At 37.7% G+C, this 52290-nt stretch carries 45 protein-coding genes, 3 tRNA genes and 1 pseudogene (1 of these 49 cut by a window edge); 24 read left to right on the forward strand and 25 right to left on the reverse strand.

Annotation, left to right across the window (positions count from 1 at the left end):
* Positions 1-1964: the 5' portion of a YhgE/Pip domain-containing protein gene (locus tag SCSH_RS06940; protein ID WP_057491163.1), read on the reverse strand. The gene continues 436 nt to the left of window position 1, outside the view; the window shows 1964 of its 2400 coding nt (coding positions 1-1964); the start codon lies at positions 1962-1964; the stop codon falls past the left edge of the window.
* Between the two features lie 129 nt (positions 1965-2093).
* Here SCSH_RS06940 and SCSH_RS06945 point away from each other — a divergent pair, with 129 nt between their 5' ends.
* The gene (locus SCSH_RS06945; RefSeq protein ID WP_057491164.1) at positions 2094-2651 is read left to right on the forward strand and encodes a TetR/AcrR family transcriptional regulator; all 558 of its coding nucleotides are present in this window, start codon (positions 2094-2096) and stop codon (positions 2649-2651) included.
* A 194-nt stretch (positions 2652-2845) separates the two neighbouring features.
* On the opposite strand, the gene rpsD is transcribed toward SCSH_RS06945, so the two are convergent.
* From rpsD to yfmF, 17 genes are all read right to left on the reverse strand, one after another.
* Positions 2846-3457: a 30S ribosomal protein S4 gene (rpsD, locus tag SCSH_RS06950; RefSeq protein ID WP_057491165.1), complete on the reverse strand. Its 612-nt coding sequence runs from the start codon at positions 3455-3457 to the stop codon at positions 2846-2848.
* Between the two features lie 369 nt (positions 3458-3826).
* Entirely contained in the window at positions 3827-4099 is a 273-nt protein-coding gene (locus SCSH_RS06955; protein ID WP_057491166.1) for a Veg family protein, read from the reverse strand.
* A gap of 15 nt (positions 4100-4114) precedes the next feature.
* Positions 4115-5482: a replicative DNA helicase gene (gene dnaB, locus SCSH_RS06960; RefSeq protein WP_057491167.1), complete on the reverse strand. Its 1368-nt coding sequence runs from the start codon at positions 5480-5482 to the stop codon at positions 4115-4117.
* Positions 5483-5520: 38 nt separating this feature from the next.
* Entirely contained in the window at positions 5521-5973 is a 453-nt protein-coding gene (rplI, locus tag SCSH_RS06965; protein ID WP_057491168.1) for a 50S ribosomal protein L9, read from the reverse strand.
* A 2-nt stretch (positions 5974-5975) separates the two neighbouring features.
* Positions 5976-7946 (reverse strand): DHH family phosphoesterase, encoded by a 1971-nt coding sequence (locus SCSH_RS06970; protein WP_057491169.1) that lies wholly within the window; start codon positions 7944-7946, stop codon positions 5976-5978.
* Between the two features lie 163 nt (positions 7947-8109).
* The gene (mnmG, locus tag SCSH_RS06975; protein WP_057491170.1) at positions 8110-10005 is read right to left on the reverse strand and encodes a tRNA uridine-5-carboxymethylaminomethyl(34) synthesis enzyme MnmG; all 1896 of its coding nucleotides are present in this window, start codon (positions 10003-10005) and stop codon (positions 8110-8112) included.
* A gap of 126 nt (positions 10006-10131) precedes the next feature.
* Positions 10132-10764 (reverse strand): RpiB/LacA/LacB family sugar-phosphate isomerase, encoded by a 633-nt coding sequence (locus SCSH_RS06980; protein ID WP_057491171.1) that lies wholly within the window; start codon positions 10762-10764, stop codon positions 10132-10134.
* A gap of 58 nt (positions 10765-10822) precedes the next feature.
* The gene (mnmA, locus tag SCSH_RS06985; protein ID WP_057491172.1) at positions 10823-11944 is read right to left on the reverse strand and encodes a tRNA 2-thiouridine(34) synthase MnmA; all 1122 of its coding nucleotides are present in this window, start codon (positions 11942-11944) and stop codon (positions 10823-10825) included.
* A 511-nt stretch (positions 11945-12455) separates the two neighbouring features.
* Entirely contained in the window at positions 12456-13010 is a 555-nt protein-coding gene (locus SCSH_RS06990; protein ID WP_370695910.1) for a transglycosylase SLT domain-containing protein, read from the reverse strand.
* Positions 13011-13223: 213 nt separating this feature from the next.
* Positions 13224-14087 carry an aggregation-promoting factor gene (apf, locus tag SCSH_RS06995; protein ID WP_057491174.1) on the reverse strand — a complete coding sequence of 288 codons (864 nt, stop codon included), beginning with the start codon at positions 14085-14087 and terminating at the stop codon, positions 13224-13226.
* Positions 14088-14270: 183 nt separating this feature from the next.
* A complete protein-coding gene (locus SCSH_RS07000) occupies positions 14271-15065 on the reverse strand; it encodes an energy-coupling factor transporter transmembrane component T family protein (RefSeq protein WP_057491175.1) in 795 nt (264 codons plus the stop codon).
* Positions 15058-15900, reverse strand: a complete 843-nt coding sequence (locus tag SCSH_RS07005) for an energy-coupling factor transporter ATPase (protein ID WP_057491176.1) — start codon at positions 15898-15900, stop codon at positions 15058-15060. The genes SCSH_RS07000 and SCSH_RS07005 overlap by 8 nt, the downstream gene beginning before the upstream one ends.
* Positions 15876-16718, reverse strand: a complete 843-nt coding sequence (locus SCSH_RS07010; protein WP_057491177.1) for an energy-coupling factor ABC transporter ATP-binding protein — start codon at positions 16716-16718, stop codon at positions 15876-15878. The genes SCSH_RS07005 and SCSH_RS07010 overlap by 25 nt, the downstream gene beginning before the upstream one ends.
* Before the next feature lie 3 nt (positions 16719-16721).
* Positions 16722-17264: a CDP-diacylglycerol--glycerol-3-phosphate 3-phosphatidyltransferase gene (pgsA, locus tag SCSH_RS07015; protein ID WP_057491178.1), complete on the reverse strand. Its 543-nt coding sequence runs from the start codon at positions 17262-17264 to the stop codon at positions 16722-16724.
* Between the two features lie 11 nt (positions 17265-17275).
* Positions 17276-18274: a helix-turn-helix domain-containing protein gene (locus tag SCSH_RS07020; RefSeq protein ID WP_057491179.1), complete on the reverse strand. Its 999-nt coding sequence runs from the start codon at positions 18272-18274 to the stop codon at positions 17276-17278.
* 70 nt (positions 18275-18344) lie between these two features.
* Positions 18345-19637 (reverse strand): EF-P 5-aminopentanol modification-associated protein YfmH, encoded by a 1293-nt coding sequence (yfmH, locus tag SCSH_RS07025; RefSeq protein ID WP_057491180.1) that lies wholly within the window; start codon positions 19635-19637, stop codon positions 18345-18347.
* Entirely contained in the window at positions 19638-20885 is a 1248-nt protein-coding gene (yfmF, locus tag SCSH_RS07030) for an EF-P 5-aminopentanol modification-associated protein YfmF (RefSeq protein ID WP_057491181.1), read from the reverse strand.
* Positions 20886-20964: 79 nt separating this feature from the next.
* On the opposite strand from yfmF, the gene yaaA reads away from it, so the two are divergent.
* Both yaaA and recF read left to right on the forward strand, forming a co-directional pair.
* The gene (yaaA, locus tag SCSH_RS07035; protein ID WP_057491182.1) at positions 20965-21336 is read left to right on the forward strand and encodes a S4 domain-containing protein YaaA; all 372 of its coding nucleotides are present in this window, start codon (positions 20965-20967) and stop codon (positions 21334-21336) included.
* Positions 21337-21338: 2 nt separating this feature from the next.
* The gene (gene recF, locus SCSH_RS07040; protein ID WP_057491183.1) at positions 21339-22430 is read left to right on the forward strand and encodes a DNA replication/repair protein RecF; all 1092 of its coding nucleotides are present in this window, start codon (positions 21339-21341) and stop codon (positions 22428-22430) included.
* A gap of 187 nt (positions 22431-22617) precedes the next feature.
* On the opposite strand, the gene guaB is transcribed toward recF, so the two are convergent.
* Positions 22618-24099, reverse strand: a complete 1482-nt coding sequence (gene guaB / locus SCSH_RS07045) for an IMP dehydrogenase (RefSeq protein WP_057491184.1) — start codon at positions 24097-24099, stop codon at positions 22618-22620.
* A gap of 168 nt (positions 24100-24267) precedes the next feature.
* Positions 24268-25290, reverse strand: a complete 1023-nt coding sequence (gene trpS, locus SCSH_RS07050; protein WP_057491185.1) for a tryptophan--tRNA ligase — start codon at positions 25288-25290, stop codon at positions 24268-24270.
* Positions 25291-25453: 163 nt separating this feature from the next.
* On the opposite strand from trpS, the gene SCSH_RS07055 reads away from it, so the two are divergent.
* Together SCSH_RS07055 and SCSH_RS07060 are read left to right on the forward strand one after the other, a co-directional pair.
* Positions 25454-27073, forward strand: coding sequence for an ATP-binding cassette domain-containing protein (locus SCSH_RS07055; protein WP_057491186.1), 1620 nt, complete (start codon positions 25454-25456; stop codon positions 27071-27073).
* Between the two features lie 42 nt (positions 27074-27115).
* Positions 27116-29701, forward strand: coding sequence for a YfhO family protein (locus SCSH_RS07060; RefSeq protein ID WP_057491187.1), 2586 nt, complete (start codon positions 27116-27118; stop codon positions 29699-29701).
* 263 nt (positions 29702-29964) lie between these two features.
* On the opposite strand, the gene SCSH_RS07065 is transcribed toward SCSH_RS07060, so the two are convergent.
* Both SCSH_RS07065 and SCSH_RS07070 read right to left on the reverse strand, forming a co-directional pair.
* Positions 29965-30038, reverse strand: a tRNA-Asn gene (locus tag SCSH_RS07065).
* 5 nt (positions 30039-30043) lie between these two features.
* Positions 30044-30115: transfer RNA gene (locus tag SCSH_RS07070), tRNA-Glu, on the reverse strand.
* Positions 30116-30491: 376 nt separating this feature from the next.
* Between SCSH_RS07070 and SCSH_RS07075 the strand changes: the two genes are divergently transcribed.
* Positions 30492-30565: transfer RNA gene (locus SCSH_RS07075), tRNA-Arg, on the forward strand.
* Between the two features lie 21 nt (positions 30566-30586).
* On the opposite strand, the gene SCSH_RS07080 is transcribed toward SCSH_RS07075, so the two are convergent.
* From SCSH_RS07080 to rlmH, 3 genes are read right to left on the reverse strand one after another with little or no spacing between them, the layout of a single operon-like run.
* Positions 30587-31249 carry a YoaK family protein gene (locus SCSH_RS07080; protein WP_057491188.1) on the reverse strand — a complete coding sequence of 221 codons (663 nt, stop codon included), beginning with the start codon at positions 31247-31249 and terminating at the stop codon, positions 30587-30589.
* Positions 31250-31287: 38 nt separating this feature from the next.
* Positions 31288-31965 (reverse strand): DNA alkylation repair protein, encoded by a 678-nt coding sequence (locus SCSH_RS07085; protein ID WP_057491189.1) that lies wholly within the window; start codon positions 31963-31965, stop codon positions 31288-31290.
* 5 nt (positions 31966-31970) lie between these two features.
* Positions 31971-32450 (reverse strand): 23S rRNA (pseudouridine(1915)-N(3))-methyltransferase RlmH, encoded by a 480-nt coding sequence (rlmH, locus tag SCSH_RS07090; protein WP_057491206.1) that lies wholly within the window; start codon positions 32448-32450, stop codon positions 31971-31973.
* Positions 32451-32666: 216 nt separating this feature from the next.
* On the opposite strand from rlmH, the gene SCSH_RS07095 reads away from it, so the two are divergent.
* The 18 genes and pseudogenes from SCSH_RS07095 to SCSH_RS07180 all read left to right on the forward strand — a co-directional run bounded on the left by SCSH_RS07095 (position 32667) and on the right by SCSH_RS07180 (position 52207).
* Positions 32667-33875 carry a S1C family serine protease gene (locus SCSH_RS07095; protein ID WP_057491190.1) on the forward strand — a complete coding sequence of 403 codons (1209 nt, stop codon included), beginning with the start codon at positions 32667-32669 and terminating at the stop codon, positions 33873-33875.
* A 188-nt stretch (positions 33876-34063) separates the two neighbouring features.
* Positions 34064-34840, forward strand: a complete 777-nt coding sequence (locus SCSH_RS07100; protein ID WP_057491191.1) for a ParB/RepB/Spo0J family partition protein — start codon at positions 34064-34066, stop codon at positions 34838-34840.
* A 200-nt stretch (positions 34841-35040) separates the two neighbouring features.
* Complete coding sequence (gene dnaA / locus SCSH_RS07105) at positions 35041-36393, forward strand: chromosomal replication initiator protein DnaA (protein WP_057491192.1); 1353 nt, start codon at positions 35041-35043, stop codon at positions 36391-36393.
* A 155-nt stretch (positions 36394-36548) separates the two neighbouring features.
* A complete protein-coding gene (gene dnaN, locus SCSH_RS07110) occupies positions 36549-37685 on the forward strand; it encodes a DNA polymerase III subunit beta (RefSeq protein WP_057491193.1) in 1137 nt (378 codons plus the stop codon).
* A gap of 49 nt (positions 37686-37734) precedes the next feature.
* Positions 37735-38613 carry a diacylglycerol/lipid kinase family protein gene (locus tag SCSH_RS07115; protein WP_057491194.1) on the forward strand — a complete coding sequence of 293 codons (879 nt, stop codon included), beginning with the start codon at positions 37735-37737 and terminating at the stop codon, positions 38611-38613.
* Positions 38614-38627: 14 nt separating this feature from the next.
* Positions 38628-38819, forward strand: coding sequence for a DUF951 domain-containing protein (locus tag SCSH_RS07120; protein ID WP_057491207.1), 192 nt, complete (start codon positions 38628-38630; stop codon positions 38817-38819).
* 268 nt (positions 38820-39087) lie between these two features.
* Positions 39088-39384 (forward strand): annotated as a pseudogene (locus SCSH_RS07125) (helix-turn-helix domain-containing protein).
* Between the two features lie 112 nt (positions 39385-39496).
* Positions 39497-40612, forward strand: a complete 1116-nt coding sequence (gene ychF, locus SCSH_RS07130) for a redox-regulated ATPase YchF (protein ID WP_057491195.1) — start codon at positions 39497-39499, stop codon at positions 40610-40612.
* A gap of 89 nt (positions 40613-40701) precedes the next feature.
* Positions 40702-41271, forward strand: coding sequence for an aminoacyl-tRNA hydrolase (gene pth, locus SCSH_RS07135; protein WP_057491196.1), 570 nt, complete (start codon positions 40702-40704; stop codon positions 41269-41271).
* Entirely contained in the window at positions 41264-44767 is a 3504-nt protein-coding gene (mfd, locus tag SCSH_RS07140; RefSeq protein ID WP_057491197.1) for a transcription-repair coupling factor, read from the forward strand. Before pth ends, mfd begins: the two co-directional genes overlap by 8 nt.
* Positions 44768-44890: 123 nt before the next feature.
* A complete protein-coding gene (locus SCSH_RS07145) occupies positions 44891-45163 on the forward strand; it encodes an RNA-binding S4 domain-containing protein (RefSeq protein WP_057491198.1) in 273 nt (90 codons plus the stop codon).
* On the forward strand, positions 45150-45521 hold the full coding sequence (locus SCSH_RS07150) for an FtsB family cell division protein (RefSeq protein ID WP_057491199.1): 372 nt from the start codon (positions 45150-45152) through the stop codon (positions 45519-45521). The genes SCSH_RS07145 and SCSH_RS07150 overlap by 14 nt, the downstream gene beginning before the upstream one ends.
* Positions 45521-45661: an SP_0009 family protein gene (locus tag SCSH_RS07155; protein WP_057491200.1), complete on the forward strand. Its 141-nt coding sequence runs from the start codon at positions 45521-45523 to the stop codon at positions 45659-45661. The genes SCSH_RS07150 and SCSH_RS07155 overlap by 1 nt, the downstream gene beginning before the upstream one ends.
* A complete protein-coding gene (locus tag SCSH_RS07160; protein WP_057491201.1) occupies positions 45658-46893 on the forward strand; it encodes a serine hydrolase in 1236 nt (411 codons plus the stop codon). Before SCSH_RS07155 ends, SCSH_RS07160 begins: the two co-directional genes overlap by 4 nt.
* Positions 46890-48161, forward strand: a complete 1272-nt coding sequence (gene tilS, locus SCSH_RS07165) for a tRNA lysidine(34) synthetase TilS (RefSeq protein ID WP_057491202.1) — start codon at positions 46890-46892, stop codon at positions 48159-48161. The genes SCSH_RS07160 and tilS overlap by 4 nt, the downstream gene beginning before the upstream one ends.
* A gap of 3 nt (positions 48162-48164) precedes the next feature.
* Positions 48165-48707 (forward strand): hypoxanthine phosphoribosyltransferase, encoded by a 543-nt coding sequence (hpt, locus tag SCSH_RS07170; protein WP_057491203.1) that lies wholly within the window; start codon positions 48165-48167, stop codon positions 48705-48707.
* A 22-nt stretch (positions 48708-48729) separates the two neighbouring features.
* Positions 48730-50700 carry an ATP-dependent zinc metalloprotease FtsH gene (ftsH, locus tag SCSH_RS07175; RefSeq protein ID WP_057491204.1) on the forward strand — a complete coding sequence of 657 codons (1971 nt, stop codon included), beginning with the start codon at positions 48730-48732 and terminating at the stop codon, positions 50698-50700.
* Positions 50701-50812: 112 nt separating this feature from the next.
* A complete protein-coding gene (locus SCSH_RS07180; RefSeq protein WP_057491205.1) occupies positions 50813-52207 on the forward strand; it encodes an amino acid permease in 1395 nt (464 codons plus the stop codon).
* Positions 52208-52290 lie beyond the last annotated feature (83 nt).

The raw sequence follows: 52290 nt of genomic DNA on the forward strand, positions 1-52290 counted from the left end.
ATTAAACCATTAATTGCAAGCTTTTGCTCAACCCATTCTTTAAGCGTTTTGGCCTTTTTGCCTGAAAGAGCTTCTCTAAAGATAGTGTTAGTTGACAGAGCCATAACCATCAGCGCCACTGACATCATGTAAGGTGCCATCCCTACACCATTATTCTTAACATGATCCTCGTCTCGATGCTTGATGGCTACAGGACTTGCTAAAGTTTTAGCATTTAGATCCGCAACTGCAACTAGGGATAGTTTGTCCTTAGCCATTGATAAAGCTTTAGCAAGCTGGTCGGAACCACTTGACAGTTTTGTCAAGTTACTTGTCAAGGTATTACTTCCTTTAGCTAACTTATCGGCTCCTGCAGAAATTTGATTGGCACCGTTAGCCAACTGACTAGCTCCCGAAGTTAACTGACTGCTGTTGGCAGCCAAAGTATTGGCACCGTTGTTAAGCGTTCCAACTGCATTGGTATAAGCTGTCAAGCCCTGTGTAAAGGAAGCTGTTCCTGCCGACAGACCATTTCCAAGCAGACTGGCACCATTAGCTAGAGAGCTGCTGGCTGGAATAATCTGTGTGTTTAAAGCTGTATTAATTTGTGTCAACCCACTTGACAAAGTTGTCAAGCTATCAGAGGCACTTGGCAGAATTGCATTTGCTGTTTGTTTTAATTGAGCCAAGGCTGCCGTATTATTAGCAGCATTTTCTGAGGCAAGCTGGCCGTTTGGCAGTGAATTCTGAATGTTTTGAACACTAGTCAAGATAGCATTTGCCTGTGACACCGCTGCAGCACTTGGCCCTGTTGCTGAAGCTGTAGTTAAATTGCCTGTATTAGCTAAGGCAGAAGCAATTTCAGACTGATCTTGGGGAGACAGCTTTTGATAAGCACTAGTTGCCTGCACTACAGCCAGTGAATTCTGCTGATTCCCTACGGCTGGCTGAGTCGTATTAGCCGAATTGATAATATTTTGCGCTGCTGCCGTAATGGCTGATAGATAGTTGCTGATATCAACATTACTGGATGTGGCTGCAGAAGTTCCGCTGTAATTTTGAATAGCCGTGTTGAGGTTCGTTAAAGAACCGATTAACTGATTAATCTGCTGGCTTTGTTCCGCAGACAGATTGGTCTTGCTTGACAGGTTAACCAGCCCTTGATTGAGCAGACCAGCTGCACTTACTAATTGCTGAATCTGGCTAAAGCCACTATTTAATTGGGCAGCCCCTCCTAAAAGTTCCTGTGATTTACTGTTGAGCTGATTTGTCCCAGCAGCTAACTGTCCGACTCCTCCTGTATAGGTCTGCAGACCTGAATACAGAGTATTAGCCCCCTGATTAAAGGTTTGACTGGAGTTGGCCAAAGTAGTAAGATTAGTGCCCATCATTTGACTTCCCTTTTCCAGCTGCTCAGAGCCATTAGCCAAAGTTTGACTGGCAGTACTTGCCTTTCCAAGACCTGTTTTTAAGCTTGACATACTCTTAAAAAGAGATTTTGTGTAGGTGCTGGTAATATTTTTTGAAACAGATTCTTTTAAGGCTTTGGCAGCCGTTTCGCTCATTTTAGAAGCTACGAAACTGTGACCCTTGGAGGTTTGGTAGGGAATAGTGATCTGCTTAGGATTATCTGTCAAAACACTGGCAGCATTCTTAGATAAATCCTGTGGTAAAGTGATAATCATATAATAATCACCTTCTTGCAGTCCTTTTGTGGCCTTCTCACTGCTAACAAAGTGATAATCCAGATTTTTATTCCTAGACATACTGTCAACCATATCTTGACCAATTGTCATTTTTTTATTATTGTAAGAGGCAGGCTTATCTTCATTGACAACAGCTACCGGTAAGTCAGATACATGACCGTAAGGATCCCACATGGAACTTAGGAAAATGATATTGTACAAAGCAGGAACAAGGGCTATCCCTATCATTGTAATCCAAAGCATGGGCTTTTTTAAGACTGCTTTCAATTCCGTTAACATTTTATCTCCTTTTTGTACATTATGTCTAAATATTTGATATAATAGATTATACTCATAAATCAATATTTTACAATATAAAAAAAGATTTTTTAGACACTGTGTATAACTTTGTGCAAAAGGAGTTTTCCCATGACAAAATCTCTAAAAAAAGAAAAAACAAAAAAAGCCTTGGAAGAAGCCATGGCCCATCTATTAGAAAAAGAAAGTTTTAATGACATTACAACAACTGAGTTGGCAAAAGCCGCCCATATCAGCCGCAGCGGTTTTTACACTCACTACAAAGACAAATATGAAATGATTGATAACTATCAACAAACACTTTTTAGCAAATTAGAATACATTTTTGATAAAAATTCGTCCAATCAAGAAGGAGCTATCTTAGAAGTCTTTGAATTTCTCGACCGAGAACCACTGTTTGCTGCCTTACTATCTGCAAACGGAACTAAAGAAATCCAGGAGTTTCTGAAGAATAAATTTAGGCTGCTAATCACCCATGATTTACAAGTAGGCCTTTCTATTTCCATCCAAAATAATTTTCAAAATAAAAAGTTGACTGATGTTGAAAGAGAATATGGAACCATATACATCATCAATGCCCTCTTTGGTGTCTGCCAAATGTGGATTGCCCGCGGTAAAGTAGAGAGTCCCAAACAAATGACTGAATTTATTCTTAAGATGATGCACTAATCCTATTCTAAAGAGTCAGCTAGCCATTTGTTTCTAAAAAAATAGGACAGCCGTTTAAATTTTTAGGGCTGTCCTGTTTTTATATGTGAAAACCAGTGCTTATCTTTTGATTTAGGTAATGACACTTTATCAATAAAAGGCCATCACAAAAGGCTGAGACATGCTGTCCCAACCTTTTGATAATAATTGATAAATTAAAGCATTTTGTTGTAGTATTCAACGACAAGTGCTTCATTGATTTCTGGGTTAATTTCATCACGTTCTGGAAGACGAATCAATGAACCTTCCAATTTTTCAGCATCAAATGATACGAAAGCTGGACGTCCAAGAGTAGCTTCAACGGCTTCAAGGATTGCTGGAACTTTCAATGATTTTTCACGAACTGAGATAACTTGACCTGGAGTTACACGGTATGAAGGGATATCAACACGTTTGCCATCAACAAGGATGTGACCGTGGTTAACGAATTGACGAGCTTGACGACGAGTAGTTGCAAGACCTAAACGGTAAACAACATTGTCAAGACGGCGTTCCAAAAGAACCATAAAGTTGAAACCAAGAGTTCCACCTTTAATTTTAGTAGCTTGTACGAACAAGTTACGGAATTGTTTTTCACCTACACCATAAGTAAAACGAAGTTTTTGTTTTTCAGCCAATTGCAAACCGTATTCTGAAAGTTTTGAACGATTGTTTGGACCGTGTTGACCTGGTACGTAGTTACGACGCGCCAATTCTTTACCTGTACCTGTAAGTGACAAACCAAGGCGACGTGATTGTTTCCATGATGGACCTGTATAACGTGACATTTTCATGTCCTCCTATAAAAATATATTTTGTAGGAAATAACGTTTTAAGAAACCCTGATTCGTGCAGGTGCCCTTCGCCTAAACAGCCAAGGTTACTTATCCCAAGACACCTGTTGACGAGCTTCATGCTTCTCTGCTGCTATTTCACACAAAGAGTAGTATAGCACACAAAAAAAGCTTTGTAAAGGCTTTTGCAATATATTATCCAACTTATTTGTCAATATTAATATGCTTAAAGATTAGAAAATGCCTTTTCTATAGCCTTCTTTAATCACTTAATATTTACAGGATTGTCAAGCTTGTGTAAACCCACTATTGCTTTTACTGCAGAATAATCTAAATAAAAATGATTAGACCCAAGGCATCGGTCTAATCAAAATAATGAATCAACGTTTTTTCTGTTAAAATATCAGAGTAGGTATATGATTCAACATAAGTATTGTCAATTTCACCCGGCATACTAGCCTCATCTTTATATTCCACAATAAAAAGTGAAGAATACACTTCAATAAGACGGCCGACCTTATTTTTTTCACGCTTGCGACCGTTTTCAAGTGTTAATTCGACCAACTGGCCTTCATGATTTTTAATATCTTCCTTGATTTTTTTCATTTTTGCGACATCTGCAAATGCATCACTCATTTTAATCTATTTCTCCTATCCTTCTTCTTCAAATTGGGCTATCGTTGAAAATTTATTGTACTGCTTTTGGAATATTAATTTAATCGTTCCTCTAGCACCCGCCCGGTTTTTTTCCAATATAACTTCGATGGTATTGTCTTCTAATTGTTCCTGTCCTTCTTCCTTATCGCCTCTGTCATAATAATCATCACGATACAAAAAGGCAACAATATCAGCATCCTGCTCGATGGAACCAGATTCCCGAATATCGGAAAGAACTGGCCTTTTATCCTGACGCTGTTCAACACCACGAGACAGCTGACTGAGGGCAATAACTGGAACTTTGAGTTCCTTGGCAAGAATTTTTAACTGGCGGGAAATATCAGAGACTTCCTGCTGACGATTTTCAGGACGAGTTCCTGTAATAAGCTGCAAATAATCAATAACAATCAAGCCTAAACCATTTTCTAGTTCTTGGTCCAGCTTGCGGGCACGCGCCCGAATCTCTGTAACTTTAATTCCCGGCGTATCATCAATATAAATGGGAGCCTCAGCAAGAGTTCCCTGAGCCAGCGTAATATTCTGCCACTCTTGCTCAGTTAATTGACCAGTCCGCAAATTATGAGCGTCTACCATACCTTCTGAGGCAAGCATCCGATCGACCAAACTTTCTGCTCCCATCTCTAGCGAGAAAATAGCAACGGGTCGATTGTACTTTGTTCCAACATTTTGCGCAATATTAAGAACAAAGGCTGTCTTACCAACTGCTGGCCTGGCAGCTAGAATAATGAGCTGATCGGGATGAAGGCCTGTCGTAATCTTATCAAGAGCCTGAAAACCAGTCGGCAATCCGGTAACATCTGAAGTCTGTTTTGAACGCAATTCAAGATTTTCATAGTTAATTGCCAAAACATCAGAAATCCGGCGAAAACCGCTGCGGCTGCTGCGTTCATTGATATCAATCAAAGCCTTCTCGGCACCAGCAATAATATCTTCGGAATCTGTCGCCCCTTCATAGGCCTGATTGACAGTCTCTGTCAAGCGTTCAATAATCCGGCGCAGCATAGATTTTTCAGCTACAATTTTAGCATAATACTCAGCATTAGCACTGGTTGGCACACTGTTAACCAACTCAACAAGGTAAGAGATACCTCCGATATTTTGCAAATCTCCTTGACTGTCAAGAATTGCACGGACTGTCGTTGCATCGATAGCGTCATTTCGATCATTGAGACTAATCATAGCCTTAAAAATGACACGATGGGCATACTTGTAAAAATCTTCAGGTTCAATATATTCCCGAACCGCAATAAGCTTATCTGGCGCTATAAAAATAGAACCCAAAACAGACTGTTCAGCCACTAAATCCTGAGGTTGCACTCGTAATTCCGGAGTCTCTGGCAAAACTTTCCACCCCCTAACCTGACTTGTTTAATCATCAGTTACGCTTCCGTAATTTGAAGTTTAATGACTCCATCAACATCCTTGTGAAGCTTTACAGGCACTTCAATGAGTCCAATAGCACGAATGGAATGATCAAGTTTAATGTGGCGTTTATCAAGTTTAATACCAAACTGCTTGTTTAATTCTTCAGAAATCTTTTTAGCTGTGATAGAGCCAAAAATTCGGCCATCCGGACCAACTTTTTCTGTAAATTTAACAAGAGTTGTTTCTTTTTCCAAGGCTGCCTTGATTTCTTTTGCTTCAGCTAAAAGTTCGGCCTGAGCCTTTTCTGCAGATTTCTGCTTACCTTTAAGCTCATTGACAGCCTGTTTCGTTGCTTCTTTAGCCAAGTTTTTCTTAATTAAAAAATTTTGAGCATAGCCTGTGGGAACTTCCTTGATTTCGCCTTTTTTGCCCTTTCCCTTAACATCTGCTAAAAAAATAACTTTCATTATTAAAACTCCTTATTTTCTTTAAATTCTTCTTCAATTTTTTCCAACAAGAGCTGACGAACTTCTTTAACATTAACTCCCTGCATTTGACAGGCAGCTAAATTAAAGTGACCACCGCCTCCCATTTCTTCCATAATTCGCTGAACATTGATCTTATTACGGCTGCGAGCCGATACAGAGACAGACCCTTCAGGAGTTTTGATAATAACAAATGTCGCTTCAATGCCTGCCATATTCAGCATGGTATCAGCAGCTTTACCAGCAATAACATTTGAATAACTGGTATCATCTGCCCCAGCGGTTACAATAAGATTTGGCAGAATCCGCTCGCCGCGTAAAATTAATTCATTTACCGAACGATATTCATCAAAATCCAATGCTGATATATTTTGAATCTCAACATTATCACTTCCCAGTGTCCGCAAATAGCTGGCAACATCAAATGTTCGACTAGTAACACGGGTCGAAAAGTTTTTAGTGTCAAGCATAATTCCCGCCATGACAATGCTGGCTTGAATTTTACTTAAGCGACATTTACCATCTTGAAACTGTAAAAGCTCTGTCACCAATTCACTGGCGCTGCTAGCTCCGCTCTCAATAAAGGTCAGAGTAGCATTTTCTGGAAAATCATCATCTCTTCTATGATGATCAATAACAATGACCTCTGTAAACTTATCGTAAAGCTCCCTTGACAGCGTTAACTGCAGTTTAGAGTGGTCTACCATTACAAGAAGGGAGTTGTCAGTAATCTTTTCAAGAGCCTCATTTACAGTCAGCAGCTGTGTATTGCCATCATACTGCAGGCGCTCAACAGCTCGACCAACATCATGGCTCATGCTATTCTCATCATAAACTGCATAAGCATGATCAATGATATTATTTGCAAAAACCTGCATACCAACAGAGGCACCCAAAGCATCCATATCTAGTTTTTTATGACCCACTACAAAAACGCTGTCTGCAGTTTTAATCTTATCTGAAATAGCAGTCATCATAGCGCGGGTTCTTGTACGAGAACGTTTCACGGTTGAAACAGTACCGCCGCCGAAATAAAGCAATCTTTTGTGTTCCTCATTTTCACGAACAACAGCTTGATCACCCCCGCGAACAAGAGCAATATTAAGATTTTTAAGAGCAATCTGACCAATCTGATCATGATTAGCACTACCGTAGGAAATTCCCATACTCAAAGTCAAAGGAAGCTGACGTTCCTGAGCTTCTTTTCGGAACTGCTCCAGCACCTCAAATTTATCCTGAATCAATTGGTTTAAGGTGCTATAATCCGTAAAGAAATAGAACCGATCCATGTTAACCCGGCAATAAAAGATTCCCTTGTTCTGAGCAAATTCAGAAATAAAATTAGCAATGAAACCATTAATCTGAGATACATCAGCATCAGTTAAGGACTCAACAGTATCATCATAATTATCAATAGATATAACACCAATTACAGGCTGCAAGTCTAATCCTTGCTTTGGACTGTCAGCATCTCGGGATATGTTAAAGAAATAAAAGATCCCCTTATTTAAATCTAAATAAACAGAGTATTTATTGTCTCCAACCTCCATTGTCTGGTCAGCAGAACCTTCTTTTTTACTTTTAATAACATCGGTAATAAACTCACTGTCAAATTCACCGTCTTCTTTAGTAAAAATCAATTCTGCAAAAGGATTGAACCACTCAATTTTATCTGTTTCAAGGTCAAACTGAATAACACCGACCGGCATTTGGTCAAGCAAAGTAATTAATTTACCTTCCGTTTGGTTATTCAGCAGTTCAATTTGCTCCAACTCCGAAATTTCATAAACACTCTTTTGATAATAAAGCAATATTACTATAGCTGCACAGGTTAAAAAAACAATAAACATCAGCAAGGGAGAGTCTTGAAGAACACGGACACTGATAGCCAAAATCCCAAACAAAATCATACCTATCATAATTAGATGGCTAGTTGCAAAACGAAATCTTTTCATTATCTAAACCTCTTAAGCTTTAATTATACCATAAAAGCTTTATAAAATATAGAGGTCTAAAAAGGCTGCACGACCTAGGTATGAAAGTACAATGTCAGCCTTAATTCTGATTTCTAAACAGTCTAAAATCACACAATTTACGTAAAAAACTACTTTTGTGCAGCTAGTTTTTAGCTGATCGATTTCTTCCTTCCAAGTAGACCATCAAAATAGAAATATCTGCCGGATTAACTCCGGAAATACGGCTGGCCTGTCCAATCGTTTCGGGATTAATCTTTTTAAATTTTTGACGCGCTTCAGTTGCGATAGAATCGATCGCATCCCAGTCAATATTTTTAGGAATACGCTTTTCTTCCATGCGCTTCATTTTGGCAACCTGATCAAGGGCTTTTTTGATATAACCTTCGTATTTTATTTCTGTTTCTAAAAGTTCAATCAGCTTACTGTCCAAATCCTCTGCTGCAGGACCGATAAACCTGACAGCATCAGCATAGGTCACTTCTGGTCGGCGCATAAATTCTTTAGCTGTCACAGCATCCGTCAAAGGCTTAAAACCAAGTTCTTCAACCATTTTATTGGTTTCTGGCACAGGTTTTAATTTCATCGTGTTCAGACGCTTAAGTTCATTGTCAAACTGAGCTTTTTTAACAGCAAACTGCTGATAGCGTTTCTCATCAACAAGACCAATTTGATGACCAATTTCCGTCAGCCGCATATCAGCATTATCATGCCGCAGGATAAGACGGTATTCCGCTCGAGACGTCAGCAAGCGATAAGGTTCCAAAGTCCCTTTGGTCACCAAATCATCAATCATAACACCGATATAAGCATCGCTGCGCTTGAGAATCAGTTCTGGTTTTCCTTGTATTTTAAGAGCAGCATTAATTCCAGCTACAATTCCCTGACCTGCAGCCTCTTCATAACCAGATGTTCCATTTGTTTGACCCGCTGTAAAGAGCCCAGAAATTTTCTTGGTTTCCAGCGTTGCCCGCAGTTGGTGAGGAAGGACAATATCGTATTCAATAGCGTAGCCTGTTCGCATCATTTCAGCCTGTTCAAGACCTTTAATGGAATGAACCAAATCTTTTTGGACATCTTCCGGCAGACTGGTTGACAGGCCCTGAATGTAAACCTCTTCAGTTTCCCGGCCTTCAGGCTCTAAAAACAGCTGATGACGGTCCTTATCCGCAAAGCGAACAATCTTATCCTCAATAGATGGGCAGTAACGCGGGCCGACACCCTTGACAATGCCAGAAAACATGGGAGCACGGTAAAGATTTTTAGTGATGATGTCATGGCTGGTTTGATTGGTATAAGTCAGCCAGCAGGGAATTTGGTCTTTAAGATAATCTTCATCCTTAGACATGAATGAGAAATGATTGGGTTTCTCGTCTCCAGGCTGAATTTCTGTTTCATCATAGTTAATAGAATTTGCCTTCACACGAGGAGGCGTTCCGGTTTTAAAGCGACCGATTTCAAGGCCCAGTTCTTTCAAGTTGTCAGCAAGGCCAATAGAGGCTAAGCTGTTGTTAGGACCGGAGGAGTATTTGAGTTCCCCCAGAATGATTTCTCCCCGCAGAGCAGTTCCTGTAGTGACAATAACAGCCTTAGCCGAAAATTTTTGATTGGTGGCTGTCCGAACACCAACTACCTTTCCATTTTCAACCAAGATCTCTTCGATCATAGACTGACGGAGCGTCAGATTCTCTTGCTGCTCAACAGTGTGTTTCATATTGCGGGCATAAAGAGCCTTATCAGCCTGTGCACGAAGAGCTCGAACCGCAGGTCCCTTGCCAGTATTGAGCATCTTCATCTGAATGTAAGATTTATCAATATTCTTACCCATCTCACCGCCAAGGGCATCAATTTCACGGACCACAATTCCCTTAGCCGACCCTCCAATAGAAGGATTGCAGGGCATAAAAGCCAGCATTTCAAGGTTAATGGTTGCAAGCAAAGTTTTGCAGCCCATGCGGCTAGTTGCAAGGCTAGCCTCAACACCGGCATGCCCAGCACCGATGACAATAACATCATAGTTTTCAGTAAATTCGTGTATCATTTATATCTCCCAAACACAAAAATAGCCAAAACCCTCGAAAATTGTACGTCAAAAGACCTACAATTCTCATGAGCTTTGACCATCATGATTATTGTTACGTTTATTCTATCAAATTCGTCGTAAAAGTCAATTCCTAAAAAAGGATAAGCGTTCTAATAAAGCAGAGTTAATTCCGCATTCAAAAAGGTAATCTGCAAAAGTTTTTCTCTTTAAAATCTTAGTAAGTAAAATTTCATCAAGTTGGTCAATGATATCTAAAAACGATTTTTTAGTAATAGCATTTAAAGTGAGTAGAAGTTGCGCTTCCTCACGCTTTCGTTTAGCTGCTTCTGGCGGATAGCCGATCCCAAATTCACCATGAAAAAGTTCATTTAAAGTATATTGTAAATTTAATTCCCCAGCCCAACCAAAATTTAAGCCAAATGACAAAGAAGCGACATTACCATTATTAATACGTCCAAAGAGAAAAGCATCTTGTGGTGTTTGGATGAAACCTGCACGTAAACCCGGCAGACTATTACAGGCCATCATCATGCCCTGACCAGATGAACAACCAGAAACAACAAAATCAACAGCACCAGTCTCAATAAGCAGACTAATCATAACAGCAACTTCAACATAAGAGTAATTTTCAGCCTCATCAGGAAAAATGCCAAAATTTATGACTTTATGATGATTTCCAGCTGCCCTTTTGACAGACTCAAAAAGCAATTGATTGATGCTGGTTCTTGTACTGGCTTGAATAACACCAATTTTCATTTCAAACTCCTATCAACATGTTTACAAATCCCACTTAACGCTTGACAAAACTGTAAAGTTAAATATACTGACAGACTTTTTCTTCTTGATAGGCATTGTCAATTAATCCGCCACCAAGACATTCATCTTCCTTATAGAAAACAACTGCTTGACCTGGCGTGATAGCACGCTGCGGTTCATCAAAGACAACTTCTGCCTTATCACCTTTCACCTTGACAATTACTTTACTATCTGGTTGACGATAACGAAACTTAGCCGTACACTCTAGTGTAAACTCATGTGGCATATCATGAGTAAAATGAACTTGACTAGCTGTCAAGCTGGTTGACATGAGCGCCTCATGGTAGAAACCTTGTCCAACATAAAGAATATTCTTTGAAAGATCTTTCCCAACAACAAACCAAGGCGCATTGTCTCCGCCTTTTTGACCACCAATTCCCATGCCGCCGCGCTGACCGATAGTGTAGTACATAAGCCCATTATGTTCGCCCATATCACGACCATCAACAGTCATCATACGGCCTTTTTGGGCAGGCAGATACTGGCTAAGAAATTCTTTAAAGTTTTTCTCACCAATAAAACAAATCCCAGTTGAATCTTTTTTCTTAGCTGTCGCAAGTCCTGCTTTTTCTGCAATTTCACGAACCTGCGGCTTTTGCAAATGGCCAAGCGGGAACATCACTTTTTGCAGCTGTTCTTGAGACAGTTGACTCAAGAAGTAGGTTTGATCTTTGTTATTATCAGCACCGCGCAGCATGTGAACAGTGCCATCTGCATCACGTGACACTTGCGCATAATGTCCAGTTGCCACATAGTCTGCTCCCAAAGTCAAAGCATAATCCAGAAAGGCTTTAAATTTGATTTCCTTATTGCACATGACATCAGGATTTGGGGTGCGTCCTGCACGATATTCTGCTAGGAAATACTCGAAAACGCGGTCCCAGTACTCTTTTTCAAAGTTGACAGAGTAATAAGGAATACCAATTTGATCTGCCACTGCAGCTACATCTTTGTAATCTTCGGTGGCCGTACAAACGCCGAATTCATCTGTATCGTCCCAGTTTTTCATGAAGACACCAATCACATCATAACCTTGCTCCTTTAAAAGCAGAGCTGTTACAGATGAATCAACACCACCACTCATGCCAACAACGACACGTGTTTTTGAATTATCAGTCATAGACAATTCCTCCCATCAAATGTAAGATACTTAGATATAAAATTCTATTTTCAAGAATTCAATCCAAGCTCAGTTATTTTTAAACATAGACTTGAAGGGTCTAGTTATTCAAATATCGATTTGAAGGTCGATTTTGAAGCGCCTCAGCGCAAAAACTATTATATCACAAAACCAAGGATAATAACTATTCTGTAAAATCAAGCAACAGTTCCCCTGCTTTTTTAACAGTTGAAATATTTAGTTCAGTCTTAGATTTTATTCATTTGATAGACTTGACAAAATTGTCAATATAGCAGATTTTTATTTACAAAAACCTACTTAAAGCTTAATTTATAGACATTTATAGCTGTAAATATATTGTCAAGCAGCCTTTGCAAACTTTTTAAATTAACCCTCAATTTACCTTTCCATATCACTTAGCTTTAGGTTAGTAAATTAAGCTAACATAATTGACAGTAAATGAAAAAGGCTGAGACTTTTGGTCCCAACCCTTTCAAGTTCTTTGCTTAATCTACATGCCCCAAGCTGAAAGGCCTTGAGCTCTGTAAGCATTAATAGCAGAATTTATTTGATCCTGAACAGTTGCTGTTGAACCCCAACCTGGCATGGTTTGGAAGAGTCCTGAAGCTCCTGAACCATTAGTTGCATTGACTTGACCGTTAGATTCGCGAGCAATGATGTATTCCCAAGTAGATTGTGGAACACCAGTTGCTGCTGCCATTTGTGCTGCTGCTTCTGAACCAGTTGCTCCAGCTGTATTGCCATTAACCAGATTAACAGCATTAGTTGCTTGAACATTTTGAGGAGCATAAGCAGACTCATAAGCAACATTTTGAGTTGCACTATCAGGTGCTGCAACTTCTGTCACAGCTTCTGTAGAAGCTGCTTCTTCAGCAGGTTGATTATTCTCAGGAGCAGTCTGATTAGTTTGAGCTTGATCGGTATTTTGAGACTGTACTGGTGCCGCTTGAGCAAGAACAGACTCTGACTTTTTAATATGTGCTTCTGTATTTACGGATTCTCCTGTAAAAAGGGTCGCAAATCCTACAAAAAAGGGTAAAACCAAAAGCTGACTTTTAACTGCTTTTTTGAATTTCGATTTTTTGACTCTACTGTACATAAAAAACTAGCTTCCTTTCATGATCTCGCTTTCTATCATATAAATTAATTGTTACTTTCACTTTGTTTTTATATTAAAAATATTACAATAACATTTAAAGTAAATAAAAAATGCTCAAAACTATTGAAATTTTAAGCATTTTAAGCATATTTTTAAAGATCAATACCAGCCATTAGCATTCCAGAAAGCTTGTGCTGCTGTCCATGAACCATAGCGGCTAGTGACATAAGCATCTGCCACACGTTCTTGGTTTTCAGCTGATAAGTCTCCCTTTAAGTAAGAGCTGCTCAGCTGATAACGGCCATAATACTGCCCGTTTTGAGCATTGTAGTTACCGCCTGATTCCTTTTGAGCGATAAATTCTTTTGCAGCTGCATCCGATGCACTCAAGCTGCTGCTAGTTGATGCGGTTTCAGCTGTCTGCGATTCAGCAGGAGCTGCTGTTGTTGCCTCTGTAGTTTGTGGAGCTTCTGTAGCTGTTGTTGCAGCTTCACTAACTTGCGTTGTTGCAGGTGCCGCCGTTGTTGCTTCACTTGCTTGTGTTTCTGCAGGTGCAGTTGTTGCTTCAGTCGTTTGGGGAACTTCTGAAGTAACTGTTGTTGTCGCTTCACTAACTTGTGTTTCAGTTGCTGCTGGTGTCACAGCTTCACTTGCTTGTGTTTCTGCGGATGAAGGCTGTACTGTTGTTTCTGTTGCCTGAGTTGTTTCCGAAGCTGCTGGAGCCTGTGTTTCTGATGAAGGAGCCGGGGCAGCTTCTGTTGCTGGAGAAGATGCTGCTTCTTTCTCATCTAACTCTAAAACTTGATCAGTATAAATAAGGTGGACATCTTTAATCTTATTTATTTTAGCAAGCTTTTTAACCGTTGTTCCGTGAGCAGAAGCAATTTCTGACAAAGTGTCACCTGATTTTACAGTATAGCTTTCCGCATGTGCTGCAATAGGTAAAATTAAACTGGCAGCTGTTGCAAGTCCTGCAAAGCTAGTTTTTACGGTTTTATTTTCTAAAATATTTTTAATTGACATAACTTACTCCTTTTAGCGTATATGTCCCATCATACAGTAGATATGTTACCCACTTTTTAGAGTAAGATTAAATATATTACAATTAAGTTTTAATTAGAAAAAGAAAACGCCTTCTTTTGCTTTGTTAGCAATTATTTAAGCTTTGTCAAATAATTACATCTCCGCAACTACCAAACGTTTTTCTCATTTTTTTAATAAAAATAATATTAAACCAAGACAGCAGATACCGATGATAGCCATGCTGTCCTTATAGGTCCATTTTAACAGTCGATATTTACTGCGTCCTGAACCACCTTGATATCCTCGCGCTTCCATAGCTGTTGCTAAAGCATCTGCTCTTTTAAAACTGGAAGCAAAAAGGGGAATCAAAATAGGAATAATAGATCTAATTTTTTGAATTAAATTTCCCTCTCCAAAATCAACGCCACGCGCTCTCTGAGCATTCATAATACGCGTCGTATCGTCCATCAACGTTGGCACAAAGCGCAAACTCAATGACAGCATCAAACCAATCTCATGTACAGGAACTTTTAAAGGTTCTAAGGGTTTTAAAAGAGACTCAACGGCATCTGCTAAACTAAGAGGGGTTGTTGTTAAGGTCAACAGTGTTGAAAAGATGATAATCAGCACAAAACGCATAAAAATCAGAGCTGCCTGTCCAAGACCATAGTCTGTGATTTTGATAATCCACATTTGCAGCAGAACCTCGCCTGCCTGAGTGAAAAAGACCTGAAACAGAGTCGTAAAAAGAATCAAGCCTATCATAGGCTTTAACCCTTTCAGGAAAAAACCGATTTTAATACGGGACAGCAAGACCAAAACCATGGTAAAAGCAAACATCAAAAGATTTGTAATGACATTATTGGCCCAAAAAACAACAATAATAAAAATGAACATTGACAGCAGTTTGCTTCTTGGATCCAGACGATGAATGAACGAATCACCTGGAATATAGCGGCCAAGGATAAGATTATTCATTCTTAATCGCCTCCACAAATTCTTCTAGAGTAATGGGCAGAGAATCAAAAGCCATTCCCTTGTCTCTTAAATTAGCTGCAAACTGAGTAATTTTAGGAACACCCAATTGTTTGCTCTCTAGAAATTCAATTTCCTGAAAAACTGATTTAGGACTGCCCGACAGAACAATCCTTCCCTTTTCCAGCACATAAACCCAGTCTGCATAATTAGACACATCATCCATTAAGTGAGTGACTAAAACAATGGTCATCCCTTGATGATGAAGCTCTTGAAACAGATTCATCAACTCACGCCGACCCTTGGGATCCAGACCGGCAGTAGGTTCATCTAAAACCAAAATGCTTGGCTCCATAGCTAAAATACCTGCAATAGCTACCCTGCGCATTTGGCCGCCCGATAATTCAAAAGGATTTTTCTCAAATAATTCCTCAGAAATGCCAACTAAAGTTAATTTTTCACGAGCTAATTTTTCAGCATCTTCCTGAGAAACACCAAAATTCTGCGGTCCAAAAGCAACATCTTTTAAAACCGTTTCATCAAAAAGCTGACTTTCCGGAAATTGAAATACCAAACCAACCTTTTTACGAATACTTTTGATATCCTTATTTTTGGAGTCGGGCTTGATAGCCACATCATCAACATAAACAGTGCCTTCAGTCGGTGTATTAAGGCCGTTTAAAAGCTGCATGATAGTAGACTTGCCACTACCGGTATGACCAATAAAAGCTGTAAAGCTGCCATTTTTAATTTCTAAATCAACATCGAAAAGGGCACGCCCTTCAAAAGGGGTTCCCGCCTGATAAGTATAACTTACTTTTTGGAGAATGATGCCCATAACTTATCTTCCAATTCTTTTTCCAGCAAATAATTATTATCAAAGGTAAACCCTATTTGCTCAAGAGCCTTAATAATGGCTGAAGTAAAAGGAATATCCAATCCTAAACTCAAAAGTTCATCCCCTCGCGAAAATAATTCTCTAGGAGTTGAACAAGACTCTATCTGACCATTCTTCATCACCAAAACACGGTCACTAAGAGTAACTTCGTCTAAATCATGAGTAATAGATATAACTGTCATACCATACTCATCACGAATTTTTTGCATGGTTTTGATTAATTCCAAGCGGCCTTCCGGATCCAGCATACTAGTTGCCTCATCCAAAATAATGATACTCGGCCGCATAGCAACTGCACCTGCAATGGCTACTCTTTGCTTTTGTCCCCCTGACAATCTAGCCGGTTCCCTTGTTCTAAAATCAGACATGCCGACGAGATTTAAAGCTTCTGTAACACGCTTTTGCATTTCTTTGAGGGGAACACCTTGATTTTCCAGACCGAAAGCAACATCATCTTCTACAGTAGCTCCGACAAATTGATTATCTGGATTTTGAAAAACCATGCCAATCTTGTGGCGAATATCCCAAATATTGCTGTCAGATAACTCTTCGCCTTCTATTAAAATTTGTCCTGACTCAGCTTCTAAAAGCCCGTCAATTAAACGAACAGTCGTTGACTTACCGCTACCATTGTGACCGATAATAGATAACCATTCCCTATGTTTCACGTGAAACGAAATATTATCTAATGTTGGCTTTTTTTGATGATCATCGTAACGAAAAGTAACATTTTTTAATTCGATCGTTTTATCTGTCATTGTCTATTTAAAGGTATCCTTAAAGAGGAAGCCGGCTCCTTTGAAATAATCATAACCTGAATAAAGAGTGAAAAAGAGTGCTATATAAAGCAAAACAGTTCCTGCAAGTTCAAAATGGCAGAGTAGAAGAATAATGGAAAACATCTGAGTGGCTGTTTTAATTTTTCCTGGCATAGCAGCCGCCAAAACCTCTCCACCTGTTTCAACCAAAAGCAAACGTAAACCTGTCACCGCTAATTCACGACAGATAATAATTGCTGAAACCCAAGCAGGCGCTAAATCAAGACCAACAAGCATAATGAACGCACTCATAACTAACATCTTATCTGCTAAAGGATCTGCAAATTTACCAAAATTAGTCACGACCTTCCATTTACGAGCCAAATAACCATCCAAATAATCTGTCAGACTTGCTGCTGCAAAGATAACTGCTGCAACAATATGCCAAGCTGTACTGCTAGTTACAGAGGTTAGAAGCAAGAAAACCGGTATCAATAAAATACGAATAAGTGTTAATAGATTGGGGATATTTTCCTTTTTAGCCATTTGAAACTCCTTTATTGAACAGTCACATTGATGTTGGTCAAACCAGCATTAATCAAATTGGAAGTGTCCAATTTTTGACCGTTTATAGTTATATCAACACTGTTAAGTAAAGCAACTGTCAGCATAGAAGTCGTTGAACCTTCTGCCAAAGTAACTGTATAAGTCTTTTCAGCTGCTGTCAGAGTTGTTCCTGATTCTCCGGCATCAGTATTGGTAGCTGAAACCCAGCTGTCTTCTGTTCCTGTCAAGGTAAAGGTGATTTCTACCTTACCGTTTGTATTACTCAAAGTGACATTATTTCCACCTTCTGCGAAATCTGTTTCAATGGTTGTCTGACTTTGTGTTGTTGTTGACGTCGACGAATCGTCAGTGGTCTTTTTCTTTTTAGAAGAAGTAGTGAATTCGGTTTTATCAGAATCAGTATGTAATTGATTATAAGCAATATAGCCTACATAGCTGACAATAGCCAAGGCCAGCAATACGAGCAAAATCAGAGCCCAAGGGAAGTGTCTGCTTGGTTCTTCATCATAATCATATTTGCTGAGACGAGACGGTATCTTTTCAATGACAGTATCTGCTTTACTAGATTCTGTTTCAGTATCTTCAACTTGCAGAGTTTCTTCTGTAAGACCAATATTTTGAGTAACATCCAAGTCAATAGATAAATCCTGATGAGAAGATTCAGTTGATTTTTCTTCTCCTTCAGATTTAACAGTTTCATCTGCTGAAGGTGAAGTTTCAGCCGGCTCATCTACTGAGGACGGGAGAATCAAATCATCACTTGATTCTTGATTGCGGTAACCATGAATAATAGAAACCGGATCTAAGCCAACGACTTTTGCATATTTTTCCAAATATTCATTTGTTTTTCCTTCTGGCAATAGTTTAAGCTGATCCAACTCCATGGCTAATATATAGTGAGGAGCGATACCGGTTTTATCCACTACATCATCAAAACTTAGTTTTTTTTCAATCCGCGCATCACGTAAAATATCACCTATTTTATTCATTTACTTTACCTCGGTTCTTCCATCTCTACTAATCCTGTTTATTATAACAAATTTTAGATAGATTTTCTGCCTATTTTGGAAATAGTGTAAAATCTGTCACTTGCATCTCTTTCATTATCTTCTTGCCAAATTCTATAACATCTGTTATTTCTAAGCTTTGCAAAACTTTTGGAAAATCAAAGTAAGTTTCTTTTCCATTTAAATTTTCAATAAATTGATTCGAGAGTGCCTCAATAGAATCCAAACTGCTAATAAAATCACCATATAGCTCATTTCGCAGCGTCTGTAAATGAGAACTTGACAGATCACCATCTGTTTCAAACTTTTTAACAGCCTGCCGAATTTGATTAGACATAGCTATAGGCTCTTTTGTGTCAAGCAAAATGACAGCAAATTGATAAGAAGTTGACACTTCAATCTTTATATCAAAGGAATCATCAATCTTGCCTTCCTCATACCATTTTTGATAGCGCTGAGATGTCCAACCAAAGAGAAGGCAAAAAAACAATTTCAAAAGCAATTTTTCTTTCATTAAAGATTTATTTTTCTTTCCAATAAAATCAAAACGAAAGCCTACAGCTAATTTGGGAATTGTGACATCTTTTTGTATTGAGCTTGCCGGTGTGACTGGTAAAAGTTTTAAATTTGCTCGCTCAATTTGAGGACTTTCTGATGAAAGAAGCTGTTTTTGAACAGTGACAATATCCTTGTAAACCTGCTTGACATCAAATGCTCCCACAACTAAAAGAGTCAGATTTGAAGGATGATAAAAATAACGAAAATTTTCTTCTAAATCGTGCTTAGTTAAATCACCAATACTCGCTTGACTGCCAGCAATATCTTCTGCCAATGGAGTCTGTGGATAAAGTTTTGCTAAAATTCCTTGATATAGAAAATCGTCAGCATTATCCTGATACATGTCAATTTCCTGAGTGATAATACTCTTTTCATTATTAATTGACACATCTGTAAACATTGCTTTACTGGTAAAGGCTTGCAGTAAGGCAAGATTTTCCTTGATATTGTTAGCTGCTGAAAAGTAGTAAACCGTTTTATCAAAGTCTGTGTAGGCATTGCTGTCTGCCCCTAACTTAGTAAACTCATAAAAGGCATCCTTACTATCTTCCATTTCAAAGAGCTGATGTTCTAAAAAATGAGCAATACCTGCTGGATATTTTTTAAGTTTACCATCTACTGTAAACTCTGTGTCAATTGAACCAAATCGGCTGCTTATGGCAGCAAAAGTTTCTTCAAAACCTTCTTTAGGCAGCAAAAAAACAGTGATACCGTTGTCTAACTGATTAAAATAAAACTCTTCATTAATTTTTGGAAATGTACGTTTTTTTAGCCTTGTTGCAGCCATTTATTCTCCTTCTAAAAAATAGATAGACTGTAGCTTAATGAGACTTGCTATCCTGACAACATCTTCTTTACTAACTTTGACAATCTTGTCAATCAAGTCATTGACACCTAAACATCGTTCTCCTAAAAATTGACAGTTATAATCGTACTCAATCATACTTTTAGGACAATCTTCGGACAGCTGAATATTATTTATCAGCATTTTCTTGGTTTGACTTAATAAATAACTAGAAAATCGTCCTAACTTTAAATCATTAAACTGTTTATTAATCAGCTGAAAAGTCTGACGTCTTTTTTTGCTGTCAATACCAGTGTAAACTTGCAGTAAACCTCTGTAACTGTCAAAATAACTGCCAATACTGTAAGCTAAACCTTCTTTTTCCCGAATTTCAGTAAACAACTTTGAATGGGCAAAGGCGCCTAAAATACCATTAAAAACAAGCAAAGCATAATAATTACTGTCTCCGTAAGTTATTGGCAGATGGTAACCCAACTGCAAAATAGATTGCTGATTTTCTCTTTGTTCGACCTTTTCCTGAACAACTTTTGAATAATCCTGCTGATAAAAAAAGACGAGTTCTTTTTGCCGATCTTTCAAAGGAAATTCTTCGATTAGCTGTAAAACCTGATAATCGTCAAAATTTCCTAAGACAAAAATATCAATGCGATCTTCTTTCAGCATTTTTTGAAATTCTTGATAGACTGTATAGGAATTCTCAGCAGCAATCAAATCGACTGTCGCGTCTTTTGAATACTGCATCATTTTTTCTTTGAAAAAAAGTTTTTGTAATTCTAACTGGCTGTAATAAAAAGCATCTTCTTTATCGGCTTCTAAATACCTTATCAAATTTGTCTTTTCAAGCTCAAAACTCTTACTCTGATAATGCTCTACTGAAGCTAAAGGATTAAATAGAGCTTCCCTTAAAAAGGCAATCACTTCTCCTAAAATAGATTCACCGTCTAATACAAACGAATCAGATACAAAAGAAATATCAATATCAACAATGTGAACCTTTCCTTTGACTGAAACATGAGTGGAAAAGCGAGCTCCATAAAGATTGGCTAATTTCTCCCTGAAAGCTTGCGGTGTTGGATAAGCATTGTTAGCTGTTGCCAGCATTTGAGCAACCAAAACACGTCGGGCTAATGTTTTGCTGTTTAATTCTCCGGAAAAACGAAAAGTAATATGATTAGTCTTAAATTTGGTCGTTTTAATCAAGTGTAAATGCACATCTTGGGCTAATTTCATGAGACTTCCTTTAATATGTTATTCCGTTCAATTATATCATTTTATGCTATAATTATCCTTAGAGAAAGTTGAGGAATTTATGGAATATAAACTTTTTGGTGACTATATTACATTGCAAGCACTCCTGAAAAATCTAGGAATCATTTCAAGCGGAGGTGCAATAAAATCTTATTTGGCCAATACAGAGGTCTTATTTAATGGTCAAGCAGAGACACGCCGCGGCAAAAAAATTCGTCTGGGAGATCAAGTTGCTATTCCAGCATCAGATATTTTGATTACTGTTGTTGAACCTTCCTCAAAGGAGAAGGCAGAGCACCTCAATCAGCTGGCAGAAAAAGAAAGAGTAGCGGCTCTCGTAAAAGAATTGAACCAAAAAAATAAGAAAACCAAGCAGCATAAAGGAGTAAAAGTAGCTCCTAATAAAAAAGCTGTCAGATTCCCCGGCACTTAACTATGTGGATAGAAAAAATCAAATTAACAAATTACCGCAATTATCAAGAACTTGAGACTAAATTTTCGTCAAAACTTAATGTTTTCGTCGGCCAGAACGCCCAAGGAAAGACCAATTTTTTAGAAGCTATCTATTTTCTGTCTTTGACACGCAGCCATCGAACACGTTCAGATAAAGAGCTAATCCGGTTCGGTCAAAAAGAGCTGCATGTCTTAGGAATCTTAAACCGAGTCAATGGCAAAGTTCCTTTAGAAATAACCTTATCAGACAAGGGCAGAACGACGAAAATCAACCATTTGAAACAATCCAAACTGTCAGACTATATCGGTATCATGACGGTTGTTTTGTTTGCACCAGAGGACTTGCAGCTCGTAAAAGGATCCCCCAGTCTTCGAAGAAAGTTCATTGATATTGATTTAGGCCAGATCAAACCTGTTTATCTGGCTGATTTATCAAATTATAATCATGTTCTAAAACAAAGAAATTCCTATCTCAAAAAAGCTGACAAGGTTGATTCAGATTTTTTAAGTGTTTTAGATGAACAGCTGGCAGATTATGGCAGCAGAGTCATCAGGCATCGCTTTGATTTCATCCATGATCTAGCCAAGGAAGCAGATAAACACCATTTTACCATTTCAAATCAAAAAGAGCAGTTAAGTATTTCCTATCTTTCGTCGGTCAAATTTGATGATAAAACAGATATTGAGAAAAATTTCTTATCCCAGCTGCAAAAAAATCGTCAGCGAGACATTTTTAAGAAAAACACTGGTTTGGGGCCACATCGTGATGACTTAGAGTTTTTCATCAACGGTATGAATGCTGGTTTTGGCAGTCAGGGTCAGCTCCGCAGCTTGATTTTATCTTTAAAGTTAGCTGAAATCGAACTCATCAAGTCTGTCACCGGTGACTATCCCATCCTTTTGCTGGACGATGTGATGAGCGAACTTGACAACCATAGACAAACTAAGCTTCTAGAAGGCATCAAAGAAAATGTCCAAACATTTATCACGACAACCAGTCTTGAACACCTTCAACAGCTCCCTGAAGATTTAAAACTCTTCACCATCCATCAGGGAGAGGTTTCTGAAGATTAACATAAGTGTAAAACATCTGTCAATATAACTTTACAAGTATGTAAATATATTGTCTGAAAGCATTGGTTTTAAGGTGTTTGTATTTAAATTTACTGTCAAGTAACTTTTTACACTTACACGTTTAGACTTAAATTTTGATAAAAAAAGAAACTGTAGTAAACTAAACAGTTTCTTTTTTTAGCTCTTTTTACTGTACAGAATAATTAGGAGCTTCGTTTGTAATTTGAACGTCATGCGGATGACTTTCAATCAGACCAGCTCCTGACATCTCAATAAACTGAGCATTTTCGCGCAATGCCTGCAAATCAGCAGCTCCAACATAGCCCATACCAGAGCGAATACCGCCTAACATTTGAAAAACAATATCTGCCACCGCACCTTTATAAGCTACACGACCTTCAATACCTTCTGGAACAAGCTTATTAGCTTCATTGACAGAGCCTTGGAAGTAACGATCACTTGACCCTTTCTTCATAGCTGCAATCGAGCCCATACCGCGGTATGTTTTAAACTTACGGCCTTGATAAATTTCGGTTTCACCCGGTGCTTCATCAGTACCCGCAAACATTGATCCAAGCATGACAGCATTACCGCCTGCAGCAAGAGCTTTGACAATATCACCAGAATACTTGATACCACCATCAGCAATAATGGTCTTGCCATATTCACGCGCAACGCTGGCTGCATCATAAATGGCTGTAATCTGAGGAACACCAACACCGGCAACAACACGGGTTGTACAAATAGATCCTGGACCGATTCCTACCTTAACCACATCAACACCGGCATCATAGAGAGCTCGTGCACCAGCAGCAGTGGCAATATTGCCGGCAATTAAAGTCTTGTCAGGAAAAGTCGAACGAATCTCAGCAATTTTCCGAAGCACACCAGCAGAGTGGCCGTGAGCTGTATCAATGACAATAGCGTCTGCTCCAGCTTCAAAAAGTGCTTCTGCACGCTCAAAAGTATCAGAAGTAACACCGACAGCACCAGCAACTAAAAGACGGCCAAACTCATCTTTAGCAGCACTTGGAAATTCAATGACTTTTTCAATATCCTTAATGGTAATAAGACCGGACAAACGGCCAGTTTCATCAACCAAAGGCAGTTTTTCAATACGGTGTTCGTGCAAGATGCGTTCTGCTGTTTCAAGGTCAGTTCCTACAGGGGCTGTAACCAGTTTTTCACTGGTCATATGTTCTGAAATAGTCGTATCATAATCAGAAATAAAGCGCATATCACGATTTGTAATGATGCCAACTAATTTACGATTCTCAAGCGTTTCTACAATCGGCACCCCACTGATACGGTAGCGCTGCATTAATTCTTCAGCTTCAGAAACCTTATGATTAGGTGTCAAAAAGAAAGGATCAATAATGACACCATTTTCTGAACGTTTGACCTTACGAACTTCCTCGGCCTGCTCTTTAATAGACATATTCTTATGAATAACGCCAAGACCGCCTGCACGCGCAATGGCGATTGCCATTTTACTGTCCGTGACTGTATCCATAGCTGCAGTGATAATTGGAATATTTAATGTCAAATTTTCAGCCAATTTGGTCTGCATATTAACTTCATTTGGAAGAACATGGCTTTCAGCCGGGATAAGCAATACATCATCGAAGGTATAACCTTTTTTCAAAAATTTAGTGTCCCAATTTGACATTATTTAATCCTCTTTTCTATACATTTTTGCCGGTTGGCTAGTTTGATTGTAACTATCATATCACGCCAAAATCATTTGTCAATAAATTCCAGAAAATTTGCCAAAGAAAAAAGCAGAGTCAAAGACTGATTTTTACAGCGTCTTCTCTGCTTTTTTATACAAAACTTTCTAAAAATAATTAATGCCCATAGCTTTTTTGACATCATCCAAGGTTTTTGAAGCTGTCTGACGAGCTTTTTCACTGCCTTTTTTCAGCATATCAAAAACATAACCCATATCCTTAGCATAGTCTAAACGCCGTTCACGAATAGGTTTTAATTCCCGTTCTAAAATATCCAGCAAGTAGCGTTTTGTCTTCACATCACCCAAACCACCTTTTTGATAGTGTTCTTTCATCGCTGCAATTTCAGCTGCATCCTCAGGACGGCCAAACACATCAAGATAATGGAAGACCATATTGCCTTCTATAGAACCAGGATCTTCAACACGGATATGATTTGGATCAGTGTACATACTCATCACTTTTTTGCGAACAGTATCTGCATCATCTGATAGATAAATGCCGTTGCCCAAAGATTTGGACATTTTAGCATTACCATCAAGTCCCGGCAGGCGGCCAGCAGCCTCATTTTCAGGATAAATACCTTCCGGTTCTACTAAAGCATCGCATTTATAAGTATGGTTAAAACTGCGGACAATTTCGCGTGTCTGCTCAATCATTGGCTTTTGGTCATTTCCAACCGGCACATAATTAGCTTTAAAGGCAGTAATATCAGCAGCCTGTGAAATAGGATAAACCAAAAAACCTGTCGGAATAGACTGTCCAAAGCCTTTTTGAGCAATTTCTGTTTTAACGGTTGGATTGCGCTCCAAACGGGCAAGAGACACTAAATTCATATAATACATGGTCAATTCAGCTAGTTCAGGAATTTGACTCTGAATAAAAATAGTCACCTTTTCCGGATCCAGCCCCACTGCCAAATAATCAAGGGCAACATTACCCACCGACTCTTTGATAATTTCAGATTCTTTAGCGTGATCGGTTAGGGCCTGCTGGTCTGCCAAAAAAACAAACATGCGGTACTTGTCCTCATTTTGCAAAAGGACACGATTTTTTAGACTGCCGACATAATGCCCTAAGTGCAATTTTCCTGTCGGACGGTCACCTGTCAAAATAATAGGTTTTGTCATTTCTGTTCTCCTAAATTACAATTAGTTCAATTATAACATAATTATAAGCAGCAGGAGGACAAATCAAAAGCAGCTTCAAGAAATTTTTACAGCAAAGGGATTTAATTGAAAAATAAGGGCTTTTCCTGTAAAATGTAGTAGTATCAAAAGATGAGGTGAGAAATTGTTAACTGTATCAGATATTTCGCTGCGTTTCAGCGATCGTAAACTTTTTGATGATGTCAATATTAAATTTACAGCAGGAAATACCTATGGTTTGATCGGTGCTAATGGCGCTGGAAAATCAACATTTTTGAAAATTTTAGCTGGCGATATTGAACCTACAACCGGACATGTAACTCTCGGTCCCAATGAACGTTTGTCTGTTCTTCGTCAAAATCACTTTGACTATGAAGAAGAACGTGCCATCGATGTTGTTATCATGGGCAATCAAGAACTCTATGATATTATGAAAGAAAAAGATGCTATTTACATGAAAGCAGACTTTTCAGACGAAGATGGGGTCCGTGCCGCTGAACTGGAAGGACAGTTCGCTGAATTAGGAGGCTGGGAAGCTGAAAGTGAAGCCGCTCAACTGCTGCAAAACCTTAATATTCCTGAAGATCTTCACTATCAAAATATGAGTGAACTGGCCAATGGTGATAAGGTCAAGGTTTTGCTTGCCAAGGCTCTTTTTGGCAAGCCGGACGTTCTCTTGCTTGATGAGCCCACTAATGGTCTTGATATTCAGTCTATTAATTGGTTGGAAGATTTTCTGATAGACTTTGAAAATACGGTCATCGTTGTTTCCCACGATCGGCATTTTCTCAATAAAGTCTGTACCCATATGGCTGATCTTGATTTTGGAAAAATCAAACTCTATGTCGGAAACTATGATTTCTGGAAAGAGTCCAGCGAACTGGCAGCAAAACTGCAGGCGGATCGCAATGCCAAAGCAGAAGAGAAGATCAAGGAACTCCAAGAGTTTGTGGCTCGCTTTTCAGCCAATGCGTCTAAGTCAAAACAAGCTACATCCCGTAAAAAAATGCTGGACAAAATTGAGCTGGAAGAGATTGTTCCTTCCAGTCGAAAGTATCCATTTATTAAATTTCAGGCAGAACGTGAAATTGGCAATGATCTTCTGACTGTCGAAAACCTTTCAGTTAAAATTGATGGTGAAACCATTCTTGACAATATCAGTTTCATTTTAAATCCAGGAGATAAGACTGCCATCATCGGCCAAAATGACATTCAGACAACAGCTCTTATGCGTGCCCTTATGGGAGACATTGAATACGAAGGCACAATTAAATGGGGAGTTACGACAAGCCGTTCTTATCTTCCAAAGGACAACAGCAGTGATTTTGCAAGTGATGAATCTATTTTAGAATGGCTGCGTCAATTTGCCAGCAAAGAAGAAGATGACAATACCTTTCTTCGCGGTTTCTTGGGTCGTATGCTCTTTTCCGGTGATGATGTTAACAAGTCTGTCAATGTCCTCTCAGGAGGAGAAAAGGTGCGCGTGATGCTCTCTAAGTTAATGCTACTCAAGTCTAATGTGCTTGTCCTGGATGACCCTACTAATCACTTGGACTTAGAGTCCATCTCAAGCCTAAATGACGGTCTCAAAGATTTTAAAGAATCTATCATCTTTGCCAGCCATGACCACGAATTCATTCAGACATTGGCCAACCATATCGTTGTCATCTCTAAAAACGGTGTTATTGACCGTATTGATGAAACCTATGATGAATTCCTTGAAAATGAAGAAGTGCAGGCAAAAGTTGCTCAACTCTGGCAATAAAAAGCGGAAACGCTTTTTATTTTTTTATAAAGAAAACCTACGATGAACTATTTAAAAAATCACAAACAGAGCCTTATTTTTTATTGTATTAGTTTTATACTGCCCGCTTTTATCATGTTTATAGTTCTTTTTGCAAAAAATATTTATTGGGGCAGCCAGACAACTCTTTTAGCCAGCGATGGCTTTCATCAATATGTCATTTTTGACACGCTGATTCGCAATATCTTTCATGGAACAGACAGCTTATTTTATTCTTTTAAAGGCGGACTGGGGTTTAACGTTTTCGCTCTGATGAGCTATTACTTGGGCAGTTTTTTGACACCTTTGACTTATTTTTTCACTGTTCAAACTATGGCTGATGCCTTTTATCTTTTTACTCTAATAAAATTTGGTTTGATTGGTCTGTCAGCTTTTTATAGTATGAGCCAGTTTTATCCCAGCCTAGCAAAACGTCTGCTTCTGATGCTGTCAACTTCCTATGCTCTTATGAGTTTTACCACCAGTCAGCTGGAATTAAACAATTGGCTAGATGTTTTCATTTTGCTGCCGCTGATTTTATTGGGCTTAGATCGCTTAATGAATAAAAAAGGTCTAACCCTCTATTTTCTTGTCTTAAGCTGCCTGTTTATTCAAAATTATTTCTTTGGCTTTATGACAGCTGTTTTTCTCTGCCTTTGGTTCTTGACCCAAACTTCATGGAATTTTAAGAAGAGAATAAAACGACTGGCCGATTTTGTTTTAGTTTCTCTTTTTTCGGCACTTACCAGTGCTTTTATGCTGCTACCAACCTTTCTTGATTTACGCAGCTATGGAGAAAAAACAGCCCAACACTTTGAGCTATTGTCACCAGATACAGATTACCTTGATTTATTTGCCAAAAATTTTATCGGCAGTTACGATACAACAAAATACGGATCTATCCCGACAATTTATATTGGATTATTACCCTTAATTTTAGCTCTTGCTTTCTTTTTTATTAAAACCATTAAAAGTTCAGTCAAGATAGCCTATTTGCTTCTTATTGCCTCAATCATTGCTAGTTTTATTTTTCAGCCTCTAGATCTCTTTTGGCAAGGCCTGCATTCACCCAATATGTTTCTGCACCGTTATTCTTGGGTCTTTTCCATCATTATACTAATGATGGCAGCCGAAACCCTCTCACGGATAGAAACCCTAAGATTAAAACACTTTTACTCAGCCTTTGCTTTATTAAGCATAGGATTTACAGCTGTGTTCTTTTTTAGAGACAGTTACAGCTTTTTAGGATTAGAACAATTTATATTAACAGCTCTCTTTTTAGCAGCTTATGCTATTATTCTCTATACTTTTTTCAATAAAAAAATTTCTCGACAATTAACAATTTCCTTTACACTTATCTTTACAGTTTTTGAAATTTCCTTAAATAGCTTTTTTCAAATTCAAGGTATTGAAAACGACTGGAATTTCCCTTCCAGAAAGGTCTATAAAGATAATGTAAAAGAAGTTGACAGGTATGTCAAGCTAAGCAATAACGACAAAAAGGACTTTTTCCGTTTAGAAAAATTGATTCATCAAACGTCAAATGATGGCATGAAATTTAATTACAACAGCATTTCTCAATTTTCATCTGTCAAAAATATCCCGGCTGCCAAATTATTAAATGCTCTAGGCTATTATTCACAAGGAAATCATGCCTTTATCAGCTATCATAACAATACTATTCTAATGGACAGTCTTTTATCAGTTAGCTATAATATCAGTCAACAAAATCCATATAAATTTGGATTTGAACTCAAACAAAGCAACAAAAATCTTCAACTTTACAAAAATGTTTACGCTTTGCCTCTGGCTCTCATGTCAAATGGACTTTACAAAGATGTCAAGTTAGATGCTGGTACGCTTATTAATCAAGAAAGATTTGTCAAGCAACTAACAAAAGCCAAAGACAGATTCTTTACAAAGATTCCAATCCTTTCAAGTAAAAATGCCCAAGTTTTAAATGGCCGCACAGCTGTATCTAGTTACAACAAAAGTAAAGCAGAAGTTTACTATACTGTAAAGGTTCCTGCCAACAGTCAGCTTTATATTAGCCTTCCCAATATCAACTTTAGTGAAAAAGCAGATGTTCTTTTAACAATGGATGATAAAAGAATCAAACAGCTTGTTGATAACAGTAGCTATTCTTTATTTAATTTAGGCAATTACAAAAAAGAAAAGATTCTAACTTTCAAACTCAGTTTTCCTAATAATGATACTGTTAGTTATGATTTACCACATGTTTACGCCTTAAATCTCACAGCTTATCAAAAAGCTATGACACAATTAAAAAAGCAAGCTGTCAAGGTTTCCACTCAAAAAAATCAAATTTTTACCTTTTACACTGCTAAAAAGAGCAGTTCATTAATTTATACTCTACCTTACGACAAAGGCTGGTCAGCAGTACAAGATGGAAAAAAACTAAACATTAAAAAAGCTCAGGGTGGTTTTATGAAAATCAATGTTAAAAAAGGCAGAGGCAAAATTACAATGACTTTTATTCCTCAGGGATTCCGCCAAGGAATCATGATTTCTTGTTCAGGGATCTTGCTTTTTGTGCTGTATCGAGCTTTTTATAAAAAATCTACTAAAAACAACACAACCATCCTTTAGTTGAAAAAAGAGGCACAAGTTTACAAAACCAATAGTTCCTACTCTTTTATTTCTAATGTGGGTTCTAAAATAATCTTCCTAATGGTTTCACTGTCAACTATTGGAGCAAGCTGTTATTTTCTGTATATTCACAAAGTGAGGCTGAACTTTTGTTTCAGTCTCGAATTTCTTTAAACTAAAAAAGCCCCTTCAAATGGACTTTTTATCGCTTTATCAAGTTAATAAAAACCCTGTATTTTTAATACAGAGTTAGTGTCTTATCACTCCGGCAGTAGGACTCGAACCTACGACATCATGATTAACAGTCATGCGCTACTACCAACTGAGCTATGCCGGAATTAATAGTCCGTACGGGATTCGAACCCGTGTTACCGCCGTGAAAAGGCGGTGTCTTAACCCCTTGACCAACGGACCATAGAGATTGATATGTCATCAACACTCTTATTATTATAACAAATATCTTTTATTTGTCTACCTTTTTTTAAAAAAAATTATAATAATATTTCAGACTGAAGAAAAAGTCGATTTTTATCAAAAGAATTATTGTGTGCGGAAAGTATCTGGGCTAGACTCGTTTCATTCACCTATTTTTCTTATAGATTGTGAATTGATACTATCCTAAGATGTGTGTGTTTGTTAAATGGATAACTATAGAGTTTGTCTACAACCTGAATATTTTCCTTCTTGTTTAAATTACTTGTCATAATTTAAAAAGTGCTTAAAACAACTGTGCTTTTCACACGAAGATTGACAGCAGAACATAAAATTTGGTAAAATAATAAAGCTGTAAGGTCTCATAGCTCAGCTGGATAGAGCATTCGCCTTCTAAGCGAACGGTCGCAGGTTCGAATCCTGCTGGGATCAAAACTGCCTTTTAGTTTTTGACTAAAAGGCTTTTTCTATGTTCAAAAGGTAAACTAGCATTAGCATTGGCAAAAGCAAAATATAAAGACTGTTTTCAGTTAAATAGCGACACATAACTGTTGACAGCAGAACACCTACCATAAAAGTGATAATAACTGTAATGATATAAATAGACTGTCTTAGTATCTGCTTATCTTTTTCCACACTTCCTTTAAGAAAAAGATAGGCAGCATTTTTTATATTTCCTGTCATCATAGTATTGGTGTAAGTATATCCTCTAACTCGTTTAAAAGTTGCCAGCTGAATAGAAGCAAAAAAAGCTAGACCAGCAATCGTAAAAATAGATGGCAATAAAGGACTTGATACAGCTATTGCTGCTAACAAAATAAACAATACATAAGTGCTTAGCTTATGCCATCTGACATTTTTAGGGGTAACCCATTTTCTAAGAAAATAGTAGAAAAATTGCCCTAAAATAAAGAAAATGATCGGAATCAAAAAACTAAATGCTTCTTTAAAACGGCCTTCTGCAATATTGATAGTCATATACAACAAATTTCCTGTCTGCATGCTAGCAAATCGACCGCCTTGAGTAATGTAAGTATAGGCGTCAATAAAGCCGCTAACAAAAGTTAGAAGCATTGCCACCCTCAATCCTTCAAAATTTTGATATTTTTTTGTCATTTTTCAAACTTTCTCCTTTTGTTTCACGTGAAACGCTCTTACAGATATTTACTGGCTTCTCGGACAGATAAACGGTTCATTTGTTCCTTGTGTTTTTCAATAAAATGATGAACCCAAATAGGATTGGTTTTTGAATATTCCCGCAAGGCCCAGCCGATGGCCTTGTTGATAAAAAATTCTTTGGCAAAGGCAGAACCTGACAGATTATTTTCAATGATAGCTGCCAAAAGATTTTCGTCAGTATCTTTTTTAAAAGTCAGCTGATGATCAATAGCCACTCGCCGCAGCCAAAAATTATCAGCTAAAGACCACTCTAACATAATTTCTTTAGCTTGAGAATCATTTTTAACAATAGCTCCGGCAACTTCATCCAAGTTATCCACAGAATCCCACCATGATTTGCTGACAACGAGCTCCTTTATTTTACTTAGATCAGACAGAGTCAATTTTGATTTGATTTTTGGCATCTGGAGATAATTGCAGGATAGATACTGGCATTCACGGCAGTCTTCCTGCCACATTGCAAAAACAAATTCCCAATCAATAACTTCTTCTAAAGACTTCTCTTTCAAAAATGTTTTAGACAATTGGCGCCGCAAAGGCGTTGGAATCCCATAAAATGCAAAATGGTTTTTCTGATAGTTAGCCATTTTTGCAGCTTTTTCTGAATCAGAATTCTCTTCAAACAATTTAATTATTTCAGAATAAGTCATCATGTCTCCTATTTGTGATAAGGACTTCCTTCCTGAATCATAAAAGCCCTGTAAATTTGCTCTGCTAGTACTAAACGCATCAGCTGATGAGGCAGGGTCATAAGGCCAAAACTGATGAGCAAATCAGCCCGCTTTTTTACTTCCTGAGAGAGCCCAAGACTTCCTCCAATAATAAAAGTAATATCAGAATATCCTTTAATTTGGGCATCAGATAAGATTTGACTAAATTTCTCAGAAGAAAGTTGCTTGCCTTCAATGGCCAAAACAATCACAAATTCTCGAGGAGAAATTTTCTGGATAATCCGCTGACCTTCCTTTTCAAGAATCTGCTGGTTCTGTGCCTGACTGGCATTGTCTGGTGTTTTTTCATCTGGCAGCTCTAGTATTTCAAACTTAGTAAAACGGCTGAGCCGCTTGCTGTATTCAGCAATACCATCTTTTAAATACTTTTCTTTAATTTTACCGATTGCTATTATTTTTACTTTCATATTTTCTATTATAGCACCTTTTTCGTCAGACTTATCCACAGTTTTTCACAGAAAAATGGTTTCTAAAAAACTCTTACCTGCAAATATAAATCAACATTTTCAGAAAGTTTTCCACAACTTGTGGATTCTTTCCTTTTTCAGTGTTTTAAGGTATAATTAAGTCAAATTCTTTAGACTGTTTCAGACTAATTTATTGAATAATTTGGAGGTTCGAAAGTGAATAATACAAAATCCCATACCTTCTTAAGATGGTTTGTTCCCTTTTTGCTTATCTTTTTAAGCTTTATTCTAGGGGTTGTTTCAACCTTGGTCTTTTACTGGGTATCAGGTAATAAAGCAATCACTAACAATGGTAAAACTACTGTCAGCAATGTTGTTTACAATACTAAATCTAATACTACTGAAGCTGTCAAAGATGTAAAAAATGCTGTTGTTTCAGTCATTAATTACCAAAAAATTGACAACAGTTACTATAATTACGGTGATAGTTCAGAAGAAGAAAATAAATCAGAAGATGGTTTAAACGTTTACGGTGAAGGTTCCGGTGTTATCTATAAAAAAGATGGTGACAGCGCATATGTGGTAACCAACAATCACGTCGTAAAAGATGCAGAAAAATTAGAAATCTTGCTGGCTGATGGGAAAAAAATTGTTGGCAAATTAATGGGGTCTGATACCTACTCTGACTTAGCTGTTGTCAAAATTTCTTCTAAAGAAGTCAGTACTGTTGCCCAATTCGCTAATTCAGATAAGATTAAGGTCGGCGAACCCGCAATTGCTATCGGCAGCCCACTGGGAAGCGACTACGCAAATTCGGTAACACAAGGCATTGTCTCTAGTCTCAGCCGTACGGTCACCTCACAAAATGAAAACGGTGAAACTATCTCAACCAACGCCATTCAAACAGATGCTGCCATCAATCCTGGTAATTCCGGCGGAGCTTTAATTAATATCAAGGGACAGGTAATCGGTATTAATTCAAGTAAAATTGCATCCAGCAGCAATTCAAGCAACGGTGTTTCTGTTGAAGGAATGGGCTTTGCTATCCCTTCAAACGATGTGGTTTCCATCATTAATCAATTGGAAGAAAATGGTGAAGTTATTAGACCAGCTCTGGGTATTTCCATGGCTAATCTGAGCGAAGCTTCAACCAGTGGCAGAGAATCCTTAAAACTTCCAAATGATATGACAAGTGGTATCGTTGTCCTTTCAACTCAAAACGGTATGCCAGCAGATGGTAAACTGAAAAAATATGATGTTATCACAGAAATTGATGGTAAAAAAGTAGCATCTATCAGTGATCTTCAAAGTGTTCTTTACAAGCATAAAAAAGGCGATACGATTAAGATTACCTTCTATCGTGGCAAAGATAAGAAGACAGTTGATATCCAATTGACAAAGACAAGTAAAGATTTAAACAATTAAAATCAGTCTAAAAAGTGATTTGAAATTGCTGCTGCCTGTTTTTAGGACTAATCATGCTGATAATCTAAAAAAACAGAGCGCTGATCTTTAACTGTCATTAAAAAAATCGCTTAACTAAAGGGGCAGACAAAAGTCATTTTCTTTAAATCTTGACTTTCTATTCTGTCCTTTTTTATGGAGTAATAATCATGCCTGAACAATTGAAATACCTTAATCCTAAAGATATTAATCCCAATCCTTATCAACCGAGGCTCCATTTTGAACCCAAAGAACTGGAAGAGTTGGCACAGTCCATTAAAGAAAACGGTCTGATCCAGCCTATTATCGTCAGAAAGTCTGATATTTTTGGTTATGACCTAATAGCAGGAGAAAGACGCTTAAAGGCTATTAAAATGGCTGGATTGGATAAGATTCCTGTCATTATCAAGGATGTTTCCGATAAGGATAGTATGAAACAGGCCATCATTGAAAATTTGCAGCGTTCCGATTTAAATCCTATTGAAGAAGCTAAGGCCTATCAAAATCTTATCCTTAAAAATCAAATGACTCATGATGAAATTGCAAAAGCAATTGGAAAATCCCGGCCTTACATTACAAATAGTATTAGACTTTTGAATCTGCCATCACATATTAGACAAGGCCTAGAAAAAGGGACAATTTCTCAAGGACACGCCCGTTTGCTTTTAAGCATTGATAAGCAAGAGGTACAGGATAGTTGGTTCCATAAAATTCTTGACGAACAGCTCAGTGTCCGTCAGCTCGAGCAGGCTTTGAAAAAGCTTCCCAAAAAAGAAAAGTCAAAAAAACCAGCAAAAGATATTTTTACTGCAGAAAAAGAAAAAGAAATTAGTCAGCTTTTGGGTCTGCCAGTTTCCATTCACTGCAATAAACAGCTGCAGGGGCAGTTAAAAATTTCCTTTGCTTCTGAAGAAGAATTCAACAGAATAATGAACAGGCTTTTTTAACCTGTTCATTTTGCTTTTATTCTAACATCTTTTTCCACAGGGAAAAACAGTCAGGAAATCCGAATTAACAGCTTTTTTCTTCTTTTCCACAATCTGTGGAAAACTTCTGTCCACAATGTGGATTTTTCTGTCGCAGCTGTGGAAAACTTTTGTTTTTTGTGGTAAAATTTTCTTATTACAAATCTTGATAGGAGCGCGCTATGACAAAAAATGACGAAATTTTTTGGAATAGGGTCTTAGAACTTGCACAAAGTCAATTAAAACAAGCTACATTTGATTTTTTTGTTTCAGATGCTAAACTACAAAAAATTGAAGGAAACACAGCTACCATTCTGATTGATGATATGAAAAAGCTGTTTTGGGAAAAAAATCTGCAGCCTGTTGTATTAACAGCTGGTTTTGAAGTTTTCAACACCGAAATTTCTATCAAATACGTTTCTGAAGAGGAGCAACTGCAGGCAAACACTTCTTCTCAAACTACAGTTACGGGAACTTCTGCCAGACCGCTGCCAATTGTGCAAAACGATCTTAATCCAAAATACAGTTTTGATAATTTTGTAATTGGTGATGAAAATCGCTGGGCCTTTACAGCTTCTGTGTCTGTAGCAGATCTTCCGGGAACAACTTACAATCCTCTTTTTATTTACGGAGGACCCGGTTTAGGTAAAACCCACCTTTTAAATGCTATTGGCAATGCGGTTTTGGCTAATAATCCTAATGCTCGGATCAAATATATTTCTGCTGAAAATTTCATCAATGAATTTGTTGTCCACATCAGGCTGCAAAATATGGATGAACTTAAACAAAAATTTCGGAACTTAGATTTACTGCTGATTGATGATATCCAATCTTTGGCCAAGAAAAGTTTGGCTGCCACGCAGGAAGAATTTTTCAACACCTTTAATGCCCTTCACGATAACAATAAACAAATTGTGCTAACCAGCGACCGAACACCAGATGATCTCAACGATTTGGAGCAGCGTTTGGTCACGCGCTTTAAATGGGGATTGACGGTTAATATTACACCACCTGATTTTGAAACCCGCGTCGCTATTTTAAATAATAAAATTCAAGAATATAATTACAGCTTCCAGTCAGAAACTATTGAATATCTGGCAGGACAGTTTGATTCTAATGTCCGGGATTTGGAAGGTGCTTTAAAAGATATTAGTCTGGTGGCCAATTACAGAAATCTTGATGTTATAACTGTTGAAGTCGCAGCAGAAGCCATTAGAGCCAGAAAGCAAGACAGCAGTCCTAAGATGATTGTTATTCCTATTGAAGACATTCAAAAGCAGGTAGGAAAATTTTACGGCGTAACAGTCAAGGAAATCAAATCAACCAAACGGACGCAAAACATTGTTCTGGCACGTCAGGTTGGCATGTATTTAGCGCGTGAAATGACCGACAACAGCCTTCCAAAAATCGGGAAAGAATTTGGCGGACGAGACCATTCTACAGTGCTGCATGCCTACAACAAAATCAAAAATATGCTGGCTCAGGATGACAGCCTCAAAATTGAACTAGAGACTATCAAAAACAAAATAAAATAGAGCCTGTGAATAAGTCTGACAGAAAGATTTTTTTATCCACAAGTTGTGAACAAGTCTTAAGCTAAGCAGTAGCTTAGTTTCTCAGACTTATCCGCACTGTACACAAGGCCTACTACCACTACTAACTTAATACTTATAAAATAAAGGAGTTTTCCATGATTAAATTTTCAATCAATAAAACATTTTTCTTACAAGCTCTAAATGCAACTAAACGAGCTATTAGTTCTAAAAATGCCATTCCTATTCTTTCCAGCTTAAAAATAGAAGTACATTCTCAATCAATTGTCCTAACAGGTTCTAATGGTCAGATTTCTATTGAAAATACCATTTCAGCTGATGATGAAAATGCAGGGCTTCTCATTACTTCTTCAGGTTCAATCCTGCTTGAAGCTAATTTCTTTATTAATGTTGTTTCTAGTCTGCCAGATGTCACTTTAGATTTTGAAGAAATTGAACAGCATCAAGTTGTTTTAAACAGCGGTAAGTCAGAAATCACTCTTAAAGGAAAAGATGTTGAACAATATCCGCGTTTGCAGGAAGTTGTCACCAACAATCCTTTAATCTTGGAAACAAAACTGTTGAAAACAATTATTTCAGAAACGGCTTTTGCTGCCAGCACACAGGAAAGTCGTCCAATTTTAACTGGTGTTCATTTGGTTTTGACCAATCATAAAGAATTTAAGGCTGTTGCAACGGATTCTCACCGTATGAGTCAGCGTAAACTAACTTTAGAAAATTCAACTGATGATTTTGATGTTGTTATCCCTAGCCGTTCTTTGCGTGAATTTGCAGCGGTTTTCACAGAAGATGTGGAATCTGTGGAAGTATTTTTCTCCAGCAGCCAAATCCTCTTTAGAAGTGAAAATATCAGTTTTTACACTCGTTTGTTAGAAGGTAACTATCCAGATACCGATCGTCTGCTGGCCAATAATTTTGAAACTGAAGTTGTTTTTAATACTAACTCTCTGCGCTATGCCATGGAACGTGCTCATCTTATTTCCAATGCCACTCAAAATGGTACTGTTAAATTAGAAATTATCAACAACCAGGTGACAGCACATGTTAATTCCCCTGAAGTTGGTAAAGTTAATGAAGAATTGGATATTGAAGAGGTATCTGGCAGTGATTTAACGATTAGTTTCAATCCGACTTATCTGATTGAAGCCTTAAAGGCACTTAAGAGTGAGACCGTAACTATTCGTTTTATTTCTCCTATTCGTCCTTTCACCTTGACACCAGGCGATGACAGTGAAAACTTTATTCAGCTGATTACACCTGTTCGTACTAACTAAAAATGACGCCTGAGGGCGTTATTTTTATCAATATGATATAATAAACAACATGCTTTATATTCTTGTAAATCCAAATGCAGGAGATAAAAAAGGCTTAAAAAAAGCGATAATGATTCAAAAAACTTATCCACAGTTTAAGGCAAAAATTTATCTGACCCAGTGTGCCGATGATGAAATCAACCAGTTGACTCAAATTCTGGCTAGTTACCAATCTAATCAGGATCAGCTGCTAATCATTGGCGGAGACGGTACGCTGTCAAAAGTTCTCTTGGCCTTGCCAAAAGACATTCCTTTTGCTTATCTGGCTTCTGGTTCTGGAAATGACTTTAACCGCAGTTTGCCAGCAAGCCTGGAAACGATCATGGAAGCTCTGCAAAAGCGTAGGACACAAACGATTTCTGTCTTTCAATCAGCTAATCATCTGATTTTAAACAGTTTGGGGTTTGGTTTTGATGCACGTGTCATCTCCTACTCTCAACATTCTTCTTTAAAACGGTGGCTGAATCAGTTTGGTTTGGGAAAACTAACCTATTTGTTATTAGGCATACGTTCTGCTTTCAGCCGTAAAAGCGTCTCTTTAACAATTAAGGATGCCAAAGGGCACTCGCAAAAATTGTCTGATTTATTTTTGTTTGTTTTAGCCAATACTGCTTATTTTGGAGGCGGTATTATGATTTGGCCAGAAGCTTCTGTTAAAACGAATCAGATCGATTTGGTTTATCTGAAAAAGGGAACAGTGTTTCAAAATATCCAAGGATTGCTGGCTCTAGTGTTGAAAAAACATCAAAAAAGTTCTCGTTTAAAACATGAGTCTTACACGGAATTAACCTTAGACTGCTATAAACCGACAGCTGCTCAGGTTGATGGTGAACTGACTGAGATTGTTAGAGAAACCTTCACATGTCAAAAGAGGAAAATATATCTTTGAAAGGAAAAAATACCATGTATGATTTAGGAAGTTTTGTGGAAATGAAAAAGCCGCATGCCTGTACCATCAAGTCAACTGGTAAAAAGGCTAATTGCTGGGAAGTCATGCGCCTGGGAGCTGATATTAAAATTCGCTGTACTAATTGTGATCATGTCGTCATGATGAGCAGGCATGATTTTGAGCGAAAGATGAAGAAAGTCTTATAAAAATGTCGCGCAACTTAAAAAGACTTGTTAAATCAGTGTTTTTTACAGAAAAAGCAAGCATTGGTTGCGCAATTTTAACGGTTCTTTTGCTCACAGTTGCTAGTAAGCATTAAACAAAAGATTTATGATAGGGAGGAGAAGGAGGGCTACTGTGTTACAATTTTCAAATCAATTAAAAAAATTACGAACTGAGCGTGAACTTTCGCAAGAAGAACTGGCCAATCAACTTTTCATCTCCCGTCAAGCGATTTTCGCAGTAGCTGATTGAATGTTCACATCGCTATTCTCGTGACCATTCTAATCAGCCTTGCGGGGGTGCGACGACGAAATCATAGATTTCTGTCTTACCGCCAAATGGGAGAATGGCGAAGCAACGCCTGATATGAACAATCTGGTAAAACTGGCAGAGATTTTTGAAGTTAGCCTAGATAAGCTTGTTTTAGGCAAAGATGAAAAAGTTGTTGAGAATGCTGTGAATAAAAAAGCTGAAAAACAGATGAACGGCTGGGAATTTTTAGTAAACTATTGGTGGATGTTATTTCCTCTTGGAGGATTGGTGTTATAGTTTTTGAGGGGGCTTGCTGAGATTTTACATTAAGCTTGTTAATTGGCAAGCTTTTTCTTATCTTTTTTGCTATAATAATCATGATTGAATAAAATAACGGAGATTAAAATTTATGGCTTTAACGGCAGGTATTGTTGGTTTGCCTAATGTTGGGAAATCAACTCTTTTTAATGCAATTACAAAGGCGGGAGCAGAAGCTGCCAACTATCCTTTTGCAACAATTGATCCTAATGTTGGCATGGTTGAAGTGCCGGATGCACGGCTGCAAAAACTGACAGAATTGGTACAACCTAAAAAAACTGTTCCGACAACTTTTGAATTTACTGATATCGCAGGTATTGTCAAAGGTGCTTCCAAAGGGGAGGGATTGGGCAATAAATTTTTGGCCAATATCCGTGAGGTGGATGCCATTGTTCATGTTGTCCGTGCTTTTGATGATGAAAATGTCATGCGTGAACAGGGCCGTGAGTCGGCTTTTGTTGATCCCATAGCAGATATTGAAACGATTAATCTCGAATTGATTTTAGCCGATTTGGAATCTGTTAATAAACGCTATGCGCGTGTGGAAAAAATTGCTCGGACTCAAAAAGATAAGGATTCTGTAGCTGAATTTAAGGTACTTGAAAAAATTAAGCCAGTTCTTGAAGATGGCAAATCTGCTAGAACTATTGAGTTTACAGAAGATGAACAAAAGATTGTTAAAGGCTTGTTTTTGCTGACAACGAAACCAGTGCTCTATGTAGCCAATGTGGACGAAGATAAGGTTGCTAATCCTGATGATATTGAATATGTTCAGCAAATTTGTGATTTTGCAGCAACTGAAAAAGCTGAAGTTGTTGTGATTTCAGCGCGTGCTGAAGAAGAAATTTCAGAACTTGATGATGAGGACAGAGCTGAATTTTTAGAAGCTATGGGCTTGGAAGAATCTGGTGTTGATAAGTTGACACGAGCTGCTTATCATTTACTTGGGCTTGGCACCTACTTTACAGCAGGTGAAAAAGAAGTCCGTGCTTGGACCTTCAAACGTGGTATCAAAGCACCTCAAGCGGCAGGAATAATTCACTCTGATTTTGAAAAAGGCTTTATCCGTGCTGTGACGATGTCTTATGATGATCTCATTCATTATGGATCTGAAAAAGCTGTTAAAGAGGCTGGGCGCCTCCGTGAAGAAGGTAAAGATTACGTAGTTCAGGATGGCGACATCATGGAATTTCGTTTTAATGTTTAAAGTACTAAGAAGAACTATAAAAAATCACTTATAACCTAAAAAGAGTTGGGAATTTTTCCCAGCTCCCTTTTGGTCTTTGAGAGGAAAAAATGACAAAATTGATTGTTGGATTAGGTAATCCAGGAAGCAAATACCAAGAAACAAAACATAATGTTGGATTTATGACGGTTGACAAAATTGTCAAGTCTTTGAATATCAGCTTTACAGAAAATAAAGTCTTTAAAGCAGAAGAAGCGAATACTTTTATTAATGGTGAAAAAGTTTATTTTATTAAGCCGACTACCTTTATGAATGCCAGCGGTCTAGCTATTAGAGCTTTTTTAGCTTATTATAATTTAAGACCGAATGATTTACTCGTTATTTATGATGATTTGGATATGGAAGTGGGGAAAATCCGCTTTCGCCAGAAAGGCTCTGCGGGTGGACATAATGGGATTAAAAGTATAATTAAAGAACTGGGAACACAAGAGTTTGACCGAGTTAAAATTGGGATTGGCCGTCCTCAAGCTAAAATGAGTGTTGTTCACCACGTTCTTGGAAAGTTTGATAAAGATGACTACATAACCATTTTAAAGACAATTGACAAAGTTGACGAAGCTGTAAAGTATTATTTACAGACCGAAGATTTCAATATGACCATGCAAAAATTTAATGGATAAAATGAACATCATTGATTTATTTAAAGAAAATACTAAACTTAAAAAATTGACGGAGCAGCTGTCTGTTTCTAACAGACAGTTAATAACAGGATTGTCAAACGCTAGTAAGGCTTTGGCAATGGCAGCAGTATGGAGTGGCTACAAAGGCAAAATAGTCATTGTTACTTCAACGCAAAATGAGGCTGAAAGGCTGTCAGATGATTTAATCGGTTTGATAGGCGAAGAAAAAGTCTATCGTTTTTTTGCTGATGATGCAGCAGCGGCTGAATTTATTTTTGCATCTCGGGACAAGACAAATTCTCGTGTCAAGAGCCTGAATTTCCTGTTGGATGAGCAAAAAGAAGGTATTTTAGTTACCAGTATTGCAGGAACTCGGATTTTGCTGCCAAATCCCAAAAATTATCAAGCTGCTAGATTAAAACTAGCTGTTGGTGAAGAATATGACCTTGACAACCTTGTAAAGCACTTGTCAAATAGTGGTTATGAAAAAGTAGCTCAGGTTTATAATCCAGGAGAGTTCAGTAAAAGAGGGGATATTTTAGATATCTACGAAATTGAGCAGGAACTGCCTTATCGTCTTGAGTTCTTTGGTGATGAAATAGATGGTATTCGTACCTTTGATGTTGATAGCCAAAAATCCCTTACTAATCTTGATTCCTTCATTTTAACACCGTCTGATGACATTGTTCTTACGGAAGGTGATTTTGAGCGTGCCTGCCGCCAGTTGGAGAAGCTTCCCCCTACTGCCAGTGAGAATTTAAAATCTTATTTTGAAGAAGTCGCAGCGGTTACAAAAGAACACCAGCGGCATCAGGATATTAGAAAATTTCTATCCTTTTTCTATCAAAAAGAATGGACGCTGCTGGATTACCTGCCTAAACAAACACCTGTCTTTTTTGATGATTTCCAAAAGATTATAGACAAAAACAGTCATTTTGATTTGGATGCTGCCGCTCTTTTGACAGAGGATTTACAAAATAGTAAAGCAGTGTCAAGCTTATCTTATTTTGCAGATACTTATAGATATTTGCGGCAGTATCAACCCGCTGTTTTCTTTTCAAATTTCCATAAAGGATTGGGAAATCTAAAGTTCGACTATATCCATAACTTTACACAGTATCCCATGCAGGAGTTCTTTAATCAGTTTCCTTTATTGGTCAGTGAAATCGAGCGTTATCAGAAATCTGGCGCTACAGTTCTTTTACAGACAGATTCACAGCTTAGTCAAGAACGTTTACAAGAAACTTTACAGGAATATCATTTGACTTTACCTATTAGTAAAACTGATGAGATTCTTGAAAATCAAGCTCAGCTGATTATTGGAAATCTGTCCAGCGGATTTTATTTTGCTGATGAAAAGGTAGCTCTTATCACTGAGCGTGAAATTTTCCATAAAAAAATCAAGCGCAAAATCCGTCGTAAGACTGTCAGCAATGCTGAACGCCTTAAAGATTACAATGAGTTGGAAAAGGGAGACTATGTTGTTCATAATGTTCATGGAATTGGTCGTTTTCTGGGAATTGAAACCATTGAGGTATCAGGTGTTCATCGTGATTATTTAACCATCCAGTATCAAAATTCTGACCGTATTTCTATTCCTGTCGAACAGATAGAAATGCTGTCAAAATATGTTGCCAGTGATGGAAAAGAACCAAAGATTAATAAGCTGAACGATGGTCGTTTTCAAAGAGCTAAACAAAAGGTATCGCGTCAGGTTGAAGATATCGCTGATGACCTTTTGAAACTATATGCTGAACGCAGCCAGTTAAAGGGCTTTGCTTTTTCTCATGATGATGACAGTCAAGAAGCCTTTGATAATCATTTTTCCTACGTTGAAACTGAGGATCAGCTAAGGTCTATTCAGGAAGTTAAAAAAGACATGGAAAAAGAGCAGCCCATGGATCGTTTGCTTGTTGGGGATGTTGGTTTTGGAAAAACAGAAGTTGCCATGCGAGCAGCTTTCAAGGCTGTCAACGATGGCAAGCAAGTAGCTGTTTTGGTACCGACAACTGTTCTGGCTCAACAGCATTACAATAATTTCAAAGAACGTTTTGAAAATTTTCCAGTTAATGTTGATGTTATGAGCCGTTTTAAGACAAAAGCAGAGCAGCAAGAAACCCTGAAAAAATTGGCAAAGGGTCAGGTTGACATCATTATTGGTACCCACCGCCTGCTTTCTAAAGATGTTGTTTTTAAAGATTTAGGTTTTCTGGTTATTGATGAGGAACAACGCTTTGGTGTGAAGCACAAGGAAACGCTGAAAAAACTGAAGACAAAAGTTGATGTCTTAACCTTGACAGCTACACCAATTCCACGAACCCTGCACATGTCTATGCTTGGAATACGTGATTTATCTGTTATCGAAACACCTCCCACTAACCGCTATCCTGTCCAGACTTATGTTATGGAAAACAATCAAGGAGTCATTCGTGAGGCTATTATGCGTGAAATTGACCGCGGTGGCCAGGTGTTCTATGTTTACAACAAAGTTGACACGATTGACAGGAAAGTCTCAGAGCTTCAGGAATTAGTTCCAGAAGCCAGCATTGGTTTTGTTCATGGACAAATGAGTGAAATTCAGCTTGAAAATACCTTGATGGATTTTATCAACGGTGACTATGATATTTTAGTGACAACGACGATCATTGAGACGGGTGTTGATATTTCAAATGTTAATACACTTTTTATTGAAAATGCAGATCATATGGGACTGTCAACGCTGTATCAGCTTCGGGGTCGTGTTGGCCGAAGCAGCCGTATCGCCTATGCCTATCTGATGTACCATCCTGATAAAATATTAACCGAAGTTTCAGAAAAACGTTTGGAAGCCATCAAAGGATTTACAGAACTTGGTTCAGGCTTTAAAATTGCCATGCGGGATCTGTCTATCCGTGGTGCTGGAAATCTGCTAGGATCTTCACAGAGCGGCTTTATTGATTCTGTGGGCTTTGAAATGTATTCGCAGCTGTTAGAAGAAGCTATTGCGGCAAAATTAGGAAAATCTCAGGCACGCTCCAAAGGAAATGCAGAAATCAATCTGCAAATTGATGCCTATTTGCCAGACAGCTACATTAGTGATGAACGGCAAAAAATAGATATTTACAAGAGAATCCGTGAAATTGATGGCCGTGAAGATTATCAGGAACTTCAAGATGAGCTGATAGACCGTTTTGGCGAATATCCCGATCAGGTGGCTTACTTGCTGGAAATTGGTCTTGTTAAGTCCTATATGGATAAGGCTTTTGTGATTTTATTGGAGAAAAAAGACAATCGTATCAGTATTTTATTTGAAAAAGCCTCTCAGAAATTTTATCTGACGCAGGATTATTTTGAAGCCTTATCTAAAACTAGTCTTAAAGCTCAAATTAGCGAAGAAGAAGGACAGATTAAAATTATTTTTAATGTAAAAGCAAAGAAAGATTACGAAATTTTGGAAGAACTGCTCAAATTTGGAGAAAGTTTAACTGAAATTAAAATGAGAAAAGCTGATCATTAAGTTAAGGGTAACAAATTTTCTTGGCGGTCTTCAAGAAAAAATATAGGCGTGGTGCAGTCAAGCTCTTCCTATCTTTTTAAAAAGAAAAATGTTAGAATAAAAAAATAGACTCGAGGTGATTAGGTGAGATTAGATAAGTATTTGAAAGTATCCCGCATTATCAAGCGTCGTCCTGTAGCCAAGGAAGTAGCTGATAAGGGACGAATTAAAGTAAACGGTATTTTGGCTAAAAGTTCAACAGATTTAAAAATCAATGATACTGTTGAAATACGCTTTGGCAATAAATTGCTGACAGTCCGTGTTTTAGAAATGAAAGACAGCACTAAAAAAGATGATGCTGCTAACATGTATGAAATCATAAGTGAGACGAGGATTGAACCAAATGGAGAAACCTAATATTGTTCAGCTTAACAATAAATACATTAATGATGAAAATACCCGAAAACGTTATGAGGAAGAAGAAGCAAGACGCCGTCATCGCTTTATCGGCTGGATTTTAGTTTTTATCATTTTGCTCTTCATTTTACCGGCTTACAATCTGGTTGCCAGTTATATGAATTTACAGCAAAAAAAAGAACAGATTGTCAAACTGCAAAAACAGCAGGAGCAATTGAATGCTAAAACAGAAGCTGAGCAAAAATTTGCCGAGCGCTTAAAGGATGACAGTTACGTTGAGAAATATGCACGCGCTAAATATTATTATTCTATTGATGGAGAAAATATTTACCCTGCACCAAGTTTATTACCAAAATAATGGAACATTTAATTGAAACAGTTGAAAAGTTTTTAGCTTATTCTGATGACAAATTAGAAGAATTGTCTCAAAAAAATCGGGCTTTGCGAGAAGAGCCATCTAAAAATAAGATTCAAAATAAAACGGGAGGAGCAAAATGAAAAAATTATTAGCCATTATGTTAATGATTGTTTTTTCTGCTCCTGTTTTTGCTATCAGCACGGAAAAATCTTCTTCAGAATTTTTTAATAATATTCCGGAGAATCCCAATATTCATCATGCTGTATCCAGTTTTTCAAAGCCTGATCTGACAGGGAAAGCTCAAAAAATTAAGCCTGATTCTGCTTTGAAAATCAAGGCCTTAATTACAAAAAATGTCAAAACACCGGTCTTTAAGCTGTCAGATGGCCGTTTTATCAAAGCTAGTCAAGACAGTGTTTATGCTGATATTGTTCTTCGTCAAGACAGTTTTCTAAAAAACTGCTGGCTTAAAAAAACGTTTACTGTTTATCAAAGCCCTTATGTGACAGGAGTTAAAAAAGTTAATACAAATCTTAAGGGATACAGTAAAGTACACATTTCAAAGAGGGCTGTTACTAATCACGGTGTGTATCTAAAAGCTGATGGGAAAGGCTGGATCGATGAAAAAGATTTAGCTTTTGCAGACAATCGTATGGAAAAAGTTCAGGATTTGTTAAATCAAAAATACAATAAATCTAACTATTCTATCTACATCAAGCAGCTGAATACGCAAAAAACAGCTGGAATAAATGAAGATAAAGCAATGTATTCTGCTAGTGTGACCAAGCTTCCTATTCTATACTTTGTTGAAAAACAAATTAAAGATAGAAAAGTAAAATTAACGGATAAACTGACCTATACAGAACAGGTCAATCAGTTTAAGGGTGCTTATAAGACAGAAGGCAGTGGTGAATTGCCTAAAAAAGCTGATAATAAGACCTATACTGTGGATAGCTTGTTAAAGGCTGTAGCTCAGCACTCAGATAATGCTGCCAGCAATATTTTAGGCTATTATATTGCTCATCAATATGATAAGGCTTATCAGGAAACAGTGGAAAAAATTGCCCATGCTAAATGGAGCATGGAAAATCGAAATGTTTCATCAAAAACAGCTGCCAATGCTATAGAAGCTCTTTATTATCAGCAAAGTCCAGCCTTGAATTATTTAAAATCAACAGAATTTGACGGGGATCGTATCTCTCGTGATATAGCTGTTCCTGTTGCTCATAAAATTGGAGATGCTTACGATTACAAGCATGATGTAGCTGTCATTTATGCTGGTGAACCCTTTATTTTATCTATTTTTACAGATAAATCTTCTTACGATAATATTTCAGCAATTGCCGATGACGTATATGGTATTTTAAAATGACCTATGACAAGATTTTTAAATATGTCCAACAAAAGAATTTTTTTACAGAGCATAGCAAAGTTTTAATAGCTGTATCAGGTGGAGTAGATTCTATGAATCTGCTGCACTTTTTGCATGCTTATCAAAAACAATTAGGTATAGAAATAGCCATAGCTCATATTAATCATAAACAAAGGCTTCAAGCTGATGAAGAAGAAATCTATCTTAAAAATTGGGCTCAAAAACAAGATCTCCCTTTTTATTGTGATACTTATAAAGGAGAGTTTTCTGAAAAAAAAGCGCGTGATTTTCGTTATGCTTTTTTTAAAAAAGTGATGCTTAAATATGATTACACGGCTCTTGTCACTGCCCATCACGCTGATGATCAGGCTGAGACAGTCTTCTTACGTTTACTGAGAGGGTCGCGCCTGCGTTATTTAACTGGAATTAAGGAAGTACAGCCTTTTGCTTGCGGTCAGTTGATACGGCCTTTTTTGACTTTTTCCAAAAAAGATCTGCCAGATATTTTTCATTTTGAGGATGTATCGAACCAAGAGGATAGCTATTTAAGAAATAGAATCAGAAACAGTTACCTACCAGTTTTGGAGCAGGAAAATCCCAGATTAACTCAGCATCTGATTGAACTGAGTGTAGAAACAGAAAAACTTTTTCGGGCCTTTGATGAACTAACTCAAGATTTGGATATTCAAGACTGTCAGCTTTTTCAAAAGCAAAGTGAGGCTGTTCAGTATTTTTTACTGCAGAGATACTTAAAAGATTTTCCTGACTTAAATATTAGCAAGGCACAGTTTGACGATCTCTTGCATGTTCTTAGAAGCAAAGCATATTATTATCATCATGTCAAAAATGGTTATTATTTAAAAAAAGATGATAAAAGGTTTGAAATTACTAAAATAGGTCTTAAGACGGATGGAGATGACGAACCAAGAGTGCTAGAATATGACAGTATGGTCAAATATGGTCAGTTTATTTTTTCTTTTCAAAAAGAGACAGCTTCTAAAGAAGGTATTCCTTTAAAGAGTCTTTCTCCTATTTTAATCAGGAGGCGCAGACCAGGTGATAAAATTCAGCTAGGATCTTATTCTAAAAAATTGCGGCGTCTGTTCATAGATGACAAAATTCTTCCTGCTAAACGTTTAGAAGCAGTTGTTCTTGAGCAGGACGGCGAAATTATTTTAGTTCTTTTAGATGATGTTACTTATTTGAGAAAAGACTTTAAAGATGATATAATGAAAGGCAGACTGTATATTCAAAATAGAAATTGGTGAGAGATGCTCGAACAAGATATTAAAAGAGTCCTCTATTCTGAGGAGGAAATTATTGTTAAAACAAAGGAATTAGGTGCTCAGCTAACCAAAGACTATGCAGGAAAAAATCCTCTTTTAGTCGGTGTTTTAAAAGGTTCTGTTCCTTTTATGGCGGAGCTGATGAAACATATTGATACTCATGTTGAAATTGATTTCATGGTTGTATCAAGCTATCATGGTGGTACTACAAGCAGTGGTGAAGTTAAAATATTAAAGGACGTTGACACCAATATTGAAGGCCGTGATGTTGTTTTTATTGAAGATATTATTGATACTGGCCGCACTTTAAAATATCTGCGTGATATGTTTAAGTACCGTCAGGCAAATTCTGTTAAAATTGCAACATTATTTGACAAGCCTGAAGGTCGTGTCGTTGATATTGATGCTGATTATGTCTGTTATAATGTTCCAAATGAATTTATTGTCGGCTTTGGTTTAGATTACGCTGAAAATTACCGTAATCTTCCTTATGTAGGAGTCTTAAAAGAAGAAGTTTATTCAAAATAAGAAAAAGGTTGTTAATTAGTACATGAAAAATAATCGAAATAATGGATTTGTGAGAAACTCCTTTGTTTATATTATACTGTTTTTGGCTATTGTAACTGGCTTTCAGTATTTTTTTAGGGGAACAAGCTCACAGAATGAAAAAATCAGTTACACGACCCTTGTTAAACGTGTCAAATCAGGTGATATAAAATCAATTACCTATCAGCCAAACGGCAGCATTGTTCAGGTAACCGGTGAATACAAAAAAGCTAAAGAAACTAAAGCAAACAATGATTTAGCTTTCTTTAGCGGCGCCACTACAAAAGTTAAAAGGTTTACATCAATCGTTCTGCCTAACAGCGCTTCTATTGAAAAAATTGAAAAGCTGGCAGAAGATCACGAAACAAAAATTTCTGTTAAACAAGAGAGTTCAAGTGGTGCTTGGATTTCCTTCCTCGTAAGTTTCCTGCCAATTCTCATTATGATTTTCTTCTTCACTATGATGATGAATCAAAGCGGAGGCGGTGCCCGCGGAGCTATGAGCTTTGGTAAAAATAAGGCTCGTTCATCTTCTAAGAGTGATGTTAAGGTGCGCTTTTCAGATGTTGCCGGAGCAGAGGAAGAAAAACAAGAACTGATTGAAGTTGTTGATTTCTTAAAGGAGCCAAAACGCTATAAAGCTTTGGGAGCACGTATTCCGTCAGGTGTCCTCCTTGAAGGGCCTCCAGGAACTGGTAAAACGTTGCTTGCTAAAGCAGTCGCTGGAGAAGCAGGTGTTCCTTTCTTCAGTATTTCAGGTTCAGATTTTGTTGAAATGTTTGTCGGTGTCGGAGCCAGTCGTGTTCGCTCGCTCTTTGAGGATGCTAAAAAGGCTGAACGCGCTATTATCTTTATCGATGAAATTGATGCAGTTGGCCGCCGCCGCGGAGCCGGAATGGGCGGCGGAAACGATGAACGTGAACAAACCCTCAACCAGCTGCTGATTGAAATGGATGGTTTTGAAGGAAACGAAAATATCATTGTTATTGCCGCAACCAACCGCAGTGATGTTTTGGATCCCGCTCTTCTTCGACCTGGACGTTTTGACCGTAAGGTTCTTGTTGGCAGACCGGATGTTAAGGGTCGTGAAGCTATTCTTCGTGTTCACTCGAAGAATAAACCGTTGGCTAAAGATGTTGACCTAAAAGTCATTGCTCAACAGACACCAGGATTTGTCGGTGCAGATTTGGAAAATGTTTTGAATGAGGCAGCTCTTGTTGCAGCCCGCCGCAATAAGAAAACAATTGATGCCAGCGATATTGATGAGGCTGAAGATCGTGTTATTGCTGGGCCTTCTAAGAAGGACAAAACCATTTCTGAGCATGAACGTCAGATGGTTGCTTACCATGAAGCTGGACATACTATTGTAGGGCTTGTTTTATCAAATGCGCGTGTTGTTCACAAAGTTACCATTGTTCCGCGCGGTCGTGCTGGCGGTTACATGATTGCGTTGCCAAAAGAAGACCAAAATCTTTTATCTAAAGATGATTTGAGAGAGCAATTGGCTGGACTTATGGGAGGCCGTGTTGCTGAAGAAATTATCTTTAATGCGCAGACAACGGGTGCTTCCAATGACTTTGAACAGGCAACACAGTTAGCTCGTGCTATGGTAACAGAATATGGTATGAGTGAAAAACTTGGTCCTGTCCAATATGAAGGCAATCATGCTATGATGCCGGGTCAATTTGCGCCAGAGAAAACTTATTCAGCACAGACAGCTCTTCTTATTGATGAAGAAGTTCGCGATCTCCTAAATGAAGCTCGCAATAAAGCTGCTGATATTATTAATGGCAATCGTGAAACGCATAAATTAATTGCAGAAGCTCTGCTTAAATATGAAACTCTTGACGCAGCTCAAATCAAGTCTATTTATGAAACAGGAAAAATGCCTGAGAAGGCAGATGATTCAGAAGAAGCTCATGCACTTTCTTATGATGAAATCAAAGAAAAAATGACTGAAGATGATGCTGATTAATACTTTAAAATTCCTATTAAGCTATTTAATGGGAATTTTTTTATTCATTTAAATTTACAAGACCCCCCTACTATGATAAACTAATGGAGTTGTTAAAAAAGTAGGAGACGCGATGACTGTTTTTAGAAAGAAAAATACAAGTTTTGATAAGACCGAAATGAAGAGGCACCTCAAGTTAGTAGATTTAATTTTTCTAGGCTTGGGATCAATGGTAGGAACAGGAATCTTTACGATTACTGGTATTGGTGCGGCAAAGTATGCAGGGCCGGCTTTAATTATTTCCATTATTATTTCAGCGATTGCAGTTGGTATTTCAGCTCTTTTTTATGCTGAATTTGCATCCAGAATACCTGCTAACGGAGGAGCTTACAGCTATTTGTATGCTACTTTGGGGGAATTTCCTGCTTGGTTGGCTGGCTGGTACATTATCATGGAATTTTTGACAGCAGTATCCAGCGTTGCTTCCGGTTGGGGAAGCTATCTCAAAGGTCTGCTTCTAAGTTACCATATTCAATTGCCTGCATTCTTGAACGGTACTTTTAATCCTGATAAGGGCAATTATATTGATTTGTTACCAGCTTTAGTAGTTCTTTTGGTTACAGGAATTGTTCTGCTGAATTCTAAAATTGCTCTGCGTTTTAACAGCAGTCTTGTTATTATGAAATTTTCAGCCCTAGCTCTCTTTATAATTGTAGGAATTTTTCATATCAAGCCTGAAAATTGGTCCAATTTTGCTCCTTTTGGCTTTGGTCAGATTTACGGGGGACAAACAGGGATAATGGCGGGAGCTTCTTTGATGTTTTTTGCCTTTTTAGGATTTGAATCCATTTCAATGGCAGTTGATGAGGTTCAAGAACCACAAAAAACAATTCCCAAAGGAATTATAACTTCATTGACTATTGCAACCATTCTTTATGCCAGTGTTACTTTGGTATTAACAGGCATTATTCACTACTCCAAATTAAATGTGGCCGATGCAGTTGCTTTTGCTCTTCGCCAAGTGGGCTTAAATTGGGCAGCTGATTATATTTCTATTATTGCCATCTTGACATTGATAACAGTCTGCATTTCAATGACTTATGCCTTAGCTAGAACTGTTTACAGCATTAGTCGCGATGGCTTGTTGCCTAAAAAGCTCAGCGTTGTTACCAAACATAGTAAAGTTCCTAAAAATGCCACTTTGCTTGTAGGATTAATGTCAATGATTTGTGCAGGAGTATTCCCGCTGTCTAGTATTGCAGAATTTTTAAATATCTGCACCTTAGCTTATCTTATTATGTTAGCTGTCGCTGTTATTAAACTAAGAAAAGATCAGGGAGCTCCTAAAGCCGAAGAATTTAAAACGCCTTTTGTTCCACTTCTACCAATACTGTCAATTATTATATGTTTATCCTTGATGAGTCAGTACATGACAATTACTTGGATTGCATTTGGAATTAGTACTGTAATCGGAGTTTTGATTTACTTTATTTATGGCTATAAAAACTCAACCATTTCAATGGATTGATGTAAAAAGCAGGATTCATCCTGTTTTTTATTTATCGTATAGTATCCATGCGGACTTTTTTCAAAAAGAAATATTTATAAATG

Origin of the sequence: Streptococcus orisasini (genome assembly GCF_001431045.1) — a bacterium.
GTDB lineage: Bacteria > Bacillota > Bacilli > Lactobacillales > Streptococcaceae > Streptococcus > Streptococcus orisasini.

Bases quoted from the DNA above. Each gene is read 5' to 3' on its own strand.
- SCSH_RS06945 (WP_057491164.1), top strand. From the start codon at position 2,094: ATGACAAAATCTCTAAAAAAAGAAAAAACAAAAAAAGCCTTGGAAGAA.
- rpsD (WP_057491165.1), bottom strand. From the start codon at position 3,457: ATGTCACGTTATACAGGTCCATCATGGAAACAATCACGTCGCCTTGGT.
- SCSH_RS06955 (WP_057491166.1), bottom strand. From the start codon at position 4,099: ATGAGTGATGCATTTGCAGATGTCGCAAAAATGAAAAAAATCAAGGAA.
- rplI (WP_057491168.1), bottom strand. From the start codon at position 5,973: ATGAAAGTTATTTTTTTAGCAGATGTTAAGGGAAAGGGCAAAAAAGGC.
- SCSH_RS06970 (WP_057491169.1), bottom strand. From the start codon at position 7,946: ATGAAAAGATTTCGTTTTGCAACTAGCCATCTAATTATGATAGGTATG.
- mnmG (WP_057491170.1), bottom strand. From the start codon at position 10,005: ATGATACACGAATTTACTGAAAACTATGATGTTATTGTCATCGGTGCT.
- SCSH_RS06980 (WP_057491171.1), bottom strand. From the start codon at position 10,764: ATGAAAATTGGTGTTATTCAAGCCAGTACAAGAACCAGCATCAATCAA.
- mnmA (WP_057491172.1), bottom strand. From the start codon at position 11,944: ATGACTGATAATTCAAAAACACGTGTCGTTGTTGGCATGAGTGGTGGT.
- apf (WP_057491174.1), bottom strand. From the start codon at position 14,087: ATGTCAATTAAAAATATTTTAGAAAATAAAACCGTAAAAACTAGCTTT.
- SCSH_RS07000 (WP_057491175.1), bottom strand. From the start codon at position 15,065: ATGAATAATCTTATCCTTGGCCGCTATATTCCAGGTGATTCGTTCATT.
- SCSH_RS07005 (WP_057491176.1), bottom strand. From the start codon at position 15,900: ATGGGCATCATTCTCCAAAAAGTAAGTTATACTTATCAGGCGGGAACC.
- SCSH_RS07010 (WP_057491177.1), bottom strand. From the start codon at position 16,718: ATGACAGATAAAACGATCGAATTAAAAAATGTTACTTTTCGTTACGAT.
- pgsA (WP_057491178.1), bottom strand. From the start codon at position 17,264: ATGGCTAAAAAGGAAAATATCCCCAATCTATTAACACTTATTCGTATT.
- SCSH_RS07020 (WP_057491179.1), bottom strand. From the start codon at position 18,274: ATGAATAAAATAGGTGATATTTTACGTGATGCGCGGATTGAAAAAAAA.
- yfmH (WP_057491180.1), bottom strand. From the start codon at position 19,637: ATGGCTGCAACAAGGCTAAAAAAACGTACATTTCCAAAAATTAATGAA.
- yfmF (WP_057491181.1), bottom strand. From the start codon at position 20,885: ATGAAATTAGCCCAAGATGTGCATTTACACTTGATTAAAACGACCAAA.
- yaaA (WP_057491182.1), top strand. From the start codon at position 20,965: ATGGAATATAAACTTTTTGGTGACTATATTACATTGCAAGCACTCCTG.
- recF (WP_057491183.1), top strand. From the start codon at position 21,339: ATGTGGATAGAAAAAATCAAATTAACAAATTACCGCAATTATCAAGAA.
- guaB (WP_057491184.1), bottom strand. From the start codon at position 24,099: ATGTCAAATTGGGACACTAAATTTTTGAAAAAAGGTTATACCTTCGAT.
- trpS (WP_057491185.1), bottom strand. From the start codon at position 25,290: ATGACAAAACCTATTATTTTGACAGGTGACCGTCCGACAGGAAAATTG.
- SCSH_RS07060 (WP_057491187.1), top strand. From the start codon at position 27,116: ATGAACTATTTAAAAAATCACAAACAGAGCCTTATTTTTTATTGTATT.
- SCSH_RS07080 (WP_057491188.1), bottom strand. From the start codon at position 31,249: ATGACAAAAAAATATCAAAATTTTGAAGGATTGAGGGTGGCAATGCTT.
- SCSH_RS07085 (WP_057491189.1), bottom strand. From the start codon at position 31,965: ATGATGACTTATTCTGAAATAATTAAATTGTTTGAAGAGAATTCTGAT.
- rlmH (WP_057491206.1), bottom strand. From the start codon at position 32,450: ATGAAAGTAAAAATAATAGCAATCGGTAAAATTAAAGAAAAGTATTTA.
- SCSH_RS07100 (WP_057491191.1), top strand. From the start codon at position 34,064: ATGCCTGAACAATTGAAATACCTTAATCCTAAAGATATTAATCCCAAT.
- dnaA (WP_057491192.1), top strand. From the start codon at position 35,041: ATGACAAAAAATGACGAAATTTTTTGGAATAGGGTCTTAGAACTTGCA.
- dnaN (WP_057491193.1), top strand. From the start codon at position 36,549: ATGATTAAATTTTCAATCAATAAAACATTTTTCTTACAAGCTCTAAAT.
- SCSH_RS07115 (WP_057491194.1), top strand. From the start codon at position 37,735: ATGCTTTATATTCTTGTAAATCCAAATGCAGGAGATAAAAAAGGCTTA.
- SCSH_RS07120 (WP_057491207.1), top strand. From the start codon at position 38,628: ATGTATGATTTAGGAAGTTTTGTGGAAATGAAAAAGCCGCATGCCTGT.
- ychF (WP_057491195.1), top strand. From the start codon at position 39,497: ATGGCTTTAACGGCAGGTATTGTTGGTTTGCCTAATGTTGGGAAATCA.
- pth (WP_057491196.1), top strand. From the start codon at position 40,702: ATGACAAAATTGATTGTTGGATTAGGTAATCCAGGAAGCAAATACCAA.
- mfd (WP_057491197.1), top strand. From the start codon at position 41,264: ATGGATAAAATGAACATCATTGATTTATTTAAAGAAAATACTAAACTT.
- SCSH_RS07150 (WP_057491199.1), top strand. From the start codon at position 45,150: ATGGAGAAACCTAATATTGTTCAGCTTAACAATAAATACATTAATGAT.
- SCSH_RS07155 (WP_057491200.1), top strand. From the start codon at position 45,521: ATGGAACATTTAATTGAAACAGTTGAAAAGTTTTTAGCTTATTCTGAT.
- SCSH_RS07160 (WP_057491201.1), top strand. From the start codon at position 45,658: ATGAAAAAATTATTAGCCATTATGTTAATGATTGTTTTTTCTGCTCCT.
- tilS (WP_057491202.1), top strand. From the start codon at position 46,890: ATGACCTATGACAAGATTTTTAAATATGTCCAACAAAAGAATTTTTTT.
- hpt (WP_057491203.1), top strand. From the start codon at position 48,165: ATGCTCGAACAAGATATTAAAAGAGTCCTCTATTCTGAGGAGGAAATT.
- ftsH (WP_057491204.1), top strand. From the start codon at position 48,730: ATGAAAAATAATCGAAATAATGGATTTGTGAGAAACTCCTTTGTTTAT.
- SCSH_RS07180 (WP_057491205.1), top strand. From the start codon at position 50,813: ATGACTGTTTTTAGAAAGAAAAATACAAGTTTTGATAAGACCGAAATG.